The sequence below is a fragment of the Bacillus sp. AFS037270 genome (genome assembly GCF_002585305.1).
In genome coordinates this window covers 2009-59679 of sequence record NZ_NUNF01000008.1, presented here as the reverse complement: position 1 = coordinate 59679, position 57671 = coordinate 2009, and the positions used below count along the sequence as shown (strand labels likewise).

Sequence of the window (57671 nt, the reverse complement as noted above, 5' to 3'; positions counted from 1 at the left end):
AGATGAATTAATTAAATTTATTAAAACTGCCAATAAATTTGAAAGCGATATTAAAATCAGAGGGGCAAATTTCACGATCGATGCCAAAAGTATTATTGGTGTCCTAACCATAGTTAGAGCTGGAATTGACGTGACCATCATTACTAAAGGAGACGATGATGAAGAGGCACTAAAGGCAATCATAAATTTATTGATATGAATAATGAACCATTCCTGTGAAAGAGGGTTCCCGCTCAGCAAAAAAGCCCTTGTTTTTTGAAGTTAAAAGCAGAGTATTCATATATGAATTAGCTCTGCTTTTTTTCATGCATGAGTTTTTAAGGATACTACATTTCATACCTATGGCTCCTATATGTTAATTAACCGGTTGTTTTACTGTCTTTACTTCATATTTCCCAACTTCTGTATTCAAAATAAATTCTGGTTTTGGCTTACCTAGGTTTGCTTTATGGTTGGCTATATGTGCTTCACTCTTTTCCCATTTCTTCCAGTATTCCTCTGATTCCCATCGAATCATAACGATTACCTCTTCATCCCCCCTGCGAACTTTTTTCTCCATAACTGTTACATCAATAATGCCTTCTTGTTTTTCAATCATGCCTTCTCCGCTAAATTGTTTTATAACTTTTTCTGCGTTTCCCTCTGCCACTGTTATTTTTCTTAATTGAACGAACATACAATCATCCCCAACCTTTTAATTTAATGAAATATTGATTAGTCATCTTTTACCTGAGTGTCATCTAGAGTCTCGTTTGCAACTAAAATAGAAGTTTCCTCTTCTTCTGTCTCTTTAAAATCTTTTTCAATTGCTTCAAATTCGTGGAGTTCAAATAATTGAACAAATTCGTTAATGACCATTTCAATTGCCTTTAATTCACCGAGTAAAATTTGATCAATGGATTGAAATTCTGGAGCATTAATTTGTTGCTTTAGGGTGGAACGTTTAAGATTCATCATCTCTAAAAATGCAATCGCTCTTCCTCTTCGGAACGTTTTCGCACCACGATGGTGATGATCATGGTCTCGTTTATGTCGGTTACCTCTATGGTGGACGTCTTTATCCTTAAATTCTTCATTTTTCATGGAAGAATCCCCTTTCTCGTATACAATCGTATACACAAAGTTTATATTTATAATGTATACGATTGTATACAGGGTGTCAATAAAAATATTCACAAAATATTAGGACGATTTTTATTCAACAGATTTAGCTTGTCCCTCATCACAATAAAAAAGTTAAAATAAAAAGAGCTCTTCTAATTAATAGGCTCCAAATACCTTTCTATGGAATTATTTACTGTAATAAATTAAAACAAAAAAATAGACGCCCGAGCGACTGATATAAAAAAGGATAATAGTTGTTAATTCGCATAAATTTCCCCATTTTACACATAATGAGAAAAAATTCATTTGAGGGATACCGATGAAGTCACCAAACAACGATAAGGAACAGGGATTTCAAGATTCTGAAGAACAAAACTGGGTTGAACGCTTATCTAAATCCAATGACTTTGTTCATGAGCATACCTCGATAATAGATAAAGATCCATTCTGGCTTTCCTACTTTCGTACCCTTATATCCTCAGACATTTTACATAAAGATGTTTTGCCATATTTACAAGAACAGCTATCACTCGAAGAATTGAAAAGCAAAATACCCGTACAAGAGATATCTATTATAAATGATAAATCTCAAATCATTCAAAAGCTTTTAAATGGATATATAGCTGTTCAAAAGGATAATTATAATCAAGAAATTTTATTAATTAATATTGCAAACAGTAAGTTTCGAGATGTAGGTATTCCAACTATAGAATCTTCGGCATTAGGTCCACAAGTTGGTTTTATTGAAGAATTAGACACAAACATAAATCTTATTCGAAAAAGATTGCCAGCTCCTGACCTGCTAGTAAAAGAGTTAAAGGTCGGAGAACTGTCAAAAACTAGGGTAGCGGTTATTTATATGGATGGGATCGCTGATCCAGAAAACGTCAACACTGTGGTTCAACGTATTAAAGATGTTCAATATGATCAAATTTTAGACAGTTCTTATATTGCGGCGATGATAGAGGATAATTCTCACTCTTTATTTCCTCAATCAATTTCAACTGAAAGGCCCGATCGGGTTGCAGCAGGACTTTCTGAAGGGAAAATTATCATTGCAGCAGACGGTTCACCGAATCTTATTATACTCCCTGTTACCTTCATTGAATCTTTTATTGCCATTGAGGATTATAGTTTTACGTGGATTATTTCTAATTTTATTCGCTTATTACGATTTATTTCTTCTTTCTTAGCTGCTCTAGTCAGTCCTTTATATGTAGCGGTTCTGACCTATCATTATGAATTGATACCCTCAAAATTATTAGAAAACTTGGTTGGTTCAAGGGTATCGGTTCCATTCCCTCCCTTTTTAGAGGCACTAATTTTAGAAATTATGATAGAAATGGTCAAAGAAGCTGGAATTCGGTTACCAACAAAAATCGGACAGTCACTTGGCGTCGTTGGTGGTATTGTTATCGGTCAAGCAGTGGTTGAAGCAGGTTTAACAAGCAATGTTTTGCTTATATTAGTAGGACTTGGAACCTTAGCATCATACATAGCACCTGTCTATAAATTTAGCAACACCATTAGGTTTATTAAATTCCCTCTCATTATTCTTGCACAATGGTTAGGTTTATTTGGGGTGTTTACAGGATTATCATTTATTACTTTACATTTGCTGCGACTAACCTCACTTGGTCGTCCATATTTAAGTATGTATCCATTAAGGAAAACTGCCTTCCAAGATCTATGGGTTAGGCTCCCTTTTTCCATGCAAAAGGAAAGACCTCAATTTCTGAGACCACAAAAGAAGGAAAAATCGACTGGAAATGAAATAAACCAAGAGCCATTGAATGATTTTTATGAATAATAAAAGGGGGATAATTAATTGCAAGTTAATATTAGGCATCAAATTTCTCCCTATCTAGTCTTTTTTACGATTTATAGTTCACAGGTGGGTGTTGGAATTTTAAGTTTTCAAAGAACCATCACTAAAAAAGCAGGTTATGATGCCTGGATTGGTGTAATATTGGCTGGATGCTTAGTTCAATTGTTTATTTGGGTTATGTTTAAACTTTTAGCAAAAGCAGATGGAGACATCGTGGATGTTCATTCAATAGTTTTTGGTAAAATCATTGGCAAAATTTTAAGTTTTGTTATTATGTTGTATTACTGGTTAGCCAGTTTATCTGTTTTACTTGGTTATATAGAAATTATTCAAGTCTGGATGTACCCTGGTTTGTCAGCATGGATCATGTCTATCATAATCCTGGCACTAGTATATTATTGTATATCTGGAGGTTTTAGAGCCGTCGTTGGGATCTCGTTATTATCCTTTATTTATCCACAAATATGGCTGATCGCCCTGTATGTTTTTCCAATAAAAATGGCCCACTTTTCTAATCTGCTACCTTTTATGAATCATTCCTTTATGGATTTAGTGGATGCTGTTAAAAGCTCAATGTATACATTAGCAGGCACGGAAACTTTGCTTATGTTTTACCCTTTTATTAGAAATGTAAAATCATCAAGAAAATATGCTCATTTGGGTGCTTTATTTACTACCCTCCTTTATACTCTTTCTGCTATAGTTTCCTTTACCTTTTATAGTGAGAAACAATTAGGAACAACCATTTGGCCAGAATTGTCGTTAACAAAAATAATAAAATTTTCTTACTTGGAAAGATTTGAGTACATATATATTTCGATGTATTTAGTAATCGTTATCTCATTAATCGCGCTTTTACTATGGTGTTCCAGTAGAGGTCTAAAAAAAGTTTTCAATAAAAAGCAAAAAGTTACCTTACTTGTCCTTAGCCTTTTTAGTGTATTACTAAGTCTATTAATTAAGGATCCATATAAAGATATTTTAGATAAAATAGTTACTCAAATGAACCTATGGTTATTTTATGTTTATATCCCTATTCTGCTTCTGATCTTTACCATATTAAAAAGGGGTAATAACAATGGCTAATCGTTCATTACTTGGGATATTTTTGATGTTATTCCTAACAGGTTGTAGTTTTATCCCCCAAAAAATTGTAAATGAAATTAACATGTCACAGGGTATAGGTTTTGATCTGGCTTCTCACAACAGAATAAAAGAGACACTCGTCATTCCAATTTTTAAAAAGGACAAATCTTCTACTACGGAAATCAAAATAAGCACGGGGCATTCTAGCAAAGAGGTTCGTGCAATGATAAATAATGAAACTAGATATCCAGTGGAAAGTGGGCAGCTCCGTTTGGCTCTATACGGTAGAAAATTATCAAAAAAAGGGATTAATGATTTTGTAGACACCTTAAACCGTGATCCCTCAATCGGTAGCCTTGTTCAAATGGCGATTGTAGATGGCAATGCAACTGATGTATTAAGTGCGGAAAAATATAAAACAGAGAATATCTCCATCTTTTTACAAGAAATGCTTGTTCAAAATATGGAATCTGGACAACTTCCACGTACTGATTTACACACTTTCCTATTTCAATTTTCACAAGTAGGGCAGGATCCCTATTTGCCATTAATCAAAAAGGCAAACGGATCGATCAAGATTAATGGGTTGGCAATATTAAAAGATGATCAATTAGTATCTTCTTTATCGATGGACGATCTTTTCATATTCAAAGGACTGGTTGATAACTACAAACATGCATTACACCAGTTTATTTTAAATAATGGTGAAAAGGTCGTTCTAGATATCCTTCATTCAAATGCAAAGTACAAAGTGAAAATAATAAAAGGCAGACCAGAATTTACTGTCTACTTAAAAATGAGAACTAGACTTCAAGAGTTTTCTTCTCCAAAGAAACAAAGAGTACCTATTCATAAACAAAAGATACAAAAACAAATTGAACAAATACTAGAGAAGAATTCCTTGAAAATTGTTTCACATTTTAAGAAACATCAAGTGGACCCATTAGGTTTGGGAGCAAAATATAAAGAACATGATCGTCGATTTAATGAACAAAAATGGAATTTACTGTATCCCCGAGTAAAAGTTCTAGTACATGCTAAAGTTGAAATTCAACAAACTGGAACTGTGGAGTAATGCAGCAGAATTTCTTTTCAGGGTGATAAAGGTAGTGTGTTTTATTTGATAACAAAAAAGCCGCAAGTAAATGCAGCTAGATTATATATTAAACAATGCTTGTCAGATGAATATTTTTCAAATAAACCAAAAATCAACGAACTTTACTTAAATTTTCTATTTATGGAAGGTACTTTATTTTATCTAGAATAGGTTTTCTCTCTTTTGGTTTATTTATTTCAGCTGGGTAACCGACACCAAACACTCCAATAACATCATAATCATCAGAAACACCCATTATATCACGGTTTTTCTGATGATTTCCCATTGATGACCAGAATGTACCAACCCCTTCTGCCCAAGCAGCTAAATTAAAATTTTGGACAAAGCAAGCGGTAGCAAGGACATTTTCTTCTGTTTCTATTTCTGTTGCGCCGTGTCTAGATAAAATAGCAAGTACCACAGGCGCATGACAGAAATTAGTTTTGTGATTTAGTTTTGCTCTTGTCTCCTCACCAAGCACGTACACTTCCCATGGTTCGGTCATTTTATGATTGGGGGCCATAGTGCCTGCTTGCAGCCATTTGGTTATTAGTTCCATGCTGACAGGTTCGGATTTGAAATTTTTTATATTACGGCGAGAACAAATGACTTCTAGAATATTATTCAAGAAATTTCCTCCTTTTGATTTTTAATTCTATTAAAAATTTTTATTTACATGGAAACCATCGGTATATTTAGTCCTTGGTAACCACCACCTTTCATTTTTTGGTTCACTAAATAACGATCGACCCGATAAGCTCTTCGGTTCCTTAATAAAACCATCGTCAGTGTGAAAAATTAAGAATTTATTTTATATAGCGACCCTAAATATTATCGCAACTATATAAAGTCACAAAAAAAATTTATTTCCCTTCCTGGTCATCTAGATCACCATTTGGTTTTAAATCACTGGCCATCTTTATCAATAACTCGACAATTGTCTCCTGTTCCTCTTGTGTGAGTTGATTGAACGGACCTGACAATATCTCCATTCGAGAATTTTTCATTCTCATAATAGTCTCTCTACCAGCCTCAGTTAATTTGACAATACGAGTTCTCGCATCATTCTTGTCCGGTTCGCGAAATACGGTTCCAGCTAACTCTAATCGATCAATCATCTGAGACATTGAACTCGAACGCACTTCCAGCCGCTCTGCAAGCTGTCCAATCGTACAGCCATCGTTTTTACTCAAGAATCGTAAAATCAACCACTGGGTCTTTGTAATCTCTGCAGTTTCTTGATGACTCCACTGATTACGTTTCATAAATCGGCCTATTGCTTGAAAACAGTCTACAAATTGTTCTAGTAGTCTATCCTGTGAATCCATTATCCTTCACCTCATAATTAAAATAATATAGCGACCCTAAATAACAGTCAAATAATTGCAACTTTTTAAATTATTTTTCTAATGAGTATTAGTGTTTCCGCCAAAAAAACAGGCACCACCCCTGTTGGATGATACCTGTACCCTGACTCGTAAATACTTACGGCAGTTATTAAATAATATTAATAGAAGGATTTATTAAACCATTAAGTATTTGTCGACTTCTTGTGCGACTTCCCGTCCTTCGTTAATCGCCCAAACGATAAGACTTTGTCCTCTTCTAGCATCGCCTGCAGCGAAAACTCCCTCAACGTTGGTTTTGAATTCACCGTATGAAGCTTGAACCTTTTGGTTAACTGCTTTCACACCAAATTGGTTCAACAATGGCTGCTCTGTTCCCTCAAAGCCAATCGCGATAAACACAAACTGTGCCGGCCATACTTTTTCAGTGCCTGGGATTTCTTTAAAATAATAACGACCATTTTCATCCTTAAGTTTCTCCATTTGGATGGTGTGAAGCTCTTTCAGATTCCCATTCTCATCAGCAACGATTTTCTTCGTTTGAATGGAATATTGACGAGGATCTTCCCCAAATTTTGCTTCAGCTTCCTTATATGCATAATCCATTGTAAAAACGTTCGGATATGCTGGCCATAAATTATTAGAAGTCCGTTCAACAGGTAATTGTGGATGCTTACCAAATTGAACAACACTGTTACATTTTTGACGAAGCGCTGTTGCCACACAGTCGGCGCCTGTATCTCCACCACCAATAACGATGACGTCTTTGCCTTCTACATCGATAAATTGACCATCTTCAAAATTTGAATCTAGTAGACTTTTAGTCGCTAGCGTCAAATAGTCCATCGCAAAGTGAATGCCCTTTGCTTCACGGCCTTCAATCACTAAATCACGCTGCTTTTGCGCACCTGTGCAAAGAATAACGGCATCGAACTGTTCTTGAAGTTCTGCAGCTGTAATATCTTTGCCCACTTCTGTATTTGTAACGAAGTCGATACCTTCTTGAGTCAATAAACGAATCCGTCGTTCTACGACTTCTTTCTCAAGCTTCATGTTCGGAATTCCATACATCAACAAGCCGCCAGGACGGTCTGCCCGCTCAAAAACAGTTACTGAGTGACCTGCTTGATTTAGCTGATCAGCAGCAGCCATTCCTGCAGGGCCAGAACCAATAATTGCTACCTTTTTTCCAGTCCGTGAAGTAGGAATCCTTGGTGTGATCCATCCGTTTTCAAAACCTTTATCAATAATCGCTTGTTCAATATTCTTGATAGTTACGGCCGGGTCGGAAATTGCTACCGTACATGAACCTTCACACGGAGCCGGACAAACCCGTCCTGTAAACTCAGGGAAATTATTCGTTTTCATCAGGCGATCAAGTGCTTCTTTCCAGCGACCACGATAAACCAGATCATTCCACTCCGGAATGAGGTTGTGAATCGGACAGCCAGATGTGGCTCCTTGAATCTCCATGCCGATATGGCAGAAAGGAGTGGCGCAGTCCATGCACCGCGCCCCCTGTATACTTAACTTTTCATCAGAAAAAGGAACTTTATGCTCTTTCCAGTCGTTTAGGCGTGTTAGAGGATCTCTTTCTCCGACTTTTTCACGAGCATATTCCATAAATCCAGTTGTTTTCCCCATTTTCCTTTTCCCCTTTCTTAGCGGATTGCAGCTTCCTGCTGTTTAGATGGTTTTGGTAATGCTCCGGAATTCGCTAAAAAGGCACTCATTACAGCTTCTTCTTCCGATAAGCCTGCTAGTTTTTGCTCCTCGATCAATTGGATCATCCGTTTATAATCCTTTGGAATGACTTTGACAAATTTTCTGACACACTCTTCCCAGTTTTCTAGAACACAGCTCGCCTTCACACTTCCTGTAAACGCGAAATGGTTCTCGATTAACTGTTTTAGCTCATCTTGATCGGCAGGATTTGATACTGTTTCAAATTCAATTAATTCTTGGTTACATAAATGCTTAAATGCATCCTTATCATCAGCTAAGACATAGGCAATTCCGCCGGACATACCTGCTCCGAAGTTTTTACCAACATCACCTAAGATAACCACACGTCCGCCAGTCATATATTCACAGCCATGGTCGCCAATTCCTTCAACAACAACGTTTACCCCACTGTTACGAACGGCAAAACGTTCACCAGCACGGCCGTTAATATATGCTTCACCGCTTGTTGCCCCGATAAAGGCGACATTTCCGGCGATGACATTTTCACCTGAAGCGATCTTTGTATGTTTATCTGCTTTGACGATTATTTTTCCGCCAGACAGACCTTTACCAACATAATCGTTCACGTCTCCAGTAAGCTCAAGAGTCATGCCTTTTGGTACAAAGGCTCCAAAGCTTTGGCCCGCAGAACCAGTAAACCTTAAAGTAATCGTATCCTCTGGAAGACCTTCTTCACCGTAGCGTTTAGAAATTTCACTTCCGACAATCGTACCAGCTACACGGTTTACGTTTGTAATTGGGAAAGTAACATCTACAGGTGTTCCCTGCTCTAATGCTGGTTGAACAGCCGGTAGAATGTGTTTGATATCAAGAGTTTCGTCAATTCTATGATTTTGCGGACGTTTAAACGTGCACGTTCCTTCAGGCTTGTGAAGTAAAGCAGTTAAATCTAAATGCTGAGCCTTCCAATGTGCTTTTGCACGCTCACTTACAGCTAGAACATCTGTACGGCCAACCATTTCCTCAACTGTTCTAAAACCAAGCTCTGCCATGATCTCACGTACTTCTTGTGCAACAAAGCGCATAAAATTAACAATATAATCGGCCTCGCCTGTGAACTTTCTACGAAGCTCAGGGTTTTGAGTCGCAATACCAACTGGACAAGTATCTAAATGACAAACACGCATCATCACACAGCCAAGAACCACAAGCGGTGCAGTAGCAAAGCCATATTCTTCTGCTCCTAGTAAGGCTGCCATGACAACATCTTTACCTGTCATTAATTTACCGTCTGTTTCAAGTACTACGCGGTCACGCAAACCATTTAACATAAGTGTTTGGTGTGCCTCTGCTAATCCAAGCTCCCAAGGCAATCCGGCATGCTGAATGCTCGTTTTCGGTGATGCACCCGTTCCACCATCGTATCCACTGATGACAATTACATCGGCTACCGCTTTAGCTACGCCGGCAGCGATGGTTCCTACGCCGCCTTTTGAAACTAGCTTAACGCTAATGCGGGCATCACGATTGGCATTTTTCAAATCATGGATCAGCTGAGCCAAATCCTCGATGGAATAAATGTCATGGTGCGGCGGCGGTGAAATTAAGCTTACACCAGGTGTTGCCCCACGCACGTCGGCAACCCATGGATAAACCTTTTTACCCATTAATTGACCGCCTTCACCAGGCTTTGCACCTTGTGCCATTTTAATTTGCAGCTCTTCGGCATTCACTAGATAATGACTCTTTACACCAAAACGGCCGGAAGCAATCTGCTTGATCTTACTTCCTCTGTTGTCACCATTTTCATCTAATACAAAGCGGCTTGCATCTTCCCCGCCTTCACCCGAGTTGCTTTTTCCCCCTAAACGGTTCATGGCAATCGCTAATGTTTCATGTGCTTCCTTACTAATTGATCCAAAGGACATCGCACCTGTTTTAAAGCGGCGGACGATCGAATCAACTGATTCTACTTCTTCAATTGGCACAGCTTGTCTGGAACCATTAAAGGAGAATAGGTTGCGTAAAAAGCCAAGTCTTTCTTCATTCGCAAGGTCTGAATATTTTTTAAATAGATCATAATCACCAGTGCGGCAAGCCCATTGTAAAGTATGGATAGTGCCTGGATTGAACGCATGGTGTTCACCATCATGTCTCCATTGGAAGTTACTTCCTGATTCTAATGTTTTGTCAGTCGTTTCCTTAAACGCATCCGCATGGCGAAGTTTCGCTTCTTCTGCGATGGTTTCTAAACCAATACCGCCAAGCTGAGATACGGTTCCAGTGAAGTAACGATCGATGACATCAGAGCTAATCCCTACTGCTTCAAAAATTTGCGCTCCACGGTAACTTTGAACCGTTGATATACCCATTTTCGACATGACCTTAACAACACCCTCGGTCATCGAGTACAAGTATTTTTCAACCGCTTCTTGATACGTGAAAGATAAAGTTCCTTCCTGAACAGCTTCCTGATAAGTAGCGAATACAAGATAAGGGTTAATCGCATCAACGCCATATCCAAGCAGAACGGCGAAATGATGAACTTCTCTTACTTCCCCTGTTTCAACAATGATGCTAGCCTTCGTTCTTAATCCTTCACGAATCAAGTGCTGATGAAGGGCGCTCGCTGCCAAAACGCTAGGAATGGCCACTTCATTTTCACTCATGTTACGGTCAGACAGGATAATTAAACTAGTACCTTCCGCAATCACTTCGTCTGCCTGACGGCAAACTTCATTCAAGCTGTTCTCTAAATTCTCAGTGAACAAGATGTCGATCACTTTACTCTTAAATGCTTCGCTATTCTTTAATTCTTCAAGCTGGCTGTTTGCTAGGATTGGTGTCTCCAACTGAATCCGACGGCAATTTTCTGCTGATGGATGTAGTAGATTTCCTTCCGCTCCTAGATAAGAAATCGTTGAAGTAACAATTGCTTCACGAATAGAGTCAACCGGCGGATTAGTTACTTGGGCAAATAATTGCTTAAAGTAGTTAAATAAGTTCTGTGGACGATCTGACAATACCGCAAGCGGCATATCATTTCCCATCGCACCAAGCGGATCCTTGCCTTCACTTACAGCAGGAAGGATATATTTTTGAATATCTTCATACGTATAGCCGAAAGCTTTTTGGAGGGTAAGTAAATCTGCAGGAACTTCTCCTTCAGTTTCTACTTTTTCTTCCAAGCGAACAAGCTGTTCGTCTAGCCATTGCTGATATGGCTGTTCGTTTGCCAACTGGTATTTAATTTCCTCGTCAGAAATAATTCTTCCTTCTTCTAAATCAATCAATAGCATTTTCCCTGGGCTCAAACGCTCTTTGTATAACACCTTTTCTGGCTCTACATCGATGACGCCAACCTCTGATGAGAAAATAATGTAATCATCTTCTGTCACGTAGTAACGGGCCGGACGTAGACCGTTCCGATCCAAAATAGCGCCAATTTGTTTTCCGTCGGTAAAAGAAATAGCAGACGGACCATCCCAAGGCTCCATTAAGGAACTATGATATTCATAGAAAGCTCTCTTTTCCTCTGTGATATGAGGATTTTCAGACCATGGCTCAGGAACAAGCATCATGGCTGCGTGCGCTGGTTTTCTTCCAGCAAGCACCAAGAATTCAAGTGCATTATCTAAAATAGAGGAATCACTTCCATCGGTATCAAGGATTGGCAGTACTTTTTCCAAATCGGATCCAAACGCCTCAGAAACGAATTGACTTTCACGGGCCTTCATCCAATGAATATTCCCCTGAAGGGTATTAATTTCACCATTGTGGATTAAATAACGGTTAGGATGGGCTCTTTCCCAGCTTGGGAATGTGTTTGTACTAAAGCGTGAGTGCACTAAAGCAAACGCAGAAACAAAATTCTCATCCTGTAAATCCAAATAGAATTGATCAACTTGCTCAGGTGTTAATAGTCCTTTGTAAACAATAGTTCTGCTTGAAAAACTAGCAAAATAGAAGCGGTATTCGGATTCCTTTGCCCAATTTTCTGACTGCTTACGAATCACGTACAACTTTCGCTCAAATGCTAGCGAGTCCGTATTATTTTCGTTGGCACCAACAAACAACTGGCGAACGACAGGACAGCTTTCCTGTGCTGTTACCCCGATATTTTCGGCATTGACAGGAACTGTTCTCCAGCCAAGCACCGTTTGCCCCTCTTGTTCGACCAATTTATTAATATAGGTTTCTATTTTTTCCCGTTGCGCATCATCCTTTGAGAAGAACAACATCCCCACGCCGTATTTCCCTTGTTCAGGTAAGTTCATAGTTGAACATTCTTGGCGGAAAAATAAATCCGGGATTTGAACCATAAGTCCCGCGCCATCGCCTGTTAGCGGGTCACTCCCCTGTCCGCCGCGATGATCCAATTGACAAAGCATTTTTAGTCCTTTAGCCACAATATCATGCGTGGCATTTCCTTTGATGTGTGCATATAAGCCAATTCCACAGGCATCATGTTCAAATTCAGGACGGTAGAGACCTTGTGCTTTAGGTAGTTGATGATACGTCATATAAAATCTCTCCCTGTTGATTATTGTCGAAATATTGCATATAAACTCATTTTAGGTTACCTTAATGATACAAACAATATATAATTTATATTAAATTAATCTGATTTTTATATGGATAAAGGAGAATCATTAAATGGAGCTTCGTCAATTACGATATTTTATTGAAGTAGCGGAACGGCAGCATGTGACAGAGGCTGCTGAAAATCTAAACGTTGCACAATCAGCCGTCAGCTATCAAATCACAAAACTAGAAGAGGAATTAGGGGTTAAACTGTTAGAACGGGTCGGAAGAAATATTAAGGTGACACAAATTGGAACTATTTTTTTACAATATGTAAAAAGTGTCTTAAAGACGCTGGATGAAGCAAAGGAAAAAGTCGACGAATACCTAGATCCCCAAGCAGGAACAATTAAAATTGGTTATCCAACAAGTCTCGCCAGATATTGGCTCCCAACTGTTATTTCAGCTTATAAGAAGGATGTACCCAATGTGAACTTCCATTTACGTCAAGGTTCTTATGCCTACTTAATTGATGCGGTGAAAAACGGCGAAATCGATTTAGCCTTTCTCGGCCCTGTCCCCATGAAGGATCCTGATTTAGAGGCTAAAATTCTTTTTATGGAAAATATCGTGGCTTTGCTACCTAATCATCACCCCTTGAATGAACGAAAAAGTCTGTCTTTAGGTGAGTTGCGTACAGATTCTTTTGTTTTATTCCCAAAGGGATATGTCCTTCGGAAAATTGCTGTCGAGGCCTGTCATGAGGCAGGGTTTGAACCAAACATTACGTCCGAAGGAGAAGATATGGATGCATTAAAAGGTCTTGTTTCTGCAGGAATCGGCGTTAGCCTACTACCGGAGAGCACCTTCTATGACTCTATTCCCCGATTCACAGTCAAAGTACCGATAGATACACCAAAGGCCATGCGTACAGTCGGGGTAATAATTCCAAAACACAGAGACCTAGCACCAGCCGAAAAGAACTTCTATGAATTTCTAATCCAATTTTTCAACAGGCTGGACCAGTATAAATAAGGGGAGCGCGGGGACGGTTCTCCTGTTTCTAAAAATGTTTATATGACATAAAATAGGCTTTTATCCAATCGTAATTGGGTGTGCTCTCATAGTCTACTGTAACTAAAATGGAAGGGTTGATCTATATGTATCATTACATATATTTACATTACTACAATCCGTGGTATAAACCGATAGCAGTTCCATTTATTCCACCACCGCCGGTACCACCAGCCGCTGTTATCTACAGAAATTATTTTTATACCTTAAATCAAGGCTCGGTTAATTGGTAATAAAAAAGAATGGTTTTATAATAATAGTTAGAAGATTGTTTTGATGGGGGGTATTTTGTTGAAACTGATTTCCATTTGTCCCAGCAATACCGAATTAATCGCCTATTTAGGGTTAACGGCCTCATTAATCGGCGTAGATAATTTCTCTGATTGGCCTGAAGAAATCAATAGATTACCAAGGCTCGGACCAGATTTAGAAATAGACATGGACAAAGTAGAAGACTTAAAGCCTGATTTGGTCTTAGCCTCCCTTTCCGTTCCGGGAATGGAAAGAAATATTAAAGAACTTGAAAAACGCAATATCCCATATGTAATTGTTCCAAATCCACAAACCTTACAAGAAGTCGGTGACTGTCTTTTGTTTGTCGGCAAAGTAACCAAGACCTATGATAAAGCAAAACAACTGTATGAAAAATTCACTCGAATTCTTACATACTACGACTCTTTAAGCCATCGAGTAGATACAAAAAAAACACTTTATTGGGAGTGGTGGGCGAAGCCGATCTTTACTCCAGGTGCCGGGAACTGGCTCACAGAAGTAAGCAGGCTTGCAGGTGGACAAAATGTTTTTGAAGATCAGGCGGAAGCAAGCGTCCAAACGAGTTGGGAAGACGTAAAGCTACGAAATCCAGATGTCATATGTGTCGTTTGGGTAGGCGTTCATAAAAATAAAGTAAATCCAAAGGTAATTTTAAAACGTCCTGGTTGGGACCAAATGAATGCGGTCCAACATAATCAATTATACATTCTCGATGAACCTCTTTATTGCAGGCCATCCCCCCGGTTGTTGAACGGGCTAGCGCAAATTGCACATCTTCTTCATCCTGATATTTATCCAATTTACAATAACGGTAATGACATATTAATTAATTCTTGAGGAAAATAAGGAGCGGATCTTTCGCTTCCCTTCTTTTGTTAAACTCCCAATTAATACAAAAGAAATAGGCTGTCATCGACAGCCTATTTCTTTTGCACTTGTTCGCTCAGACGATCAATTTTCAATCATAAGAACCCATTGTCTGGAATAATTCATTTGACTGTGGAGATACGTAAATAGTTCGGCTAGGAAAAGCAACTTCTACTCCCTCTTCCTCTAAAATCCCCATGATCGCTAAATTGATTTCATGTTTGATTTTAACGTGTTCTGCCCAAACAGTAGAATTGGTGAAAAAATAGACAAGGATATCGAGACTGCTCTCATTATAATGATCAAATGCGACCATAATCGTATCCGGATGGATTTCTTCATGTGTCCTCAATAATTTTTCAATCCGGCTTACTACTCTTTCAATTTCTTCTTTTGTAGTTTGATAGTTAAGTCCTAAATGAAAATCGATCTTCCTTTTCCCCATACGGCTCCAGTTTGTAATTGCCTCATTTGCAAGTGTAGCATTAGGAACAGTAACGAGAGCTTGGCTAAACGTACGAACTTTCGTGCTTCTAAAATTAATATCTTCGACGATCCCCTCAACACTAGGGGTTAAGATCCAATCACCAATGGAAAATGGTTTTTCGGTTACAATGACTACCCCGCCAATAAGGTTCCCTACCGCTTCTTTGGCAGCTAAGGCAAATGCAAGTCCCCCTAACCCAAGACCTGCCACCAATCCATTTACGTCATAATTGAACTCCTGCCCGATAATACTGATACTAATCGCGATGATAATAACACGGATGGTTCTTGAAATAAACGGAATCAGTATTAAATCAATTTTATTGTTGAGTTTTTGATTAAAACTGATTAATAGCCCTGAAGTTGGAGAGGACAAATTAAACAATCCCCATGTAATTAGTACAATGACCATTGAACGCAAAAATTTTAAAAACAGCGCATTGTGTTGTTCAATAAAAGGGAAATAATCCATAGCTATATACAAACCAAAAATAATAAAGAACCATCCTAAAGGACGTTCAAAACTTAAACAGATTTGTGTGAAAAAATCAGTTGGTGTTTTCCTGGACAATTTTAATATCAACTGAAACACATATTTGGTAAATAGATTTCTAAAAACAATAAATAAAAGTAGAATCCCTATTGAAATCCCTAAATTTTTCAACATTTCGTAGTCTATATCCGCTGTTGAAAAACCCAATACAAATGAACCTAAAGACATCTTTGAAATACCTTCCCTCTTTTTTCGATACTTTTATTAAATCATCATTTGTTGAAAAATGGATGAAAGATAACCGATCTTCAAACCATTCCATCGAAATATGATAGCTTTTTTAACAAAAAATTTGAATACATCTAAAGTCTCAGATTAAAGAAAAAATCTACCAAAAGGCGCGAGCTAGAAAATTAATTTATTATTTTAAAAAAATTTAACTAAAAAACCCCTCATAAAAAACTGCACCCCAATTGTTAGATACAACAATTGGAAGTGTAGTTTTTTATGAGGGGGAACTTTCATTTTAACCTAAATTGAAGGCGGTTCAAGATAATCTTGAAAGAATCGAATCCTAATGTGTGAAATGTTATTTAAAAGTTGCTTCCATGAAATTTTTCTAAAATTAGCGTTTAAATTTTCCTGTACCTTATGCTATTGCTACTTCAAATGTTTAACTATTATATTTTTAAATACCGCTGTTCCTCCATCTGAAAAGAGGGTGATGCCCCGATCGGCAGGATCAGGAAAGATTAAATTTGAATGAACAACCTTTCCGTCATCCACAAAGACTTCAATACTGGTTTTATCAACAAGAATCCTTAAGTGAACTTTCTTTTTGCTGACATCGAAGGGAGCCTTGCTTTCCACGTACTGCTTGCTTTTATCAGGCTGCCTTGTAAACGCTCGATTGACATAGGAGTATTCCTGTTCAACAAAAATACCGACGTCGACGTGACTGTCTTTATCGGCTGATTCTCGAAGCCTTATCCCTACATTTTTGAGGTCTGACCAGGAGATCTCTGTTTCCAGCTGATATGTATCGCCTGTTATTTTGAGAGTTTCAGAGCCATTTACATTCATTTTTTTTATATAATCTTTTGAATATACTAGATCATTGTTCGCTTCGATGGGCTTTGAGGTTAAATAATATTCGTTACTGCCCGCATGCTTTAGTTCAATTTCACGAACAATTGAATCCATCCCGTTAAAATCCTCTTCCATTGTGGGAGTGTTGTTGGCATAATCCCAGTTATTCATCCATGCGAGAGCATATCGCCGTTTAAATTTGTCGTTTGCTTTTCCATCTTCAAACGTTACCCCGCCATACCAATCAAAGCCATAATCTAACCACTGGGGTTCACTGTGATCTGCAACAAATTCCTTTCCATTATAGGTACCAGTCCAATATGCGTAGGTATTCGGTTTACCTGATGATTTTCCATTTGCACTTGTACCCAGTACCCACTTATACATCCCGTCATTTGCCCGTATCTGAAAAAGATCAGGACATTCTACAATACCTATATTTTTCATTAAGAAACCTCCAGTATAGTCCCATTTCTTCAGATTATCGGATTCATAAAAACCAATCTTCGATCCTTCCGCCAAAGCCATCACCCATTTTTCCGCTTGACGATCCCAGATAATTTTTGGATCTCGAAAATCTTTTGCATCAGGATTAGGTAGAACAGGCTGACTACTATAAGATGTAAAAGTTTTTCCTTTATTTGTACTGTACCATAGGTATTGTTCCTGCTTACCTCCATCAGCAGAGGGCTGTGTCATAATTGCAACAATGGCTCCTTTTCCAAAGCCTGCTGTATTTTTTGTGTCAATAACGACAGATCCAGACCATACGTCCCCGTTTTTGTTTGTAAATTTTGGAATGGCCACCTCTTCATCTTTCCAATGTACTAAATCCTTTGATGTCGCATGTCGCCATTCTGTTCCATTTCCATTCGGATAATCGCGATTATAAAGATAATAGTAATGATACTTTCCATCAAAATAAATAGGCCTTTGAGGATCGTTTTTCCATTTGTCCGGTACCGTAAAATGGTACGCTGCTCGATATGTTGGCTGATAATGCGTCACTTCTTTTTTTCTCCTATTATCTGTATGATCAATAATTATTCCGATGAATACTAATAGGCTTAAACAAATAGTAAAAAATACTAAATATATGTATGCTTTCTTATCCGTTTTTTTTATTAACAAATAAATTCCTCATTTTTATATTTTTGTTTATCTCGATGCGATTTTGATAACGAATTCTTTTAATTTTAAAAAAATCATGCTTTTTTGATAGTTTGTTCATATCGATAAAGATGTTTAAACCAGTAAATAAAGTTACTGTATTTATTAATGTTGTTTAAAAATTAAATTATGTTATTCCATATTCAAAGTAAATCAGTAATCATTTTTAAAACGGTTTTGAGTGATCTCATTTTCAATACCCTACTTTACTACTCAAGCACTTTGCTTGTACACTTCCTCAACATAATAGTCACGCCCCGTCCGAGCAACTTTGTTCCACCCTTCTTTATTTACAAAATAAGCTGCACTTCCAACCATGATATAAAACAAATTGATAAAGCGGAAGATGAATAAATCTAAGAAAATCGTACTGATAATGGCAAATAAATTTCGTTTTGAATATCCGAACCCATACTGATTCGAAATAATTAAGCTAAAGACAATATATAACATATTCACTACAAGTGATCCGATTACATAAAACTGAATCGCTTTCAAGGAGATTTCAGAGATAGAAACTATCAAGCTAATCAGAAAAAATCCTGTGAAATACGAAGCGACGACACCGACTAAAAAAGAATCGACTAAGAAGAAAAAGGAAATGCGATTGGTAACCATACTCTTGATGAATGTCATGAAATACAAAACGAAGCAATCCATGAACGCTTTTTGCCAGCGTATTCGTTGATTGTATAAATCTTTCCATGACTCAGGAACTTCGGTAAAACAAATTGCTTCAGGTACAAATAAAACGCGCGTTCCTTTATGTTTCATGGCATATTGCTGCACCTTTAATGTGATATCAATATCTTCTCCAATTGTTTGTCGATATCCGCCAACCTCTAATAATACATTTCGTTTGAAGGCTCCGAAGGCTCCTGAAATAATCGACAAGGCATTGGATTTTGCTAATGACACTTTTAAAATGTAAAATCCTCGCAAGTATTCTAAAATCTGAAAGCGCACAATTTGTTTCATCTTGCGAAGTGATGGCACAAAGCCATTTCGAGTTTGTTCAAGTCCTTGTAATATGTGGACATTCCCCCCAGCAGCAATCACAGAGGAATCATCAAAAACTTGATTTAAAATAGATAATGCTTTTGCATCCAAAACACTATCAGCATCTAATGTAATTACAATGTCATTTGTAGCATATGTTATTCCTGCATTTAAGCTATCGGCTTTTCCACCATTTTCTTTATCAATCACTAGCACATCCTTATATTGACTAGAAAGATAAATTTGTCGAACGGGCATGAAGTCTAAAGCGTGAGCAGGCTTTTTTAATTCTTGTGGAATTAATTCGAGCTCACTGATTAATGATTTCATGGTCTCATCCGTAGAACCATCGTTAATGAAAATCAGTTCATAGTTACGATAATGAAGTTGCTTCATTCCTTGAATGGTGGTAGACAAAATGGAGGCTTCATTGTAACAAGGAATTAAAATACTCATTCCAACTTCTTTCTCAGGTGTTACTTCCAAATAACTAGGTGTTTTCTTTGAAGCTTTTAAAGCATTGAAAGTATGATACAACGGAAATAGTATACATAACACAAATAAAATGAACGAAACTATATACAAATTTTATCCCCCCTTTTTTTAACTTTTGGTTTATCTTGTTGCGATCGGATAACGAATTCATTGTATTTAAAAAATCATATTGATTCGTGACAAAATAAAAAAAGCAATTAAAATTGCTTCAAGAATGCGAATATGCCTTCCTTCACTCATAAATTAGCGCGGTAAATATATAAAGAAAATGTCGATAGAATATCGACATTTTCTTTCGCCTGAATTTGCTTTATACAGTATTCGGGACAAAAATTATTTGTTTTTATCGCTAACTGTTAATTGACCTTGCTCAAGGATGCTGTTTGGTACAACAGATGTTTTTGTTCCTTGAATATTAAGCAAAAAGCTTGGCGCAAAGGTAGATTGATGGTCTGTATAAAAACCTCTATTTGTCATATAGCTTGTTATTACTACATTATTACCTTCTGTTTGCGGTACAGCAAAATGAGAGTAAGTAAATGTGAGATCAGCAGGATCAAGATTCATGTTCAATACAAGTCCAGTTTCATTTAACGGTTTGAATGGACCATTTAAGGAATCGGCTACGAACCCTAGCATATAAACATCTTTGTCGTTAATTCCATCAATCGTCATTTTGGATCCTCTTGAATCCGTGAATAGATACCATTTATTATTCATTTTAAATATATTGGCGCGTTCGATTTCATCTGTTACTGTGTTTGATGCAATTAATGGTTTCATAACACTTTTCACTGTATAGTCATCGTTCAATTCAACAATGCCTAATGCACCATTCGCTAAAGAAGCAATTTGTTTTTTAGGACTTTGTAGCAGTTTATTTTTTTCATTCTGGAAGAAGACGTCACTTCCGCCATAGTAAGCTTTATTATTGAAAGACTGATCGCCTTGATAACCATCTGTTGTTCCAGTATTAGCTTCAAAGACAAGATATTTATGGCCCTTATCTTCAACATAATGAGGGTCTCTTAAAGTATGGTTATCACCTGAAATCCACTTGCCTTCATCGATAAATTGCTGAATATTTTGATAAACTGTACCGTCTCCGCCATCAAAGACAGATTTGTGATCAGATACTCCATCGATTTTAAGTGTAGCTGCATCCGGCTGGGATAAGTTGACTTGAGCAGTTGAAATAATTTGGTTACCAGCACCGGTTCCACCATCTTCAGTATTACCTGAGTAATCTGTATAGAATAAACGGACTTGGCCATCTTTGGTTAAAGTAGCAGAACCTGACCACTCCTGTGTTTGATATTTAAGATACGGGTCATTTGGAACAAATTTATCAATATCTTTAAATACTCTTCCAGCATTTTTCCAGCTGTCAATCGATGTATCACCGACTTTTTGATAGAATAAATAAATTGAAGTATCATTGCTGTTTTTTGGGTCACCTGCTAAAGCGAAAACGATATGATATCCTTGATAATTTGCCGCAGTACCATCAGCGTTTTGCAGTGGCCAGCTATCCCATACATCTAAATCTATTAAGTTCCCTGACTTATCATACCCTTTTGCCGAATCAATGTTTTTGATTGCTGATGCATCAAATTGAGGCACTTTAAATTGATCACTGTTTTGTTGTCCTGGAATTTTTAGCATGTCAGCGCGTGTAATATGGGCAAAACCATAGTCTTTTTTGTAATCCACACTGGTCATTTGCTGCGCAAAAATTTGCGGTCCTCCCGCTCCTACTAATATAGCTGTACTGAATGTTACGGCAGCTGCTTTTTTCGTCAATCTTTTGAAGTTCATCTTCTTCCTCCTTGGATATGTATGAATTTGATAAGAAAGCTAGTGAAAGTTTCTTATTAATTAAAAGTATAGAGGAGGACGAGTTTATTGGGGATGGCATGGATTGATTAGAATTTCGTCTTAAATTGATATAGGGGATGGCAACTCTTGAAGTTGAAATAAATAAAAACAAAAAAGCCCCCAAACGGAGGCAGAAAAGTTTATTTCAAAGTGGACTTGGCCTTATCCCAGGATTTTTGAAATTCTTCTAGTAATTGATCGCGAGTAAGCTGTTTTCTTACGTACAGCTGCATCGCCAGTCCGAACTCTTCTCTTACACCAACCGGGAAGTCTGGCCAATTGGATTCCAGTATTTTCCCCGCTTGATAGTAGGCGAGCGTATCATGAGCCAGCGGTCCTACATCGTCCACTTTTATGTTTTTAAACGCAGGAATAAATTTGAACTCATTGGTCATAAACCTTTTCCCCTGCTCGGAGGAAACCATCCAGTTTAAGAATTTCTTTGCTTCCTTCTTCTTCTCTGGTGTGGTTTGTCTGTTGACAACCCAATAGTTGGGTACACTGACTACTAAGGCGTCATTCTTCCTTTCATCATTAATGGAGAGTGGTAGAAATCCGACATTCATATTTGGCGAGATCTGGTCAAGCGTGGGCTGCACCCAGTTGCCTTGCTGAATCATCGCTGCTTTTCCTGTGGCAAATAAATTGACTTCCATATTGTAATCCGTTGAGAGCGGATTTGCATTTCCATATTTTAATGTAACATCCAGCAGATGGATTGTATCTTTAAATGTTTGATTGTTAGTTATCTTTTCTGTTCCGTTATTAAGGGCTTTTATAAAAGCAGTTGGTTCTTCTTGCTGAGCAAAGGCAATATTCAACAAATGAACACCCAGTTTCCACTCCTCGTAATAACCGGTTGCAAAAGGCGTTATGCCTGCTTTTTGCAATTGTTTGGCTGCTGAAGTTAATTGAGTCAACGTTTTAGGAACAGATTCAATACCTGCTTTTTTAAATAAATCCTTATTATAAATGAAACCATACCCCTCTAGGTTAAGCGGCATTCCGTAAATTTTATGATCAAATTTCATTGGTTGCAGCGCCTCTGGATAGGCATTTTTAATCCACGGCTGATCAGAGAGATCCTCCAAATAGTTCTTCCACAGAATGGCATTTTCGTATCCGGTATTGGTGAAAATATCGGGACCATTGCCGGCAGAAATCTGTGCCTTCAGATCGCTTAAGTCATCTGCAGCTCCTCCTACTGTGTGAATCTTGATTTCTACATTTGGATTTTCCTTTTCATAAACGGCTGCCATTCGTTCAAACTGCTTCGAAATTTCCACTTTTGGATTCCGAATATCTAGCGTAAGCTTTTGCTTTGAGGTTTCTGCTTCTTTTGGCTGCGTTTCTTTCATACTGGTAGTTCCACAGGCTGAAAGAGACATACTCAAGATGACTATAAAAACCAGGTGTAATCGTAAAGTCCTTTTCATTCCTACCCCCCCATTTTTGTGATGTCAATTAGAAGAAGTGGCAACGTATCAGAAGCCCTCCGTTTGTTGCTTTTTTACATGGTTTCGGTATTCAAAAGGGGTTAAACCCATGACTTTTTTGAATAGTTTGGAGAAGTATTTCTCATCCTGGTATCCGAGCATGAGAGAAATAGAAAGTATACTTTCATCTGATTCTCTTAACCTAGATTTTGCTTGATCAATCCTTAGTCTCGTCATGTATTTGGACAGGGTCATGCCCGTTTCTTGTTTAAACTTTCTGGATATATGTTCACGGCTTAAGAAAAATCGGCTTGAGAGTTTTTCTAGCGTCAGCTCTTCCATGTAATACGTGTCTACATAATGAACAATGTTCCGCATGCGGCAGGCATTATCTAAATCGTTCAAACGGTGAATAGCTCTGAAATGTTGAACTTCCAACTCCATTTGTAAAGTTCTAAAAGCTATAGGAAGACCCTCCATTGACTTCAATGATGCACCATTAACAAGGCGGACAGGAATATCAAACTGTTGGCTGATCCATTCTTCGACAGATAGCCAGACTCCTTTAACGGTAATCACCAGACAAAGACTATTGTCATTCTGAAGTTCAAAGGCATTTCCCCATTCCTTATATGCCAACTCTTCAGCTAACAACTGGATATACGGGGCGGAATGATGCATTTGGTAAAAAGAAATGAGGGTAAGGTCATATTCGTCAGCCGTTGGCAAAGAGGAAGCAATTTCGGCAGGGTCAAAAAACTCCCCAATGCAAGCCTCTGTGACGATTTGATTGATACGGAGCCTTTTCACATCGTCATACACACCAGTTTCTTTGTATTTACGGTCTACCTCTTCATTTGCCCACGATTTTACCGCTTCTTCCAAGGTATGATTAAAAGGTTCCGCCTCGATTGGTTTTAATAAATAATCGAAGCTGTTGTACTTAATTGCCTTTCGCATAAAGGAATAATCGTCATATCCTGTAATGAAAATGACCTTGCCGGGATAAGAAATACTGTCGAGCCACTCAATCATTTCGATCCCGCTCATGCCAGGCATTTTTACATCGGTAAAAATGATCTCTGGTTTTTCCTTCTGTATCATTCTTTTTGCTTCTTCCCCGTTTCTTGCTTCCAATAGGTCTGTAATACCATTTTTCTCCCACTGGCCAAACTGGCTTATGACATAACGGACGTTATATTCATCATCTACAATGAGAGCCTTCATATCTCCATTCCTCCTCCTTACAGCTAACTTAGAGATTACAATGTTCCGAGTTCATTACTGGTAAACTTTGATTCTACTGGAATCATTAATCGAACGATAAAACCTTGTCCTTGGTTGGTATCTAATTCTAAACCACCCTTTTTCCCATAATTTAAGACCAAACGGTCATGAATATTTTTCAGACCAATATGCTCCATAGAAAACGATCCTTCATTTGATTTCGTATAAATATTTTTTCGGAGGGTTTGCAATTCTTCAGATGTCATACTGGATCCATTATTTTCTACTACAAGGTAAAGTATTTCTCCTTGTATTTCTCCATAGATGTTCAAATTTGCATTGTAGAAACCTTCTTCATAACAGTGTTTAAAGAAGTTTTCCACTAGCGGCTGAAGTGTCATACTTGGAATCGTTCTTTCTAGAATCGTTTCGTTTAGTTGGATCGTATAGTTCAGCTCGTTCCCAAAACGCTCGACTTGTAGAGACAGGTAGGTTTTTATATAATCAACTTCCTCACGAACTAAGACCCATTGATTGGCCCGTATAGAGTATCGCATCATTTTGGATAAGGAGGTGACCAATCCGTAGACCTTTGGAGAATTGGCTCTTAGTGCAACCGCACCAATGGTTTGTAAAGCGTTAAATAAGAAATGCGGATTCACCTGGGACTTTAATGCCCTTAATTGATTGTTTCTATTTTCAATTTCCAGTTTGTACTCGCGGGCAATATGAAGATTGATCCGATTCATCATTTCCTTTATATGTTTTTCCAAGTGCCCAATTTCATCTTGTCCATTGTCATGAAAAGGAACATCCATATTCCCGGCTTCAATGCTCTGCACTTTTCTGCTAAGAATCTTAATGGGTCTAGTAATCATATAAGAAATAATTCCGATCATGATTAGGCCCAATAATCCGACCCCTATCCCTACAAGGATGTTGGTATAGGCGGTCTGCCTGACATTGTGAAATAAGACTTGTTCGGGTGTGATCTTTACTAACTTCCATTGATGCAAAGGCCCTGACAATGTTTTGGACAGGATAATCTCTTTGCCCGTTTTCACGCCTGACTGTTTAATAGACTTTAACAAGTTGGATGGAACCGGTTTTCCAATAAGGTCTCGGTCACTGGCGTACATGACTCGGTTCTCCGAATCCACAAGTAATACGGATTCCTCATCATTCTGTACAAGGCTGTTACATAGGCGGGCATAAGCATTTAAATCAATATCAAGTGTAATAATACCCAGGAATTCGTTTGAAAGAACGTCCACTACTTTGTGGTGAATCGTCATTACCATAGTATTATCTGATTGTGGAACAATAGCCGCGTCATTATAATTCTCAATCGGATGAGGAGGCTCAATCAAATACTTTGAATGAGACTTATTAAGCTTTTTGATCGAATCCTCCTTTACCAGATCCGGCTGAGATTTACGGGTACTGACCATAGCATTATAAACAGTAAATGATTCTTTACTTTTATCAATATAAAAACGAATCTGCCGTATCTCGCTCCGCATGAGATAAAATGTTTCGATGCTGTTTTTCACAGCTATAGGGTTGAAATAGATGGAATCTTGAAACCCATCCTTAAAGATCCGGAACAAGTCTGGATTTCGGTATGTAACATATGGGAGGCCGACTAAATCAGCAAAGTATTCCTCTAGTTCATTTGACGCTTTCTCCATTTGATTGTGGCTGACTTCGAGCTCGTGCTGTTCCACGAGCTTTTTTGTATATCCATAGATAAAGAAAACCGTCAAAAAATACGGCAGGATGATAAAAATAAGAAGCATAAGAAATAAGCGGCTTTGAATGCTTTTCATGTTGTGATGCCCCTTTGGTTTATGAAAACCTATTTAATAATATCTATTAGTCTTGTATTTAAATCTAATTCTATTTTATTATGCCGTCAACAGGATACAATTGGACAAAAAAGAAGACAGAGAGTGTCCCGTTTTCCTATTAGGACACGATTTGGCAACGATTACGGAGAAAATGAAAACGTTACTAGAAATGAGCAAAATGAAACTTAGGAACTAGTAGATGGGTAATAGTTTCAAAAGATAGGTAGATAAGATTAATTATTGCAATACAAGATTAATAAAAAAAGACGTGTGCCAATTCACACGTCTTTTTTTATGCCATATATCCAGTTTGAATAAGTAAATATAACCATTTAAGCGTAATAGTGAGCTTACTACTATTATGATACTTTTCGAATCCCAGCATAATACCCTTCACGCTCGAACCCCTCTTCCTCCAACTCCGGCACAACACTACTCTCCATAACTCTCAAAGATAAACAAAGGCAAGAGAATGAACAGGATTTCCTGTACCATATTCTTGCCAGAAAACTGTAAAACTTACTTAACAGCGGTAGGACGTACCTTCGCTTTATCGGATTCACCAGCTACCCGGTTAGCAGCCTCCCTATCTTGAGTCATTTCCTCGACCGTTTTTACACGAAGCCTTGCTGCACCTTTATTTTGTTTAGTCGGAATCAGATTTCCTGATGCCAATCTCTCCTTTGCTTTTTCAATCGCCTCTTTATATTGTGGCAGCCATTTCTCTTGTGCCACAAGCATCTCATCCGTTAGTTGCCAAATTTCCTTCGGGTTACAAACTGCACCTACTAATGGATCCATCATCATCGCTTGACGCAACAGCATATCATCCCCGCTCACGGCAGCCTCCACCGCAAGTCGTTGTACGGAAATACTCACATTACATACAGCTGCACAACCGATTGGCAAGTTACCCACTCTCGGAATGCTAATCCCATTTCCATCTACATATCCAGGAGCTTCAATAACCGCATCATCAGGAAGATTTGAGATGACTCCATTATTAACGACATTGAAATGGCCACGATACACTCTACCCGTTTCTAACCCTTCAACAATAAAAGAACCGTGTTCTTCACTTCGATTTTCTTGTTTATATTCTAAGGCAGGATCTTTCATCCAATTCGGAAAGTCCGTCTCGAACCAGTTTCTGCTCTCGGTACAAATTCTTAAATAACCACCCGTTTCACCATTAATCCAGCTTCCCAAGTCAATCCATTCGTTAATTTCTTCTGGACGTTTCCTGTACCATGGTAAATATTCACTTAAATGACCATTGGATTCAGTGCTGTAATAGCCGAAACGCCTGAGCATATCGATGCGGACTTTTTCGGTTTGACTATATTCCGGATGTTTTTCAAATCCTTCCAATAACATTCCGGTCATATCCTCGCCATTATTTCTCACTTGAACATACCAGGTTTGGTGGTTAATACCGGCACAAACAATATCGACCTCCTCCTTCGTTAACCCAAGGACATCAGCAATTTGTTTGTGTCCATGCTGGACACCATGGCAAAGACCAATCGTTCGAACCCCGCCATATTTATTACAAGCCCACGTCATCATCGCCATCGGATTTGCATAGTTCAGCAGCAAGCAATCCGGTTCCGCCACTTCACGGATATCTTTACAAATATTCAACATTTCAGCAATGCCCCGCTGACCATACATGATACCGCCAGCACAAAGCGTATCTCCCACACATTGGTCAATCCCATACTTTAACGGAATATCAACATCTGATTGAAACGCTTCAAGACCGCCAATTCTTACGACAGAAAAAATATACCTTGCATCTCGCAGGGCCTCACGCCGATTTAAAGTCGATTGAATTTGGATATCAAGACCATTTTCATTAATATCACGCTGGCAAAGCTCCGTCACCATTTGCAAATTTCGCGGATTAATATCGGTGAAAGCCACTTCTATCTGATTAAATTCTGGGACAGCAAGTAAATCCCGTAATAGTCCTCTTGTAAAACCAATACTTCCTGCTCCAATAAAGGCTACTTTAAATGACATGGGGCAACTCTCCTTCAATACTAGATTTATAGAAATTTTATCAGGCTTATTCGTGTAAACGTTATCAAAATAATAACTTTCTTGTTTTACAAATTTATAAAATCCTCACTTCTCTACACTCTCTCCCAGGAGGCAAATTCCTTACGGCGCATCGCCGCTTTTCGATATTCTACTGGCGTCTGCTGGGTGTATTTTTTAAAAAGGGAGCTGAAATATTGCCTGCTATTAATGCCAATATAATCGGAAATTTCAATGAGTGGGATTTCCGTTTGGGCCAATAGCATTTTGGCTTTTTCCATTCTGACGGAGGTAAGGTATTCCATCACCGTTAAACCAGTATGATTTTTAAAAATTCTATGTAGATACCCTGGATGAAGATTCACATCTGCAGCAATATCTTTCATCTGGATCTCACAATCATAATTTTCGTGAAGATAGGCAATCACCTTTTTGACATAAATATTTGATTGCTGCTGCGGTTCATTGACCTTTGCTTCAACGGCTAGCCTCCCAATTCTAATTAGAAGTTGAGAGAGCAGTAGATGAACCATTAGTAGATTCTCCTTGCCCCTTTCGTCCATTTCCAGTACAAGGTTTTTTAAGACAAAATAAACTTCATTAGGATCCTTTAATTGAATATAAGGGGCATTCATCTCCAATAGACGGGCAAAGGCCTGGTCTTCCTCTGCAAGATCTTTGATTGATGGAAAAAATCCTTTTCGTTCCTGAAAGCGAAATTCAATATTTAGCATACGGCACGGACTGCCATTCTCTACTAATAGGCGATGGGGAACTTCGGCATCAATAATAATGAAATCTCCTTTTTTTATGAAAAGGGACTCCCCCTCGGTTTCGACACAGCAATGGCCCTCAATGACATACATAATTTCTACCTGATTATGGGCATGGAATGGCATGGAATAGTTATCCCACTGTTTAAAATAGTAGGCAACAACTTCCGGAAGATACTCCCCTCTTGTCAACGCGCTCTCGTATAGACTGCTTGTTTTCATTTCGGCCTCCTCTTTCGAACACCATTTTTTACAATTATTTTCCAGCGCCCATTGTAATTCCTTTTACAAAATGCTTTTGCATAAAAATAAACAATAATAAAATCGGCAAGGAAGACAAGATAATTCCGGCAAAGCCCGTATTAAAGTCAGTGCTGAAGGCAGAAAATAGCTGCGATTGCATAACGGTTAAGGTCTTCATATTGTTTTCTGATAAAAACAGAAGCGGCATCAGGTAATCATTCCAGATTTGTAAGGATAAAATGATCGTTAAGGCGGCTGCTACTGGTTTTAACATCGGCATAACAATTAACCAAAAGGTTCGAAGCACAGAACATCCATCGATAGCCGCCGCCTCCTCTACCTCTTTTGGGATCGTCTTCATAAATCCAGTTGTCACAAAGACTGCAAATGGAAGATTCGTAGCTACATAGAGAAAAATAACACCGACAAAATTATTAATGAAGCCCAGATTGCTCCCTAATGTAAACATCGGAACAAATATAACCTGGTACGGAATTAAAATCCCCGCAATAAAAAAGACATAGGTGGAATTAAAGAACTTCGTTGCTCCCCTGGCAATGGCATAAGCAGCCATGCTGCTTAAGAGGATTATCAGAACAACAGAACAAACCGTTAGAAGGACTGTATTTCCAAGGCTTTGCCAAAAGTTTAAGGCTTCTAATGCCTTTGAGAAATTGGTCCATTCGATATGGTTTGGTAATGAGAGTGGAAAAGATTTAGACGTCTCTTGTTGAGATTTTAAGGCATATAGAAAAACGATTAAAGAGGGAATTAAATAAGCAATTGAGACAATGGTAATCAATACTTGTAAAATAATGGAACCTAAACGGTATTTACGTACCATTATAATTCCACCTCTCTTTTTCTTAATACTTTCAATTGAATAAAGGCAAAGATCAATAAGACAATCAAGAAAATTACCGACATTGCGGAAGCATAGCTCGCTCTTTGCGAGGTAAAGGCACTGTTAAAAATATACATAATGAGTGATTGCGAAGCGTCTCCAGGCCCACCATTAGTGGATGCGACAATTAACTCAAATACTTTCAAACTGCCTGTTGCAATTCCAATCGTACAAATGGTGATGGACGGCCCTAACATAGGTATCGTAATATGATAGAATTTTTGCCACCAATTTCCTCCATCCACCGTGGATGCTTCGTACAATTCTTTCGGTATCGCCTGAAGGCCGGCTAAATAAATTAACATCCAATAGCCAATCCATTGCCAGTTATTCGCAATTAATAACCCACTCAACACGGTATCAGGACTTGAAAATAACGAAAATGATATATTGGTTCCTAGTAAATCATTTAGGCTTGGTAAGATATCACCATACATTTTGGTCCAGATTTGTCCTACTAGGATTGGACTTAGTAAGACCGGAGAAAAGATGATGACCCGGTAAAGATTTTTGGCTTTAATACTGCTATCCAAAATCACCGCAAAGAACAGTGCAGAGACATTTTGAATAATCGTATTAAAAATCATAAACAAGAATGTGAATTTAAAAGCCTTTAAAAAGATTTCATCTTTAAAAATTTCTATATAGTTGGAAATCCCTACCCAATTCTTGTTGAGACTGATGCCGTCCCAATCGGTAAAAGAATTGTAAATTCCCATGAATAATGGAATAATCATCCCAATAATAAAAACGATTAATGGCGGAATTAATAATAAGAAATAGCCCTTATTTTTAATACGTGTTTTTTTGGCTGCCCGATCTGTATGAATCTGTTTGTTCGAGATTATTTGTGGTTGTGGATCTCCTTGACTGATATTCACGAGAACACCTCCGAAGACTTATTTTAATGAGTGGAAAGGGACACGATTCCCTTTTCCACCCAACAATCCTCTAGTTAGTTTGGAACTTAACCTTTGATTTAAAATCATCGGTTGCTTTGAGTGCTTCATTCAATGTCTTTTTACCTAAAAGCCATTCAGCAATATAGGTGGTATATTGTTGTTGGTATGGCCATGGAATTTGCACGTTTCCGATATTAGCATCGATAACACCAGCATTTTTAGAGGTATTAATATCATTTACGTAATCACTTTGTACATCTGGGACAACATCCGTTAGCAAACTCTGGGTTTGAACTTGATTAATGTACTCTTTTGCAAGATTTTTATCGGATGCGAGGATTTTTAATATTTTTTTCACTTCTTTTGGATGTTCCGTTGCTTTGCTCGCAGACCAGGTATAATCAGATTGCATAATCAGTTTAGTATTCTCTGCATCAACGGCAGGTGTTGGGAAGAAACCGAGCTTAAAGTCAGGATTATTCTTGAAGATTTGTGCAGGAGCCCATGTTCCGATAATCCACATAGCTGTTTTTCCGTTGGCAAACATATCAGCAGCTCCGGTAAAATCTACTCCAAATGGATCTTTTTCAGTGTTTTCATAGAGATCCTTAAAGTGTTGGAAGGTTGTCTTATATTCCGGTGATTTAGCAAACGAGACTTTTCCTTTTTGTAAATCGGATCCCCACTCTGGATACTTAGAAAATACTTCTAAAGTAGCAAACTGGTTCGCCGAATTACCCATTTGATAGTCTTTAAAGTGAGAGGTAAAAGGAGTGATGCCTTTATCTTTTAGGGTTTTGGCAACATTCATTAATTCTGTCCATGTTTTTGGAATTTCGATATGATTGTCTTCAAAGATTTGTTTGTTGTAAAAAACCCCTTGGAAGTTGGCGGTGTATGGTACTGCATAATCTTTGCCATTCACTTTCAAGGCTTTGCGGACATCATCCGGAAATTCCTTCATAAACGGTTCATTTGTTAAATCCATTAAAAACTGAGCATACTTGGGATGATCTCCTCCTTTAATGAGGATAATATCTGGAAGCTGCTTTCCAGCAATTCTTGTTTGCATAACAGAGTTGAAATCCTTGTCCCAATTGATGTTTTCAAATTGAAGTGTGACGTTTGGAAGCTCCTTTTTAACTGCCTCTACCATCGCTTTTTGGGCCTCTTTCTTATTGGTTGTATTCCAATCAAGGACCTTTAATGTAATCTTTCCGTCTGCACTTGAATTAGACTTCGAGCTGCAAGCGGCTAACGATAAAAACAATGCAAAAACGACCAAAATACTAACTACTTTCATGAAACCCTGCTTCATTCGATTCTCTCCCCTTTAGTGGTATCCTCATTCCGACCATAAATAAATTGAGATCTAGAAACATTAGTTTTTTCAAGACAAACATACTTGTAAGCGGTTGCAACATTAATAGGTTTGAACCCGTTTATGTAGAATGAAATTCCACCACCTAACTATTGTTAGAATATTTATAATGTTTAATCTACTTGTTATTATACGTGTGAATAAAAGGTAGCTTCAATACAGAATCCTAACTTCCTTTATCCATCTATTTATAAAATCCTAACTTTTTAAAAGAAGAAATAAGTGATGAATGTGATAAAAAAGAAAAAACAGCACAAAAAAATGCGCTGTTTCCATCAAAGCGGACAAAGGTGGTTATTAATCTATTTAAATGAGACATAATTAACAATAATAAGAAGCGATCTATTCTTGAACTAACGTGCACCTCAAGGAATCAATAGTACTCGAATTTTTTATTTCACTTCTTCCCAATAATATTGGATAGCTTCTTTCCTAACTACTTCTGGACAATCAACCTCATCATCCCAATGGTCATAATTGTTTTCTCCATTTACATGCTGGATATCTACACTGTAAAATTTATCTTTGTATTTGAAGATAATGACTAACATCTCCGAATATCCAGCATCATCGTTTCCAAGTTCCTGAACAAATTCAAGTCCGTAACTTTCATGACTTTTACGTTCAGCAACAGAATCTAGTATTATATTTTTAGGAAACTTCATCTTTCTCGCTCCTCCATATTAAAAGCGTATTTTGTTGTTTTACTTATCTATAAAATCACATTTTTAGAGTCATTTCAAGTCAAAATAATGGCTATTTTTCCATTCAACGTTTTACATACCAAATTAGTCGATTATTGAAAAAGCCTCCCAATTAAATATAGGGAGGCTCACTAGTAATTTGAATCGAATATCGCGTTTTTTGGTTTTAGTTGAATCAATCGAAAGAGCGAGTTTTATTAGGATATTTTGCTATGATCAGGATTTATTATAGATGTATGGAATACTAATCAATGACTCTTGCTACCTCATGTCCGCATTTCTTACATTTTCCACGCAATACGATTCCTGAAGGCGAGTCTTCAACAGTATATTTTTCAATTGTGACTACATCCCCACAAGAACCACACCAAACATTTTGTTCAAGCATTCTACGTGTTTCTTCCGGAATAGAAAGCCATTTTTTATTTGCAGCAAATGAGATTACATCTTTATCGTTTTTCATATTAACAACTCCTTCTAATTACATCATAAACTTCAGTTTCCTATTTATATTGAATCATTTTCCATGCTTTATGTAAAAAGAAAAACGCTAAACTCGAATTAAAAGAGTTTAGCGTTTTTTGTTTCGTCCTATGTAATAGCCCACACAATTTCACCAGTTATGGCTGCTGCGTTCCCGCCCTGACCTGTTCCTAGTGTCCTTGTTGGACTATGACTCCGCAGGTAGGACTCGAACCTACGACCGATCGGTTAACAGCCGATAGCTCTACCACTGAGCTACTGCGGAAAAATGGCAAGTTATTTTGCTATCACAAAAAACTATGGTTATTTTGCTAACGCAAAAAACTCTGGTGCCGGCTAGAGGACTTGAACCCCCAACCTACTGATTACAAGTCAGTTGCTCTACCAATTGAGCTAAACCGGCATATAATTTAGATAATATTAAGTTTGTACACGCTGGATAGTTAACGTCATCCTGACCTCAGAAAGCTTAAGCAAGCAGCAGCTCGGTCAGTATGCTGATGACCATTCAGGAAGCTTATTCGGTCGTGCTCTACCAATTGAGCTAAACCGGCATATCTATCATCACGTCATGCTTATATTATACTCCTGAGATGAATCTTATTCAAGTATTTTTTTAAAAATTTTTAAGTGGAAATGACGGGAGTTGAACCCGCGTGCAAAGATATTGCCACTTATACCTCTACGAGTGTAGTCAGTATAATTATTTTTCACTTGCTTCTTTAGCCTACTGACAGGCATGGAAGCAGCTAGTCTGGTTATTCTCTTCCTTCATCCTCAGACGGTGGAATTCGGCGTAGTCCACTTAAAGTGAGTCCCTTACCCTACCACATGGACGATGGAGGGAGGCACCGCTATCGTCTGTTATTAGGCAGCGAAAGCGAAGTTGTTGTTTTGTTTGCCAGTTATNNCTCTTGAGTACTTCTCTGTAATAAAAAACTCTTTCGCGAAGTTCCGTTAAGAACTTACAAGAGAAATATATCATGTCATCCAAATGGATGAAAGCTGTAAATTTTGGTAGGTCTAAAGACCTATATATAGCATTAATACCATTGTATGATTACATCTGTTTGATCCTGGTTACTCATAATATTTTGCATTAACGCTTAATTGTTCATTCAAAATTTGTTTCAATGTAATGAAATCGAACAACTACCCATATAGAATATTACTAAAGGTATTATTAATAGAGAATAAAAATGGTTTATTTACCAATAAGGCCAGCTTACTGTCTCTTAGCACAATTATTTTGAATTGAGACTTTCCAATGCTTTTTTTCCTCTCGGTCTAAAAAAATTTATTTGTGACGTTTTAACCTTTTTTGATCGCCTCTTGGGCATAAATAGTTTCTATTATAACCTTTTAAGGAATTGTTTACTGCCTTTTGGGAACAAATAACTTTTATTGTGACCAAATAAGCTGTTTTTCCTGCCTCTCGGGTTCAATAATAATTCTTATAACATAGAAGGGTATGAGAAAGATGATTATATGTGAGTATAAACAAAGCTTTATCATGATTTCACAACATGACCATGCAAAAATATCAGGTGAAATCGCACAAAATTGGAACGATGACTTTTTTTATGGGATAGACAAAAAAGAAGAGGTGGTTCTTGCTGCCTATGAACATGATCGTGGATGGATTGATTTAGATGCCGCCCCATTATGGAACGACCAACACCAAATACCTTATTCTTTTGTAGACTTCCCGATAGAAGAAAAGACTACTCACTATAAAACAGGAATAGATGAAGTAGAAAAAATGAATAAGTATGCCGGTCTTCTATGTAGTTTACACTTCGCCTCTTTTTTCGAAAAAGAAACCAATCCAATTGGACAGCAATTTCTTAAACAAGAAATCAAAAGGAAGCACTATCTTTTAAAAGAGTTGGCTATAGATGAAAAGGATAAAAATTTAAAGTATCATCTTAATATTTTACGTTTTTGTGATAACCTTTCCCTTTATATTTGCTTAAATAAACCAGGCGTAAAAAAATTAGATGAGCATCCCTTCTTTCGTAACGGATTTCCGCAATTATTCCCTTTTGCAAACAATCAACATATTCATGCTCAATGGACTAATCAAGTAACCGTTTCGCTTTCTTTATCTCCTCTGAAGAAAGAGTTACAGGTTCAATTAGTATTAAAAGAAGTAAAAAAAGAAGATATTAAGGTAAATGGATTAGTAAGGGCATATACCGATACTCCCTCTTCAATAAGAACAGTGACGTTTATTTAAAATATAACTTAATGCTTTTTAAATTTAGGTTTAAACTTTCCAAGGTTTTTAGTTGAGAAACACTTTGATACTTTAGCAACCACAAACTGAACCATATACAGATTCAATGCATTAACCATCATAAATAAAAAGAATTGAAGCCTATTGATCCTTTTCAAGTGGGCAATTTTTAATTTTTTATATAACCAAACACCAGGGAAAGCATAAAGAAAGTCAACGATTGCATTCACCAATAGAAATAAAGGGAATTTTCCAAACGTAAATTTTAAAATCCACATCGAACCCATTAGATAGGGCCCCCAATGGTTAGGGTACATCCCATCAAAGGTAGGGGTCTTATAAAACCACCACCACTTTTTCTTTCTTGCGTAAGAAAATTGAATTTCTACAAGTTTTGTTAAAATAACGGAAGCTACTAAGTATTTTTTAATGGCATTTCTTCCTATGAATAATGCCGTCATCCAAGATAAAAACATATTTGTTAGTAGAAAAATTTTTCTAAAATCCAAAAATCTTACACATCCTTTCTCCATATTTGTTTGCACCTGTTTAGATTTTTATGTGTGGTGATTGTGTTTTTACCAATATAATCGATCTAAAATGATATTTCCTATTAGGACGCAATTTGTCATCGATTACGAATTAGTTATGTTTAAACCAAAACATGCAATTGTAATATACGGATTCCAAATGTTTATAACGAATCCAATGGATTATTCTAGATTTAAAAATAAGAAAAGCAGTGTGATCAATGAGAATAAAGGGTTCCGTTTTGAGGTGCTTTTTGGATTAATGACACGATAAATTACATATGAATTGGTATATGTCATTTTCTTCATTTATCAGGGATATTAGCTCCTTTTAATGAGTATTGACATCATTTTTTATTTTGGACAATAAGTATTGTGCAATTAAAAAAGAAAGCTTAAATGACTGTCAATATTAATGCCTTCTGGGGTGCCGTTATTTCGGGGTTCTTATTGAACGGGAGGTTAGTTCAAGAAGAACTGGGAATATTTTAGAACCAATTTGCAAAGGATAAATTTGGTAGAATATAATTTATTTCGGCAAAAGAGGGTTAGGTGATTTTTTAATGGAATTTATGAGGTACCAAGGTGAATGGTATGTTTGGATATTATTCCTTATTTTAATATTATTTGTGATATTTATGCCTAAAAGAAATCTAACATGGGCAGGGATATTAGTTACTATGGGAGTAGCTGGACATTTAACTTGGATCTCTGATTCTATTGCAGGGTCGGTATTTGATTTATTTGACCTTGCAAAGAGAAATACTACCGAGCTTAGCGATTCCTTTCTACTTAGCTTTGTTCCTGCTTGTATATCTGTAATTTATGTTAATTTTTATAACTCTCGAAAAAGATGGATTTTTGCAATTAGCTTTACATTAGTGTCTTTTTTCTTAGAATTAGGCTTAGTTAAAGTTGGATACATGAAAAATAAAAACTGGGAAACATGGTATGGGTTACCTGTTTATTTTATAATCTATCGGTTCTTTTTTCCGTGGTTCTTAAAACTAATTACTACTAAAAAGCTAGTAAAAGTATCTTCTTGAATTAACGGGATGAAGATTTGCAAATTCAAAGCTGTCATTTTGGCAGCTTTTCTTATTGCACTATAGGAGTAGATTAGTTTAAGTACATTCCTTCACAAAGTCATAAAAAATATGATCTTCCTAGTTAAGGAATCGTCTTCATTTAAAAAACAAGCTGCCCACTACTATATAGGCAGCCTTTCATTTTGTTATATATACGCATTAATGTTCAAATTTAAAGCTACTGAGCCCTTTCACCATTTCAGGATCTCTATGTGAAAAGAACAAACTCTCTTTCGTATCTAACGTGGCAATCATATCCATGTCTTCTTTACTTAATTCAAAGTCAAAGATATTGAAGTTTTCGATGATTCTTTCCTTATGAACAGACTTTGGAATCACAACGACTCCTCTTTGTGTCAACCAACGCAAAATCACCTGGGCAACAGATTTATTATGCTTTTTAGCTATCGAGACTAATACTTCATTTCCGAACATGTTGTTTCTACCTTCAGCATAAGGTCCCCAGGACTCTATCTGAACATTGTTCTCTTTCATAAATTTAGCACTTTCGATTTGTTGGCTGAAAGGATGCGTTTCAATCTGGTTTACAGCAGGAGTTACTTCATTATGAATAGCCAAGTCGATTAGACGGTCCATGTGAAAGTTACTAACCCCAATCGCCTTGATTTTTCCTTCACGTACAATTCCTCCATTGCACGCCAAGAACCATATACATCTCCAAATGGCTGATGAATTAAATATAAATCCATATAATCCAATTGCAGTTTTTCTAGTGACCTTGCAAATGCCTTTTTTGTGCTCTCATAACCAGTATCCTGAATCCAGAGTTTTGTCGTAATAAACAATTCTTCTCTTCGCACACCACTTCGTTTAATTGCTCTGCCAACTACTTCCTCGTTTTGATAGACAGCAGCTGTATCAATCAGGCGATAACCAGCCATAATAGCGTCGCATTCAACTTTTTTAGATAGGCATTCTCCATCCGTAAACGTTCGATTTCTTGGATAAGGGATTCATTTGTTTGATTGGTTTGATCTTTCTTTTTTCTTTCTTTTGTCAAGGGAGGTCGCCCCTTTTTCTTTGGAAATAGGGCTTCCACTCCTTCTATTTCAACAGCTCTCCTCCAAGTATTGATGATGGAAGGATCAGGAATATTAAACTTCGCCGCTGCCTCATTAAGAGATGCCTAATTATCGTCCATATATTTGAGTACCTCCATTTTAAACTCTGCGGAGTAGTTTGTATAACTTTTTCTTAAGGAATCCTCTCCGTGTTCTAGATAAAGGTTAACCCACGTTTGTATTGTTTTATGAACAGTACCTAACATTTTAGCAATATCCCTAAAAGACAATCCTCCTTTTTCATATTCCTTTACTGCCCATAACTTGTCCTCGAATGTAAATTTAGCCATATAAAAAACTGCACCTCCATTGTTAGTTTTGTGTCTAACAATTTCGGTGCAGTTCAAAAAATGGCGAGTTTTGTTTTTTTTATATGCCAATAGCTAAGTCAAAACAGATGTCATTTCGGCTTGAATTTTTAGAAAAGTACCTCAAAACGGAACCCTTTATCAATGAGAAACACACTGCTTTTCTTATTTATTATGATGCTTTTTGAATATTAATTGTTTTTCCTTCTTTACGCCACTTCTTAAATTCAGCAGTAGCTGTAAAAAGGACGTCCGTAGAAGAGTTTAGTGCCGTTTCAAACGAATCTTGTAACACACCTATGATAAAGCCCACACCTACCACTTGCATCGCAACATCAGATGGAATTCCAAATAAGCTGCAGGCTAAAGGAATCAATAAGAGTGATCCACCAGCAACCCCAGAAGCGCCGCAAGCACAAACAGCGGATAATACGCTGAGGATGAATGCTGTAGGGATGTCCACATGGATGCCCAATGTATGCACGGCTGCAAGTGTTAAAACAGAAATGGTTACTGCTGCCCCAGCCATATTAATCGTAGCACCTAACGGAATCGATACGGAATAGGAATCTTTATCTAAACGTAGATCTTCACATAATCTCATATTTACAGGAATGTTTGCAGCTGAACTACGTGTAAAGAATGCCGTAATTGCACTTTCCTTTAAACACTTAAAAACAAGTGGGTATGGGTTCTGACGAATATTTACGAACACAATGATTGGATTGATAACAAAAGCCACAAAGAGCATGCATCCAATTAATACCGCTAGTAATTTCCCATAGCTTAGTAGAGAGTCGATTCCATTCGTAGTAATCGAATCAATTACTAGCCCCATAATACCAAATGGCGCAAACTTGATCACCCAAGTAACCATTTTGGAAACAGCATCTGAGAAGTTAGATATCAACGTCTTAGTTGTGTCAGAGGCATTTTTTAATGCCACTCCAAGAATGATGGCCCATGCTAAAATACCAATATAGTTGGCATTATAGATTGCTTTAACAGGGTTATCGACTACGTTCAACAATAAGGACTTGAGAACTTCTACCACGCCGCCGGGCGCCGTTACGTCCTCTGCACTTTTTGAAAGGGATATACTGATAGGAAAAATAAAGCTTACAATAACAGCCATTAATCCGGCTAAAAAGGTTCCTAAAAGGTATAGGATGATAATAGATTTCATATTCGTTTGGCGCCCTTTTTTGTGTTGCGCAATGGCCGACATAACCAAGAACAAGACCAATACAGGTGCGATAGCTTTTAACGCACCTACAAATAATGAACCTAAGATGACCACGGGTTTGGCTGTTTCTGGAATTGTTGCTGCTAGAATAATTCCGATAACCAAACCTATAATGATCTGCTTGACAAGACTGATTTGATTCCATTTTTTGAGTAGATTCTTCATAGTTAGTCCCCCTAGACAAGTAATAGATGAAATTTAAATCTGAACAATAAGTTAAAAAAAGATAATAATGTTCGTATTCTGTTGTTTTTATAAAAATCTTAACAAATATCATTATAAGGAATTTTTATGTATATTACAATAATATCATTACTTTCTTTTATATAACAATTATATCCTTTAAAAATACAAATAGTAAAATACGAACGTTCGGGAATTCTGTATCTGATGTAATAATCCATTCGAAATGAAGTGAGGGTTTAAAATATATAAACGAAAGTGGGTGCTTTTTTCACAAAAAAATTGAATATGTTCATTTGATTGGTTATTAACAAGAAACGCATCGATATTAACAAATTGTAGAAAATATAAACAAAAATACAAAACAAAACAACCAGAAAAACATGGAATAAAACAAAAAAGCGCAAAACTCACTGTGAGTTCTGCGCTTTTTCCTTTTTGTCCTATGTAATAACCCACACAATTTTACTAGTTATGGCTGCTGCGTTCCCGCCCTGACCTGTTCCTAGTGTCCTTGTTGAGTTATGACTCCGCAGGTAGGACTCGAACCTACGACCGATCGGTTAACAGCCGATAGCTCTACCACTGAGCTACTGCGGAAAAATGGTAAGTTATGAGTGGAAATGACGGGAGTTGAACCCGTGTGCAAAGATATTGCCACTTATACCTCTACGAGTGTAGTCAGTAAAATTCATTTCACTTACTTCTTTAGCCTACTGACAGGCATGGAAGTAGCTAGTCTGGTTATTCTCTTCCGTCATCCTCAGACGGTGGAATTCGGCGTAGTCCACTTAAGATGAGTCCCTTACCTTACCACATGGACGATGGAAGGAGGAACCACTATCGTCTGTTATTAAGCAGCGAAAGCGAAGTTATTGTTTTGTTTGCCAGTTATTAGGCTTTATCGTTTTAACGAGGCCGAATCCCTCGACTCGCAATATAAGCTCAAACTATCCCTGTCGATACCAAGACATTCCCATAATATAATGGCAGAGAAGAAGGGATTTGAACCCTCGCGCCGGTTACCCGACCTACACCCTTAGCAGGGGCGCCTCTTCAGCCTCTTGAGTACTTCTCTGTAGTAAAACCATCGTGTAAGTTCGGTTAAGAACCTTACAAGAGAAATATATCATCTCTTCGACTTGGAAGATAGCTGTAAATTTTGGTAGTCCAAAAGTCCCGATTGAAATAGCACCCCCTTAGAAAAGAAAAAGCTGCTTTGATGAATGTTAAGCGATTGTATATTTTATTTTTAAAACTTGAAATATTACGCATCTAATACTATACTTCCTTAGACAGAAAATAGATTTTTTTGTCAAAAAAATAGATAAATGCAAGTAAATAACAACAAATTAAGGGAAGAAGGAAAAACATGAACGAACATATCATAGCGTTTATTTTGGGAATTGTAGAAGGGTTAACTGAATTTTTGCCTGTTTCTTCTACAGGTCACTTGATTTTAGTAGGCAGCTTATTGGGCTTTAAAGGACAAAAGGCAAATACCTTTGAGGTAATCATCCAGCTTGGTTCTATGCTAGCCATCTTAGTATTATATTGGAAAAGATACCTGTCACTTTTAAATTTCAGCACAATTGGAAAATCAGAAAAGAAATTAGACGTCATTCACATTATATTGGGGGTTATACCTGCTGCATTAGTAGGATTAATTCTACATGACTTCATAAAAAATCAACTTTTTTCACCCAAGGTAGTAGTAGTCAGCCTTATAGCTGGTGCCATATTAATGTTATATGCAGAAAAAAAACATCGAAATTTTACTTCTAACACAGTGGATGAATTAAGTTATAAACAAGCTTTCACCATTGGATTATTTCAATGTTTAGCTGTAATCCCAGGTTTTTCACGTGCAGGATCAACTATGTCAGGTGGGTTACTAGCTGGTGCAAATCACAAAACGGCAGCTGAGTTTTCCTTTTTGATTGCTCTTCCTATTATGGTGGGAGCCACAGGCTTGGATTTCATTAAAAGTATAGATTTTTTACATACTAGCGACATCCCAATGTTCTCAATCGGGTTTATCACTGCTTTTATTGTAGCAATGTTAGTTGCAATCGTGTTCCTTAAATTGATAGAAAAAATCGGTTTAACTGTTTTTGCCTACTACCGAATTGTGTTGGCAGCACTATTCATCATATTTGTGATACTTTAAGGTGTGAATGTATAAGGTTCAATTGGATTAAGAAAGCTTGAAGCCAAACCAATGGTTTCAGGCTTTTTTATATTATAGTAACTTAAATCGAGACCTTTTGCATGTTAATAGGTCTTTTTATAAAATATATTGGTTAGAATGACTCATACATAATACTGTGTAGAAGGGTGCTTTTATGGTTGGTCTTATCATCGCAACTGTTATTTTTAATCTAATAGCCCTAAAAATTAAAAAGAGGATTTCTCTAAACCTCATGCACCATATTTGGGTATTTACAATTGCATTTCAAACCGTCTTTGATGTTTTTGTTGATTTTAAATACCATGGGTATTGGTATTTCTCAAAAAATATTGATTGGCAGGCAGCTCTTGCACTTTTTCTAGTGCCACCAGTAAATATTGTTTTTTTAAATTACTTCCCTTATAAAAAGACGTTTATGAAAAAAATCCTATATATCACTGGATGGGAGATTGTTTTATTACTTTATGAGGTGATCGCGTTACTTCCAGCTCCATGGGGGTATTTTCATTACGGTTGGTGGACGTTATGGCATTCGTTAGTCATAAACCCAATTCTTCTCATGATATTGTTAGGATACTATAAATGGATTGTCAAATTAGAAAAAAGGTCCACAGTGAGTAGCGACATTAAATATTAATATATCAATTTTGGTCTACACCACATTAATTAAATTAGAACTACTCTGCGGACCCGCTTTAAAAACTTAACGTTAGATGCCTTTAGAATAATTTCGTAAAAACTTCTCCATTGAGGACAACAGAACAGATAAATCCTCATCAAAATTTTGCCTACCTACCAGATTGGTCTTATTGTATTTATTTTTACTCTCATCGTTTAATCTTTGAGGTGATTCATATGGTAGTGATTCATATTGTAATGATTCAAATGGGGTTGATTCAAATGGTTGTGATTCAAAAGGTAGTGATTCATGTTGTAGTGATTTAGGTTTTAGTGATTTAGGTTCTCTTGACTTATGATCTTCGGTTTTAGCCTTTTCAATATTTGGTCCATAACTCACATTTTTAATGTGGAAAATGGTAATGCGCACGACTTCATCATTAGTGACGATATAAACAAAATCGTCTTTTACTTCAATGAGTATCCCCTCAACCGTGTCAGGACCTCCACGATTAATTCTTACCCAAAGATAATTCAATGATTCAAGCAGTTCTTTGAAATTTTCAGCCTTTTTAAATTCAAAATCTTTAGGAACTTTAACGTCGAATTCCCACGGTATTTTCATATTTTCTGTGAAACTCTTAATATGACGAGTGTGGTAATAAACGACCCCATCGTCTTCAGTGAGAACTGCGAAATAATCGTCACCAGCATCTAGTAACTTCCCAATTCTCGATTCTGGGCCGTCTCTGTCAACTTTGATTACTTTATTTGTAAAATACTGCTTGATGTCCTTACCCATTAAAATCTCCCCTTTAATAAATATTTACACTGCATGTATATGTATCACGGCAGGAAGTTGTCCTAGGTAATGGCCTGTCTTTTAATACTTTGGACTCATGCATTGGGTATGGAGGGGGCTGTCTTTGTCAGATAAAGAAAAAAAGAGTGTTAACTGAGTTAACACTTCTCCCCGACTGACCGTCGCACAAAAAGCCACCAAATGGCTGCTTATATGACTATTTATAATTTAATCGACCAAAATTAACTATTCTTTCTATCAATTTATCTATAAATCGATCTGTGCCTTTACTTTTTGGGTTTTAGTTTTCATATTTACAAGACAGATGCTAAAAACAATGAATAAAAGTCCTATGACCAGATTAATCGTAATAGATTCATGTAAAAGAAAAGAACTACATATAATTGCAATTAGAGGAATAAGAAAGGTATACGAACCAACTTTACTAGCTTCTCCCGAACCAACAAGTGTAAAGAAAGCAAGCCATCCAAAAGCAATGACAAAGATTGAGATAAAAAGCAAGTTTGATATAAATGGTAATCTCCATTCGATACTAGACCAGCTTTCAAAGCTCGAACCCACACACGATAAAAATATTCCGCCGATAATCAGTTGAAGGGTAACCATCCATAAGGAATCAACGCGATTTCCAGTTTTCTTTACAAAAACGGTCCCTAATCCCCACCCAATGGCAGAACCTAAGGCAAGAAGAATGCCAATTGCTGAAATATCACCGGTAAAACCCCCAGAGCTTATGACGGCAACACCCACAAAACCGAGAATTAAACCAATGATCTTTAATCCATACATTGATTCTCCCAACCAAATCCAACAAAAAATCCCAAGTAATACGGGCTCAATGAAGACAATAGCGGAAAATAGTCCAGCAGGCATAAAGCCCAGCCCAACTGTTTGCAGACCGTAAAACATTATAATGTTTAATACAGCAGAAACGACGTAAAAATGCCAGTTTTCTTTTAAACGGAGTTGCTTATATCTTGGTAATGCAAAAATGAGCAAGATAAGCCCGCCTAGAAAAGTTCTTAATCCAGCAAACAATAATGGCGGAGTATAGTTAAGTGCCATTTTTGATAATGGCCAATTGACTCCCCACACAGTAACAAGAAACATTAGTAATAAAACAGTTCTTGTTCTCGAATTTTTTTCCATCGATGGACCTCCTAGATGTGAACTACTTTTACAATAATACTTATTTTATTGAAATAAACAATTGATTTGCTCTCTGCACCTACGGATAGTGTAGTGACACGAATTGCCCATCGTCCATAAATTGAACAAAAAAATTAACCCCTTCTTATTTATTATTTAAATTATCAAAACTATTTCGTGTACTCATGAAATGTCTCAGTAAATAAATTACAAATAATTTACATAAAAATCATTAATATTAAGTTTCTTACCTTCTTAATTCTAAAAGAATAGTAGTAGCCATTTTATAAATTATCATTTGATTACTTCGTCAATAAAAATCTGTTAACATATAAGATGTTACAATTTTTCGAAAAGAGGAAATTTTATGTTTATGAAAGGATGATTTACTTTATGGAGGATCCACTACACAAGCCATATGATCAGAAGGTACTCTCACGCTCCAAACGGTTATCGATGGCGATTATACTTGGTATACTCGCAGCATTTGGTCCTTTATCCATGGATATGTATTTACCAGCACTACCCAATATTGCTAAAGATTTTCATACCAATGCCTCTTTTGTACAACTTACGATTACGTTTTTTGTACTCGGTTTAGCATCGGGGCAATTACTAACAGGACCAATTAGCGATGTAACTGGACGCCGCAAACCTCTTTTAATTGGCTTAATGGCCTACTTTATCGTGTCCCTTTTATGCGTATTTAGCCCTTCAATCTGGGGATTGATTATCTTGCGTTTCATACAGGGGTTTGCTGGATCAGCAGGAGTAGTAATCTCGAGAGCGATTGTCCGAGACTTATATTCAGGAAGCGAATTAACCAAGTTTTTTTCACTGCTCGCATTGATTAACGGCCTGGCCCCTATTCTTGCTCCTGTTCTAGGCGGGCAGCTGCTTAAAGTAGTCCCTTGGCAAGGTGTATTTATTGTGTTAAGTGCCATCGGTATCGTGATGTTTTTCGTAGTTCTTTTTGGCTTACCAGAAACGCTTCAGGAAAAACAGCGTACGGTTGGTGGTATCAAGAATACATTTCATGCTTTTTCAAAACTGATCACGAATCGCACCTTTATGGGATATGCTTTAGCACAAGGATTAGTTACAGCATGTTTGTTTTCATATATTTCAGGTTCTCCTTTTGTCATACAGGATATTTACGAGGCCTCACCTCAAACGTTTAGTTTAATTTTCGCTGTAAACGCCATTGGGATTATGATTTGTAGTCAGATCACGGGAAGATTGGCAGGAAAAATTCCTGAGTCAACGATGTTTAAATTTGGATTAGGAATGGCAGCTTTAGGAGCCATTATATTACTCATTCTTATATTTTTACAGGCAACATTAGTCTTTTTATTGATTCCATTATTTTTTGTTGTATCAAGTGTAGGAATAGTGAATACATCAGGTTTTTCTCTGGCGATGCAAACACAAGGAAAAAATGCAGGAAGTGCGTCTGCTTTGTTGGGTGTTACGTCATTTGCACTTGGTGGAATTGTCTCTCCACTTGTTGGAATTGGTGGAGGACATACGGCCATTCCGATGGGCGTTGTTATGGCTTGTACCGGGTGTGGTTCCATTCTAACTTATTTAATGCTAGTAAAAAGAAAAAGAAGAGGAATAGTAAACAAATAGGAAATAATCCACCTGAGCCTCAACTGGAAGGGTGGATTATTTTTTATGATTTAATGACACTATCCCTATTCGTTAAACAATGGGCTGGTAGGATATTCTAATTAAATGAGTAGACTCTATCTTGCGTTTCTTGACAGTATCTACTCATTCTACTACTCTATGAACCCGCTACGTGAGGAATATAAAAAACTTAATCTTAAATGCCTTTAGAATGATTTCGCAAAAACTTTTCCATTGAGGATAAAAGAACTGATAAATCATCTTCAAAATTTTGCTTACCTACATTTGGTTGTGAATCATGTTCTAGTGATTGATATGATTGTGAATCATGTAGTAGTGATTCATATGTCAATGATTCAAATGGTAGTGATTCATCTTGTAATGACTCAAATGGTAGTGATTCATATTGTAATGATTCAAATGATTCTGATTCATATGGTAGTGATTCATGTTGAAATGATTCAGGTTGTAGTGATTTAGGTTTTGGTGCTTTAGGTTTTGGTGCTTTAGGTTTTAGTGATTTAGGTTCTTTTGACTTATGATCTTCGGTTTTAGCCTTTTTAATTTTTGGTCCATAACTCACATTTTTAATGTGGAAAATGGTAATGCGCACGACTTCGTCATTTGAGACGATATAAACAAAATCGTCTTTTACCTCAATGAGTATCCCCTCAACCGTTTCAGGACCTCCACGATTGATTCTCACCCAAACATAACTCAATGATTCAAGCAGTTCTTTGAAATTTTCAGCCTTTTTAAATTCAAAATCCTTAGGAACTTTAACGTCGAATTCCAACTGCATATTCCTATTTTCTGTGAAACTCTTAATGTGACGAGTGTGGTAATAAACGACCCCATCGTCTTCAGTGAGAACTGCGAAATAATCGTCACCAGCATCTAGTAACTTCCCAATTCTCGATTCTGGGCCGTCTCTGTCAACCTTGATTACTTTATTTGTAAAATACTGCTTGATGTCCTTACCCATTAAAAATCTCCCCTTTAATAAATATTTACACTGCATGTATATGTATCACGGCGGGAAGTTGTCCTAGGTAATGGCCTGTCTTTTAATGCTTTGGACGTATGCCATAGGTATGTAATAGGAAATATTGGGTAAATACCGAATGCAACGTTAATAATCGAATCCTTCTTCAGTAACCTGAACTGTTAGTCGTTTCATTCAATCGTCGTAACTTTCAGACAAAAAACAGCCGTCCAAATGGCAGCTTATTTTCCTAAAGAGCAATGGAACTTTCTCTCCTAATGAATATTATGCTTTCTGAAATTACCGCCCTTAACCTCTGCTACGTCATATACGGTAACAAACGCAGTTTCGTCCATTTCATTTATGATTTCCTTTAATTTGGTTTCTTCTAAGCGGTTAATAACACATGTGATTTCTTTAAACTTTTCATTGGAAAAACCGCCATATGCATCTTTATATGTTGCACTTCGACCTAAGCGATCACGGATTGCCTCTACCATTAATTCGGGTTGAGTTGTGATAATTTGAAAGGTTTTAGAGCCGCTTAGACCTTCTTCAACAATGTGAATAACTTTAGAAGCAATATAGTAAGCAATTGCCGAAAGAATCGCTCCTTGCAGACCAAATACAATTGAAACAAAAATAAATACAAATATGTTTAAGAAAAGAATTAAATCACTTGTCCCAAACGGTAATTTTCGAGATAGTAGCACGGCAAGCATATCAATGCCATCTAATGCACCGCCATTTCGCAGGGCTAGACCCATCCCTAAACCAAGGATAATACCACCAACAACTGTAACCAACAAAGTATCCCCTTCAATAATGGCTGGGGTATGGTGCAAAAGGCTTGTACCAAAAGCTAGTGAAGCTATTCCGATAATGGAATAAAATGCAAAACTTTTTCCAATTTGTTGATATCCTAACCAGATAAAGGGAATATTTATAATTGCAATTAGAACTCCTAATGGTAAATCAAATAGTTCTGATCCTACGATACTAAGACCCGTCACTCCCCCATCAGATACGTTGTTTGGGATTAGTACCGTTTCTAGTCCATATGCGGCTATAAATCCACCAATAATTACGATTAAGCCTCGTAAAATAAATTTAAGTTTATTAGGCTTATTCATTTTCGTCTTATTCATAAATTCCTCGCTTCAAATTTTTTATATTGTGCACGAATAATTATCAAAATTATAAATTTACATCTATCTGAGTGGTTATCAATTCTTCTTTTTTTATTCCTAAAAATTTTAGTGTCTCCGCTGGTGTAGAATGGTTAAAGTGTTTTTGTAAAAGTGCAATAGAGACTCCTTGTTTAAACGCATGAAATCCAAAGGTCTTTGCCAAAGAATTTGTTCCTATCTTCCCTTCAATGCCTACCTTAACAGCTGCATCATGGATAATTCGATAGGCCTGTTGTCGAGTAATCGGTTGTTTAAACTTACGAGATTGGAATAAATAAATCTGTTCTTCTATGTTGACGTGGTTTATGTAAGACTTAACAGCTTCTTTCACTTTTTTGTTTAAAAATACAGACTTCCTCCTTTCGCTCTCCATTTCAGAGTAATGATAAAAATCCTTAATTTCTCCATTGCTATTAGAAAGATCCTTTACTTTAATCAAAAGTAGTTCAGATATTTTAAGACCTGTATTGATTCCAAAAACAAACAATAAGTAATCCCTGTACGAATGTTCTTTAAGGTACTGTTTTAAGGAATTTATCTGTTCTAAGTCTCTAAGTGCATCCACTGTTTCCAACGCTAATCATTACCCCTTCAATGTTACTTAATTAAAGTATATTGTATACTTTAGTAACATTCAAACTTTCCGCATTTAATAGTAGTATCTTCTACTAAATAACCCTGGGAAATGCCAGAATCCACAAAATATCCAAAAAAACCCCGTCAATCTATTTTATTGGATATCTGACAACGCAATAGTTTCGTCCATAAGCAAAGAAAAAGAACGGACGAATGATTTTATAAACATCCGTTACCGTCCTTTATTTGGATAGGGAGATTCAACTTTTGAGGATTCGCATAAATCTAATAGTTCTTCAGAAAATAAAGTAAAAACAACAATTCCTAACGAAAGAATTTCTTTTCAAGGTACTTGATTGAAGAAACTTCCCCCTTCCCTTTGCTAGTTTGACTTCATGGCCTATTTTTTTCCACATGTATGACAACATTTCCTTTCTTATGCCCTTTCTCAACATATCTATGTGCCTCTACAATCTCTTTAAACTCATAAGACCTATCAATGACCACCTTTAATTTCCCCGCCTCAACAAGTTCCTTAAGGAAGTTTAGTGCTTCTGAAGTCTCAGGTGAATTTCGACTCAATAATATTTTCTTGCCGCTTGTCAATTGAGTCCATAACATTCGAACACTTGGCAGTGGTTCTGTGATATTTATATAGGTACCGTCCTTCTTCAACAATTTCATACATGCCGAAAAGGAACTCTTGTTAACGGCTTCAAAGATCACATCATAAGTCTCATCTGTGCTAGAAAAATCTTCTGCTGTATAATCAATGACCTTGTCCGCTCCCAAAGATTTAACCAATTCCAAATTCGTCGTACTGCATACCCCTGTAACATTGGCACCGAAATACTTGGCAAGCTGAACGGCATAAGTTCCCACACTTCCTGAAGCACCATAAATGAAAACCTTTTGGCCGCTCTGAATATTAGCTTTTCTAAGAAAATACAATGCAGTGCGAGCTCCAATTGGAATGGCAGCTGCTTCTGCATACGTTATATTGGAAGGTTTAATCGATACCGGACCATCTTCATGTAGACATTTATATTCGGCATAAGCACCAAAGCCTTCAAGAGATGCTGCATAAACTTGGTCACCTTCTTTATACTTTTTAACATTTTTCCCAACTGACTCAACTTCTCCAGCTAACTCCATCCCTAATATCTCTTTTTTCGGTTGTCTGAAACCAAGTGTGATTCGAGCGGGCAGCCAAAAAACGGAAGGAACAGTAAAACTCCTTGAACGAATATCTGCAACTGTGACGGTGGTCGCTTTCACTTTTACCAAAATTTCATTATCTTTAGGAATAGGTTTTTCTACCTCTTTCAATTGAAGAACGTCGGGGGGACCGTATGTTGTATACACAATCGCTCTCATTCATCCACCTCAAATTCGTATATTCATTAATATAATACGAATATTACGAATAAAAAGAACAAAAGGATCAAGCTTTATACATTAGTAATTATAGGACTTTAATTTTCAGAAGATTTGATGTTGGTATGTGACCGTTTTGTATTAAATTAATTAACACAATAATAGTAGCTGTTATTGAATGTGTAAATAAGCTCTTACATTGGTCATTTCCCCTTTTAAAGAATAGAACAACTTTCCAAGATATAGATTAAAACCTATATCTAACTAAATAAGACAAAGCCTTCCAAAATGAAGCAAACGGAAGGTTATTTGGCATACACTTTTTACTGGTAATTATTTACAAACTATTAGCTGGTTTAGCACAAAAAGAAAAAGCCACCATATTGGCAGCTGGCTGTTGAACTCTTGCACCCTTTAGTTAAAGTACATCTCTTCACAATCTTACACTAATAAAACTTTTTTATGTCCATTTTGTTTATAGTCCTATTGCATTAAATCGTCCAATAAAAAAATAAAAGCACAATTCTTATTTCAGAATTGCACCCGATTGTTGAATAACATGAAGGCGTTAATCGACAATAGTTACCCTGTGAACATGACAAATAATTAAAGCACGGAAGATATAGTTACCACAAGACACCGGATCGATGGTGTACTTAGCCTAACTGGCGTTTAAATTGTTTACTTGCGGAGAAGTAAGCAATGACCATGATGCCGACGCACCAGACAAGCGCGATCCAGATATCGTTGCCAACAAACCCTTCATACAAGAGGGACGTATCGCATTCACGATTGAAGTCACGGGCTGGTTCTCAGCAAATGCACGGACAATTTTAGGCATGGTTTCGGTAGGGACAAAGGCAGAACTGATAAACGGCAGAAAAATCAGCGGGTACGATTAGGCTGTCACCCCTTCCATAGACCCCGCTCTCAATTCGGGAATGACCGCAAGCCATGTCAGAGCCAGCGTAAATAACCCGAGTATCCCAGCTACCGCGAGCCAATCCAGGATATCAGCGCTGGAACGGAAGCCCATCAAGAGCGCCACGAGGATAACCACCACGACAGTAAGGCATTGGAAAAAAGTGAAGTCAACACGTGAGCCCACAATACCGATGAGCGCTTGATGGGTATGGTAATGAAACGCGCCATCAGCCCGCTCTTTACATCCGTAAACAGCCGCAAGGAAATGTAAGCGACGCCGGATACAATCGCCATCAGCAAGATTCCTGGCAATAAATAATTGACGTAGTTTTCTGTGCCTGTCTCGATGGCGCCGCCAAATACGTAGACAAACAGCAGCATCATCATAATCGGCGTAATCGCCACCGTGATAATTGTATCCGGGCTGCGCAAGATGTTGCGCATTAAACGCCCTAGTAATACCCCTGTTTTGCTTTTCATTTACATCTCCTCCTTTTTGCCGATGATCGCGAGGAAAATTTCCTCCAATGTCGGCTGCTTCTCGATGTACTCTACTTTCGCTGGCGGGAACATCTCTTTGAGTTCGGTAAGGGTACCGGTCGTGATGATCTTTCCGCCATGCAGGATAGCGATACGGTCCGCCAGCTGTTCGGCTTCCTCTAGGTACTGGGTCGTCAGCAAGATGGTCGTGCCGCCGCTTGCAAGCTGCTTGACAGTATTCCAGACTTCAATCCTCGCTTCGGGGTCAAGCCCTGTGGTCGGTTCTTCGAGAAATATGACTGCTGGCGTCCCGATCAGGATCATGGCGATGTCAAGCCGGCGCTTCATCCCTCCGGAATACTTGTCTGCCCGGCAGTTGGCCGCATCGGTCAGGGTGAATCTTGTAAGCAGATTGTCGGCGACTTGAGCGGGATTGGAAACTCCCCGCAACTTGGCGATCATCATCAGGTTTTCCCTCCCGGTGAGCATGCCGTCTAATGCTGCGAACTGCCCTGTCAGGCTGATACTCTGGCGAACATGATCTGGTTGACGCTGGATGTCAAAAGCCGCAAATACCTACTTCACCGCCATCTAGCTTCATCAGCGTCGAAAGGATGTTCACCGTCGTCGTCTTGCCCGCTCCATTTGAACCCAGCAGTGCGAATATTTCGCTATGCCGTACCTCAAAATCCACCCCCTTTAAGACTTCCTTATCTTTAAAAGATTTTTTTAACCCTTTTACAGAAATCGCTGTATTGCTCATACTTTATTCCTCATTAATAGCGCAGCATGGTGCTAGATTGCCTATACTTCTCTACTTAGTCTGACTGATATTTTGTATTACTTACTACTGAGTTAAAAATATAACTGAATAGTGAAGGTGACACATTACATTTGTAACCATCTATTCAGTAGGGATCATCTATTGAATTTACTTTTTTCCCAATCACTTCATGATACTCTGATTCAAATCTTCACGATACTTGTCAACATAGGTTTTAGCGTTTGCCACAGTTCGTCGGCAAAGGAAGCCAATTCGTACCCAATGGTAGTTTGCGCCGCTGGTGTCAATGTTAGGCTAAAATCCACTAGGATTTCTCCGTTAGCCACGACCAATGTTATCGTTCAACTTCTTGCGATACTTATCCTTCCAAGTTTGCTCATCCTTCACTAGGTCGTCGCAGAAAGCAGCCACGTCCTCGCCCGTAAGGTCAGTGACTTTCTTGCCTTCCGCTGCACCTTCCTCGAAAAGGTCGAGAATGCCATTAAAGATACGGCTGCTGTCCTTCCAGTCGGTAGGACCACCACCAGCAGTCCACATATATTTTTGCATAGCTTTGTAAGCGTTGCGGTACTCACTTGGAAGTGCCTTCCCACGTGCCTCCATCGCCCTCCATTCGCGCTTGTCATCCAGACTTCCGATAATTTTTTCAAAAATATTCATTTTACTTCTCTCCTTTTGATTTTATTCGTTTTGAGTTCGTTAATTTTACTTGAGACGAAATTCCATTTTCTCCAAAAAATTTCAAGCTGCTCTTGACCTGCTGCGTTGAGTGTGTAAAATTTTCTCGGCGGTCCCATAGTGGATGGCTTTTTCTCGATGTTCACCAGATTGTTTTTCTCAAGCCGCATGGTAATCGTATAAACTGTGCCCTCAACCACATCAGTGAAGCCAAGTTCTCGCAGCTGATGCGTGATTTCATAGCCGTAAGTTTCGCCACGGCTGATGATTTCAAGCACACACCCCTCAAGCACCCCTTTCAGCATTTCCGTGATATTTTCCAACTTTTTACCTCCGTTTATATTTTACTTATATTTTTTCAGTACTCTGTAACACGGGTATTTTGTGCTACTGATATTCAGCGTTACTGACTACTAGTATATAGTATTACCGAATAGCGCCAATTGTCAATAAAACTTTCGTGAAAAAAGCCCGTTTTTACGGCTTCAAAGGTGTTTTTATCAAATTTGACAGTATAGACGTAAATAATTTAAAAATAACTGGCGAAGGGGTTGATGACCAGGAACTCGCTCATTTTGGTGGACTTGATTTACATGTTAAAGCGACCAAGATGATGATTATTAATACAAACGGTTTCGACCTCGGAAAAACAGCAGACGACTATTTAGTTACAAACGCATTGAGTCGATTAATTTGATTTGTTTATTATTTTAGGGATAGACTTTATCAATAATTTTGTGAAGAAATGCACTACTAAACTGAGTACATTTTTTCACAATCTTGTTCATAGAAGCAATCTATCTGAAGTTTTAACTTCAATAATTCTCTAACTCATTATTTAAGTCCCTTAGCAACACATCTATCTCAACGATTACTGAATCCGCATTTGTTGGGAAAATGGATGGTTTAACTCTATCTTTCTTCATACCAACAAGCCATTCGTTGATCAACTCATATAAATCAATCGGTTCAGCTTTGAATTTTTTCCACTCATTAACGGCACAGTATTCTGCAAATTCCTTTTTAGGAAAGAAAGGAATCAACATATTTCCATCATCATCCTGTGCTGTTGCCCAACCATCGTCATATAAGCCCCAGACTTCCTCATAATCCGCGACTTTTTTAATAAAATACTCTTATCTTATATTGGGTGGTTGTTTAATGACCGATTCAAATTCTTTTTGGTTCATATTATTTTCCTTCAGTTACTACATCTAACAAGGCATTTATAATATTCTCCAATAGTCATCAAAAAACCTTCTTGCACTAAAACCCCTTTAGTTTAAGTACAAACCTTCACATCTTTTCTTAACTCTAAAGATAGGTATACAATATTCTTTAAAGGTGTTGTTACACAATCGGCCCAAAATATGAAAAAAGACACGTTCCTAAATAAACGCGCCTTATAATGGAATAAGTATAAACCTTATATTTGCTATTATTATATTTAAGTTTACAATTTACGGATTTACTGTTCCTTCAAAAATAACTTCTTTTAATGGTTTTCTGGTGCTCGGATTCTCACGCTCTTGCAAATTCGCATGGAGGATTTCTTTTTCACCACGATAGCCAATAGTAATAACCGCATGAAGATCAAAATCATCTGAAACATTCAGCAAGCTACGGGCTTTTTCTTTATCGAATCCCCCAATCGCATGTGTGCTAAGTCCCAGTAAAGTAGCCTGAATGGCTAAGTGACCCCAAGCTGTGCCAGCATCAAACGTATGTGCACCATTTGGATCACCATTATCTCTCTTTTTACTTGATGCTACTAGGACAAGAACTGGAGCCTTTTCTGCCCAAGCTCGATTAAAAGGATTTAAGAATTCATGAAAGGTTTTCAATTGTGATTCTGTTTTAGCTACAATAAAGCGCCAAGGCTGATCATTGAAGGATGAAGGAGCCCAATGTGCTGCTTCAAGAAGACTATACAAATCTTCATCAGAAATCTTTTGGTCGGAATAGGCACGAGGGGACCAACGATTTAAAAATAAGGGATTAACAGAATGCTCAGCTTTACGATATTCTTTAACCTCACTTGTAAGCTGCTCAACAGGATTAACAAAACTAATTATATATACCTCATTTCCTATACGAATAATCTTATTTATGAGCATAACATATCCAAAGTTAATTTTAGAAATTTTAAGAATTATTCGAAGCCTCTCGTAAATAACCATTATTCCCGTTTCTCCCTTTACCGAAATACAGGGCCTGGCTCATGATTTGTGAGACTTCCGCTTTTAAGAAACCAAGGACTAAATTAATTCTTTCAGATGAGTTTTCGGATCATAGGAAATAATTTCTTCTCCTTTTTCCACTCGATGAAGAAAATCTGGATTGGCAAGTAACGGACGTCCAAAAGCAGCGATATCAATAGTTCCTTCTGCTATTGCTTGTTCAGCTGTTTCAGCATTTAAATCTCCGACTCCGACAATAACTCCATCCCAATATTTACGGACGAGCTGATGCATTGTTTTTCCATCAGCTATTGTTTTGGTAAATTCCATGGTGGACGGATGAATCATTGTCATACCCACCTCTTTGAAAGCTTCAATAAAAGTTTGAATAGCTTCTTCCGGATCTTCCCACATGTAATCCGGCTGATCAATTTTTAACGCTGAAAATCGAATAAGTGTACGATTAGCCCCCACTGCATCAATAACTTCTTTTAAGACTTCTTTCATAAATGTTAGTCTACCTGCAAGATCTCCTCCGTATCTATCTGTCCGGTGATTGGAAACATCTGAATTAAATTGATCAATTAAATATCCATGGGCACCGTGCACTTCAACTCCGTCAAAACCTGCTTCAATCGCATTTATTGCTGCTTGTGCATATTGGCCAATGACTTCTTTAATATCGTCGATACTCATTTCTTCAGGTATATCAAAAGGTTTTCCAAATCGTGATACTTTTCCTTCCGCTCGTATAGCTGATGGTGCTTGTGGTGGTAGATTGCCAGCAATCTCATGATGACTTGCTCTTCCAACATGCCAAATTTGTGCGATAATCGTTCCGCCTTCTCGGTGTACCGCTTTTGTTACCTTTTTCCACGTATTAATTTGTTCTTGAGTATACAGCCCCGGAACGCCAGGATTACCTTTTGCGCGAGGGCTAATGACGATGCCTTCAGTAATAATCAGACCAATTCTGTCCGCTGCACGTCGACGGTAATATTCCACGACATCTTCCCCAACAACACCTGTTTGAACATCAGCAAAACAGCGGGTCATTGGTGCCATGGCTGATCTTGTTCGCAACTTCCAGGCTCCTATGGTTACAGGTTCAAAAAGCTTACTGATCATCGTATGTCCCATTATGCTTTCCTCCTGATTGTTTCTTAGTTTATTTTTACCAGCTAACTTTAAGTAATAGCTGTGTAACCTAGGATAAAGATATTTAGCAAAAATTACAAATTATATACTCACTCAAAAATGCTGGTGCTTAGTTGGACCCAACGCATAATCATTGTGTGGACAATTGATGAATTTCTAATTCAAGATTTCTGCTATCGTTTCCCTTAAATCCCGCTCCTTTAGCGGAACAAAAAAGGGATTGCCGTAATAAGCACCTGTTTAGTCAGAAGCCTTATTCCATTATCAGGCCCGGTTGTAGAAGATCATTGCAAAACCTTATATAACAAAAGCACGCGTTTAGAGCGTTGCAGAAATCCATTTCTTTTGTAACAGGTAATCTCATTTTTTCGTATAATAATAAATGATTGATAAATAAATAATATGATGGTGAGCTTGTATGAGAATAAATTTATCAGAGAAACAAATCGCGGAAATAATACGAATAGTTCAAAAAGAACTTTTGATAAAAGGAATCGAACCAACAGAGGAATATCTATTTATCCACTGTTTTTCGAAAATACAGAAAGAAACCGTCTATTATCATCTGTTAAAAGAAAATGATACGTTGATAATCCGCTGCTATGCACGCGTGTTTGACAACTTAGGTTTGAGCGAGATGATCAGAAGTACAGCAAAAAATGTATTTGAATATGTGGTAGACCAAACCGGAATACAAAACACAATCTATATAGAAAACGGGATAGAATTTAAATTTTAAAAAAGAAGGACACTAAAGTTAAATATATTTAGAGACAATTAAGTTACCGATAGATAAAAGCCTGTATCAAT

Annotated in this window: 45 protein-coding genes, 4 tRNA genes, 4 other RNA genes and 6 pseudogenes (1 of these 59 cut by a window edge); 12 read left to right on the top strand and 47 right to left on the bottom strand. The window is 37.5% G+C overall.

What is annotated here, in order from left to right; translation table 11 throughout:
* Positions 1–199, top strand: the 3' portion of a protein-coding gene (locus COD92_RS03475; protein ID WP_176541012.1) for an HPr family phosphocarrier protein. It extends 41 nt beyond the left edge of the window; the window shows 199 of its 240 coding nt (coding positions 42–240); its start codon lies off the left edge, out of view; its stop codon occupies positions 197–199.
* Positions 200–355: 156 nt separating this feature from the next.
* On the opposite strand, the gene COD92_RS03470 is transcribed toward COD92_RS03475, so the two are convergent.
* Both COD92_RS03470 and COD92_RS03465 read right to left on the bottom strand, forming a co-directional pair.
* A complete protein-coding gene (locus COD92_RS03470; protein WP_098527129.1) occupies positions 356–676 on the bottom strand; it encodes an antibiotic biosynthesis monooxygenase in 321 nt (106 codons plus the stop codon).
* Between the two features lie 38 nt (positions 677–714).
* Entirely contained in the window at positions 715–1083 is a 369-nt protein-coding gene (locus COD92_RS03465) for a hypothetical protein (RefSeq protein WP_098527128.1), read from the bottom strand.
* 340 nt (positions 1084–1423) lie between these two features.
* Here COD92_RS03465 and COD92_RS03460 point away from each other — a divergent pair, with 340 nt between their 5' ends.
* Genes COD92_RS03460 through COD92_RS03450 form a run of 3 tightly spaced genes read left to right on the top strand, consistent with a single transcriptional unit; the run spans position 1424 to position 5093 of the window.
* On the top strand, positions 1424–2914 hold the full coding sequence (locus tag COD92_RS03460) for a spore germination protein (protein ID WP_098527127.1): 1491 nt from the start codon (positions 1424–1426) through the stop codon (positions 2912–2914).
* An 18-nt stretch (positions 2915–2932) separates the two neighbouring features.
* Positions 2933–4018 (top strand): GerAB/ArcD/ProY family transporter, encoded by a 1086-nt coding sequence (locus COD92_RS03455; protein ID WP_098527126.1) that lies wholly within the window; start codon positions 2933–2935, stop codon positions 4016–4018.
* Positions 4011–5093 carry a Ger(x)C family spore germination protein gene (locus COD92_RS03450; protein WP_098527125.1) on the top strand — a complete coding sequence of 361 codons (1083 nt, stop codon included), beginning with the start codon at positions 4011–4013 and terminating at the stop codon, positions 5091–5093. Before COD92_RS03455 ends, COD92_RS03450 begins: the two co-directional genes overlap by 8 nt.
* A gap of 160 nt (positions 5094–5253) precedes the next feature.
* Here COD92_RS03450 and COD92_RS03445 read toward each other — a convergent pair whose 3' ends face one another.
* From COD92_RS03445 to gltB, 4 genes are all read right to left on the bottom strand, one after another.
* Positions 5254–5742, bottom strand: a complete 489-nt coding sequence (locus COD92_RS03445; protein WP_255286479.1) for a nitroreductase family protein — start codon at positions 5740–5742, stop codon at positions 5254–5256.
* Positions 5743–5977: 235 nt separating this feature from the next.
* Positions 5978–6442, bottom strand: a complete 465-nt coding sequence (locus COD92_RS03440; protein WP_098527124.1) for a MarR family winged helix-turn-helix transcriptional regulator — start codon at positions 6440–6442, stop codon at positions 5978–5980.
* Positions 6443–6637: 195 nt separating this feature from the next.
* Positions 6638–8104, bottom strand: a complete 1467-nt coding sequence (gene gltD / locus COD92_RS03435; RefSeq protein WP_098527123.1) for a glutamate synthase small subunit — start codon at positions 8102–8104, stop codon at positions 6638–6640.
* Positions 8105–8121: 17 nt separating this feature from the next.
* Positions 8122–12669, bottom strand: a complete 4548-nt coding sequence (gene gltB, locus COD92_RS03430) for a glutamate synthase large subunit (protein WP_098995900.1) — start codon at positions 12667–12669, stop codon at positions 8122–8124.
* Between the two features lie 133 nt (positions 12670–12802).
* On the opposite strand from gltB, the gene gltC reads away from it, so the two are divergent.
* Positions 12803–13705: a glutamate biosynthesis transcriptional regulator GltC gene (gltC, locus tag COD92_RS03425; RefSeq protein WP_098527121.1), complete on the top strand. Its 903-nt coding sequence runs from the start codon at positions 12803–12805 to the stop codon at positions 13703–13705.
* 330 nt (positions 13706–14035) lie between these two features.
* Positions 14036–14854, top strand: a complete 819-nt coding sequence (locus COD92_RS03420) for a cobalamin-binding protein (RefSeq protein ID WP_098527120.1) — start codon at positions 14036–14038, stop codon at positions 14852–14854.
* A 121-nt stretch (positions 14855–14975) separates the two neighbouring features.
* On the opposite strand, the gene COD92_RS03415 is transcribed toward COD92_RS03420, so the two are convergent.
* The 18 genes from COD92_RS03415 to ssrA (COD92_RS03330) all read right to left on the bottom strand — a co-directional run bounded on the left by COD92_RS03415 (position 14976) and on the right by ssrA (COD92_RS03330) (position 34410).
* Positions 14976–16091 (bottom strand): mechanosensitive ion channel family protein, encoded by a 1116-nt coding sequence (locus tag COD92_RS03415; RefSeq protein WP_098527119.1) that lies wholly within the window; start codon positions 16089–16091, stop codon positions 14976–14978.
* Between the two features lie 432 nt (positions 16092–16523).
* A complete protein-coding gene (locus COD92_RS03410; RefSeq protein ID WP_480254359.1) occupies positions 16524–18005 on the bottom strand; it encodes a glycoside hydrolase family 32 protein in 1482 nt (493 codons plus the stop codon).
* A 330-nt stretch (positions 18006–18335) separates the two neighbouring features.
* The gene (locus COD92_RS03405) at positions 18336–19706 is read right to left on the bottom strand and encodes a glycosyltransferase family 2 protein (protein ID WP_098527118.1); all 1371 of its coding nucleotides are present in this window, start codon (positions 19704–19706) and stop codon (positions 18336–18338) included.
* 243 nt (positions 19707–19949) lie between these two features.
* Positions 19950–21434: a glycoside hydrolase family 68 protein gene (locus COD92_RS03400; RefSeq protein WP_098527117.1), complete on the bottom strand. Its 1485-nt coding sequence runs from the start codon at positions 21432–21434 to the stop codon at positions 19950–19952.
* 200 nt (positions 21435–21634) lie between these two features.
* A complete protein-coding gene (locus tag COD92_RS03395) occupies positions 21635–22930 on the bottom strand; it encodes an ABC transporter substrate-binding protein (protein WP_098527116.1) in 1296 nt (431 codons plus the stop codon).
* A 48-nt stretch (positions 22931–22978) separates the two neighbouring features.
* Positions 22979–24157 carry a response regulator gene (locus tag COD92_RS03390; RefSeq protein ID WP_098527115.1) on the bottom strand — a complete coding sequence of 393 codons (1179 nt, stop codon included), beginning with the start codon at positions 24155–24157 and terminating at the stop codon, positions 22979–22981.
* Positions 24158–24192: 35 nt separating this feature from the next.
* The gene (locus COD92_RS03385) at positions 24193–25986 is read right to left on the bottom strand and encodes a sensor histidine kinase (protein WP_098527114.1); all 1794 of its coding nucleotides are present in this window, start codon (positions 25984–25986) and stop codon (positions 24193–24195) included.
* 540 nt (positions 25987–26526) lie between these two features.
* Positions 26527–28032, bottom strand: a complete 1506-nt coding sequence (gene melA, locus COD92_RS03380; RefSeq protein WP_098527113.1) for an alpha-glucosidase/alpha-galactosidase — start codon at positions 28030–28032, stop codon at positions 26527–26529.
* Positions 28033–28145: 113 nt separating this feature from the next.
* Complete coding sequence (locus tag COD92_RS03375) at positions 28146–29045, bottom strand: AraC family transcriptional regulator (protein ID WP_098527112.1); 900 nt, start codon at positions 29043–29045, stop codon at positions 28146–28148.
* 34 nt (positions 29046–29079) lie between these two features.
* Complete coding sequence (locus COD92_RS03370; RefSeq protein ID WP_098527111.1) at positions 29080–29910, bottom strand: carbohydrate ABC transporter permease; 831 nt, start codon at positions 29908–29910, stop codon at positions 29080–29082.
* Entirely contained in the window at positions 29910–30851 is a 942-nt protein-coding gene (locus tag COD92_RS03365; protein WP_098527110.1) for a carbohydrate ABC transporter permease, read from the bottom strand. The genes COD92_RS03370 and COD92_RS03365 overlap by 1 nt, the downstream gene beginning before the upstream one ends.
* A gap of 70 nt (positions 30852–30921) precedes the next feature.
* Positions 30922–32190, bottom strand: a complete 1269-nt coding sequence (locus COD92_RS03360) for an ABC transporter substrate-binding protein (RefSeq protein ID WP_098527109.1) — start codon at positions 32188–32190, stop codon at positions 30922–30924.
* 455 nt (positions 32191–32645) lie between these two features.
* Positions 32646–32918, bottom strand: a complete 273-nt coding sequence (locus tag COD92_RS03355; RefSeq protein WP_098527108.1) for a hypothetical protein — start codon at positions 32916–32918, stop codon at positions 32646–32648.
* Between the two features lie 283 nt (positions 32919–33201).
* Positions 33202–33420: a hypothetical protein gene (locus COD92_RS03350; protein ID WP_098527107.1), complete on the bottom strand. Its 219-nt coding sequence runs from the start codon at positions 33418–33420 to the stop codon at positions 33202–33204.
* Between the two features lie 129 nt (positions 33421–33549).
* Positions 33550–33634, bottom strand: an RNA gene (ffs, locus tag COD92_RS03345) — signal recognition particle sRNA small type.
* Positions 33634–33705: transfer RNA gene (locus tag COD92_RS03340), tRNA-Asn, on the bottom strand. Before COD92_RS03340 ends, ffs (COD92_RS03345) begins: the two co-directional genes overlap by 1 nt.
* Before the next feature lie 62 nt (positions 33706–33767).
* A tRNA-Thr gene (locus COD92_RS03335) sits at positions 33768–33843 on the bottom strand.
* 225 nt (positions 33844–34068) lie between these two features.
* Positions 34069–34410: a transfer-messenger RNA gene (ssrA, locus tag COD92_RS03330) on the bottom strand.
* 501 nt (positions 34411–34911) lie between these two features.
* Between ssrA (COD92_RS03330) and COD92_RS03325 the strand changes: the two genes are divergently transcribed.
* Positions 34912–35679: a DUF3891 family protein gene (locus COD92_RS03325; protein WP_098532450.1), complete on the top strand. Its 768-nt coding sequence runs from the start codon at positions 34912–34914 to the stop codon at positions 35677–35679.
* Between the two features lie 8 nt (positions 35680–35687).
* On the opposite strand, the gene COD92_RS03320 is transcribed toward COD92_RS03325, so the two are convergent.
* Entirely contained in the window at positions 35688–36188 is a 501-nt protein-coding gene (locus COD92_RS03320) for a hypothetical protein (RefSeq protein WP_141561072.1), read from the bottom strand.
* Positions 36189–36772: 584 nt separating this feature from the next.
* Between COD92_RS03320 and COD92_RS03310 the strand changes: the two genes are divergently transcribed.
* On the top strand, positions 36773–37255 hold the full coding sequence (locus tag COD92_RS03310; RefSeq protein WP_098532447.1) for a hypothetical protein: 483 nt from the start codon (positions 36773–36775) through the stop codon (positions 37253–37255).
* A gap of 201 nt (positions 37256–37456) precedes the next feature.
* Here COD92_RS03310 and COD92_RS03305 read toward each other — a convergent pair.
* The 8 genes and pseudogenes from COD92_RS03305 to COD92_RS03275 form a co-directional block, all read right to left on the bottom strand.
* A pseudogene (locus tag COD92_RS03305) lies at positions 37457–38208 on the bottom strand (aldo/keto reductase); the annotation flags it as partial.
* A pseudogene (locus COD92_RS33240) lies at positions 38181–38429 on the bottom strand (IS3 family transposase); the annotation flags it as partial. The pseudogenes COD92_RS33240 and COD92_RS03305, both read right to left, overlap by 28 nt.
* Before the next feature lie 15 nt (positions 38430–38444).
* Positions 38445–38669: a transposase gene (locus tag COD92_RS03300; protein ID WP_098532446.1), complete on the bottom strand. Its 225-nt coding sequence runs from the start codon at positions 38667–38669 to the stop codon at positions 38445–38447.
* A 190-nt stretch (positions 38670–38859) separates the two neighbouring features.
* On the bottom strand, positions 38860–40098 hold the full coding sequence (gene sstT / locus COD92_RS03295; RefSeq protein WP_098532445.1) for a serine/threonine transporter SstT: 1239 nt from the start codon (positions 40096–40098) through the stop codon (positions 38860–38862).
* A 462-nt stretch (positions 40099–40560) separates the two neighbouring features.
* Positions 40561–40645, bottom strand: an RNA gene (gene ffs, locus COD92_RS03290) — signal recognition particle sRNA small type.
* Positions 40645–40716, bottom strand: a tRNA-Asn gene (locus COD92_RS03285). Before COD92_RS03285 ends, ffs (COD92_RS03290) begins: the two co-directional genes overlap by 1 nt.
* Before the next feature lie 15 nt (positions 40717–40731).
* Positions 40732–41094, bottom strand: a transfer-messenger RNA (tmRNA) gene (gene ssrA / locus COD92_RS03280).
* A gap of 9 nt (positions 41095–41103) precedes the next feature.
* Positions 41104–41194: transfer RNA gene (locus COD92_RS03275), tRNA-Ser, on the bottom strand.
* Between the two features lie 294 nt (positions 41195–41488).
* Here COD92_RS03275 and bacA point away from each other — a divergent pair.
* Both bacA and COD92_RS03265 read left to right on the top strand, forming a co-directional pair.
* A complete protein-coding gene (gene bacA / locus COD92_RS03270) occupies positions 41489–42286 on the top strand; it encodes an undecaprenyl-diphosphate phosphatase (RefSeq protein ID WP_098533439.1) in 798 nt (265 codons plus the stop codon).
* Between the two features lie 175 nt (positions 42287–42461).
* Positions 42462–42944: a hypothetical protein gene (locus COD92_RS03265; RefSeq protein ID WP_098533441.1), complete on the top strand. Its 483-nt coding sequence runs from the start codon at positions 42462–42464 to the stop codon at positions 42942–42944.
* A 72-nt stretch (positions 42945–43016) separates the two neighbouring features.
* On the opposite strand, the gene COD92_RS31770 is transcribed toward COD92_RS03265, so the two are convergent.
* Positions 43017–43727, bottom strand: coding sequence for a hypothetical protein (locus tag COD92_RS31770; protein WP_176541459.1), 711 nt, complete (start codon positions 43725–43727; stop codon positions 43017–43019).
* Between the two features lie 267 nt (positions 43728–43994).
* Entirely contained in the window at positions 43995–44897 is a 903-nt protein-coding gene (locus tag COD92_RS03255) for a DMT family transporter (RefSeq protein ID WP_098533442.1), read from the bottom strand.
* Positions 44898–45290: 393 nt separating this feature from the next.
* On the opposite strand from COD92_RS03255, the gene COD92_RS03250 reads away from it, so the two are divergent.
* Positions 45291–46529, top strand: coding sequence for a multidrug effflux MFS transporter (locus tag COD92_RS03250; protein ID WP_098533444.1), 1239 nt, complete (start codon positions 45291–45293; stop codon positions 46527–46529).
* Between the two features lie 196 nt (positions 46530–46725).
* On the opposite strand, the gene COD92_RS31765 is transcribed toward COD92_RS03250, so the two are convergent.
* The 12 genes and pseudogenes from COD92_RS31765 to COD92_RS03190 form a co-directional block, all read right to left on the bottom strand.
* On the bottom strand, positions 46726–47514 hold the full coding sequence (locus tag COD92_RS31765) for a hypothetical protein (protein WP_176541460.1): 789 nt from the start codon (positions 47512–47514) through the stop codon (positions 46726–46728).
* A 275-nt stretch (positions 47515–47789) separates the two neighbouring features.
* Positions 47790–48662, bottom strand: a complete 873-nt coding sequence (locus tag COD92_RS03240; protein WP_098995899.1) for a YitT family protein — start codon at positions 48660–48662, stop codon at positions 47790–47792.
* Positions 48663–48711: 49 nt separating this feature from the next.
* Positions 48712–49278, bottom strand: coding sequence for a tyrosine-type recombinase/integrase (locus COD92_RS03235; RefSeq protein ID WP_098533446.1), 567 nt, complete (start codon positions 49276–49278; stop codon positions 48712–48714).
* Between the two features lie 395 nt (positions 49279–49673).
* Positions 49674–50657: an NAD(P)-dependent alcohol dehydrogenase gene (locus tag COD92_RS03230; RefSeq protein WP_098533448.1), complete on the bottom strand. Its 984-nt coding sequence runs from the start codon at positions 50655–50657 to the stop codon at positions 49674–49676.
* 656 nt (positions 50658–51313) lie between these two features.
* Positions 51314–52061 (bottom strand): annotated as a pseudogene (locus COD92_RS03225) (ABC transporter permease).
* A pseudogene (locus COD92_RS03220) lies at positions 52062–52824 on the bottom strand (ABC transporter ATP-binding protein).
* 183 nt (positions 52825–53007) lie between these two features.
* Positions 53008–53105: pseudogene (locus COD92_RS31480) on the bottom strand (DUF1048 domain-containing protein); the annotation flags it as partial.
* Positions 53106–53163: 58 nt separating this feature from the next.
* Positions 53164–53505: a DUF1048 domain-containing protein gene (locus COD92_RS03215; protein WP_098533450.1), complete on the bottom strand. Its 342-nt coding sequence runs from the start codon at positions 53503–53505 to the stop codon at positions 53164–53166.
* On the bottom strand, positions 53502–53846 hold the full coding sequence (locus COD92_RS03210) for a PadR family transcriptional regulator (RefSeq protein ID WP_098533452.1): 345 nt from the start codon (positions 53844–53846) through the stop codon (positions 53502–53504). The genes COD92_RS03215 and COD92_RS03210 overlap by 4 nt, the downstream gene beginning before the upstream one ends.
* Positions 53847–54338: 492 nt before the next feature.
* Positions 54339–54650, bottom strand: coding sequence for a DUF2750 domain-containing protein (locus COD92_RS03200; RefSeq protein WP_255286849.1), 312 nt, complete (start codon positions 54648–54650; stop codon positions 54339–54341).
* A gap of 333 nt (positions 54651–54983) precedes the next feature.
* The gene (locus COD92_RS03195) at positions 54984–55703 is read right to left on the bottom strand and encodes a nitroreductase family protein (protein WP_480254285.1); all 720 of its coding nucleotides are present in this window, start codon (positions 55701–55703) and stop codon (positions 54984–54986) included.
* A 78-nt stretch (positions 55704–55781) separates the two neighbouring features.
* Positions 55782–56825, bottom strand: a pseudogene (locus tag COD92_RS03190) (alkene reductase); the annotation flags it as partial.
* Positions 56826–57279: 454 nt separating this feature from the next.
* Here COD92_RS03190 and COD92_RS03185 point away from each other — a divergent pair.
* Positions 57280–57600, top strand: a complete 321-nt coding sequence (locus COD92_RS03185; protein WP_098533458.1) for a hypothetical protein — start codon at positions 57280–57282, stop codon at positions 57598–57600.
* Positions 57601–57671: the final 71 nt, after the last annotated feature.

Bases quoted from the DNA above. Each gene is read 5' to 3' on its own strand.
- COD92_RS03470 (WP_098527129.1), bottom strand. From the start codon at position 676: ATGTTCGTTCAATTAAGAAAAATAACAGTGGCAGAGGGAAACGCAGAA.
- COD92_RS03465 (WP_098527128.1), bottom strand. From the start codon at position 1,083: ATGAAAAATGAAGAATTTAAGGATAAAGACGTCCACCATAGAGGTAAC.
- COD92_RS03460 (WP_098527127.1), top strand. From the start codon at position 1,424: ATGAAGTCACCAAACAACGATAAGGAACAGGGATTTCAAGATTCTGAA.
- COD92_RS03450 (WP_098527125.1), top strand. From the start codon at position 4,011: ATGGCTAATCGTTCATTACTTGGGATATTTTTGATGTTATTCCTAACA.
- COD92_RS03440 (WP_098527124.1), bottom strand. From the start codon at position 6,442: ATGGATTCACAGGATAGACTACTAGAACAATTTGTAGACTGTTTTCAA.
- gltD (WP_098527123.1), bottom strand. From the start codon at position 8,104: ATGGGGAAAACAACTGGATTTATGGAATATGCTCGTGAAAAAGTCGGA.
- gltB (WP_098995900.1), bottom strand. From the start codon at position 12,669: ATGACGTATCATCAACTACCTAAAGCACAAGGTCTCTACCGTCCTGAA.
- gltC (WP_098527121.1), top strand. From the start codon at position 12,803: ATGGAGCTTCGTCAATTACGATATTTTATTGAAGTAGCGGAACGGCAG.
- COD92_RS03415 (WP_098527119.1), bottom strand. From the start codon at position 16,091: ATGTCTTTAGGTTCATTTGTATTGGGTTTTTCAACAGCGGATATAGAC.
- COD92_RS03400 (WP_098527117.1), bottom strand. From the start codon at position 21,434: ATGAACTTCAAAAGATTGACGAAAAAAGCAGCTGCCGTAACATTCAGT.
- COD92_RS03395 (WP_098527116.1), bottom strand. From the start codon at position 22,930: ATGAAAAGGACTTTACGATTACACCTGGTTTTTATAGTCATCTTGAGT.
- COD92_RS03390 (WP_098527115.1), bottom strand. From the start codon at position 24,157: ATGAAGGCTCTCATTGTAGATGATGAATATAACGTCCGTTATGTCATA.
- COD92_RS03385 (WP_098527114.1), bottom strand. From the start codon at position 25,986: ATGAAAAGCATTCAAAGCCGCTTATTTCTTATGCTTCTTATTTTTATC.
- melA (WP_098527113.1), bottom strand. From the start codon at position 28,032: ATGTCATTTAAAGTAGCCTTTATTGGAGCAGGAAGTATTGGTTTTACA.
- COD92_RS03375 (WP_098527112.1), bottom strand. From the start codon at position 29,045: ATGAAAACAAGCAGTCTATACGAGAGCGCGTTGACAAGAGGGGAGTAT.
- COD92_RS03370 (WP_098527111.1), bottom strand. From the start codon at position 29,910: ATGGTACGTAAATACCGTTTAGGTTCCATTATTTTACAAGTATTGATT.
- COD92_RS03360 (WP_098527109.1), bottom strand. From the start codon at position 32,190: ATGAAGCAGGGTTTCATGAAAGTAGTTAGTATTTTGGTCGTTTTTGCA.
- COD92_RS03355 (WP_098527108.1), bottom strand. From the start codon at position 32,918: ATGAAGTTTCCTAAAAATATAATACTAGATTCTGTTGCTGAACGTAAA.
- COD92_RS03350 (WP_098527107.1), bottom strand. From the start codon at position 33,420: ATGAAAAACGATAAAGATGTAATCTCATTTGCTGCAAATAAAAAATGG.
- COD92_RS03325 (WP_098532450.1), top strand. From the start codon at position 34,912: ATGAGAAAGATGATTATATGTGAGTATAAACAAAGCTTTATCATGATT.
- COD92_RS03310 (WP_098532447.1), top strand. From the start codon at position 36,773: ATGGAATTTATGAGGTACCAAGGTGAATGGTATGTTTGGATATTATTC.
- COD92_RS03300 (WP_098532446.1), bottom strand. From the start codon at position 38,669: ATGGCTAAATTTACATTCGAGGACAAGTTATGGGCAGTAAAGGAATAT.
- sstT (WP_098532445.1), bottom strand. From the start codon at position 40,098: ATGAAGAATCTACTCAAAAAATGGAATCAAATCAGTCTTGTCAAGCAG.
- bacA (WP_098533439.1), top strand. From the start codon at position 41,489: ATGAACGAACATATCATAGCGTTTATTTTGGGAATTGTAGAAGGGTTA.
- COD92_RS03265 (WP_098533441.1), top strand. From the start codon at position 42,462: ATGGTTGGTCTTATCATCGCAACTGTTATTTTTAATCTAATAGCCCTA.
- COD92_RS31770 (WP_176541459.1), bottom strand. From the start codon at position 43,727: ATGGGTAAGGACATCAAGCAGTATTTTACAAATAAAGTAATCAAAGTT.
- COD92_RS03255 (WP_098533442.1), bottom strand. From the start codon at position 44,897: ATGGAAAAAAATTCGAGAACAAGAACTGTTTTATTACTAATGTTTCTT.
- COD92_RS03250 (WP_098533444.1), top strand. From the start codon at position 45,291: ATGGAGGATCCACTACACAAGCCATATGATCAGAAGGTACTCTCACGC.
- COD92_RS31765 (WP_176541460.1), bottom strand. From the start codon at position 47,514: ATGGGTAAGGACATCAAGCAGTATTTTACAAATAAAGTAATCAAGGTT.
- COD92_RS03240 (WP_098995899.1), bottom strand. From the start codon at position 48,662: ATGAATAAGACGAAAATGAATAAGCCTAATAAACTTAAATTTATTTTA.
- COD92_RS03230 (WP_098533448.1), bottom strand. From the start codon at position 50,657: ATGAGAGCGATTGTGTATACAACATACGGTCCCCCCGACGTTCTTCAA.
- COD92_RS03215 (WP_098533450.1), bottom strand. From the start codon at position 53,505: ATGAATATTTTTGAAAAAATTATCGGAAGTCTGGATGACAAGCGCGAA.
- COD92_RS03195 (WP_480254285.1), bottom strand. From the start codon at position 55,703: ATGGTTATTTACGAGAGGCTTCGAATAATTCTTAAAATTTCTAAAATT.
- COD92_RS03185 (WP_098533458.1), top strand. From the start codon at position 57,280: ATGAGAATAAATTTATCAGAGAAACAAATCGCGGAAATAATACGAATA.